Genomic DNA, 56243 nt, shown 5'->3' with positions numbered 1-56243 from the left:
GAGATCGACAGGTCAGCGTAACCATGTTCGAGTAATGCTCGATAGGTTGCCTGCATGATCTCCACTTGGGCGGTACTCCATCTCTCGTCGGATGAACTGGTGATCATTGTTAGTTCGAAGTATACTCGCTGCGTCTGTCCAGTTCGGTGACGTCCGTACCCAAGGGTGTAGCGATCTGTGGGGTGTCCCGAAGTGAGGCCCTCACCATGTACTGAATGAACGTTTAGTCGGTATAAATCATTCGCTCGACGGTTGGGAGGCTCGATGAGGAGCAGTTTGGTACTGTCTGGAATCGAACGAGATCGAAGCAGCAGGCCATTCCTTCCGCATATATCGGTGTTCCAGGGTAGATCACCAGACCACACTGTCCCCATCTATATCGAAGGAAAGATTGATACTTGCTGAACGTTCATTCAGTTTATGTCGTCATCAGACTCGGTCGTTGATAAAGGCCAACTACCGAAGGCGATACGCAGTCGAGAGGGACGATTGGAGCCATTCGAGTGGTATGCAACAATGCGTCGAGAATCACCCGTCCATTTCGATGAGCAGCGAGAGCGGTGGGATCTCTTTCGATATGACGATGTCAACCGTGTGCTCACCGATCACGACGTATTTACGTCTGATAGGTCCCGGATGGGCACAGACTCAGCAAACGACACGGAAGACGGTGGATCGATACTTCGGACGATGATAAGTGTCGATCCACCTGACCATAACCGACTACGGGGATTCGTCAATGACCGGTTCCAACCAGGGACGCTGCGGGAATACCAGCCTCGAATCGAGGAGTTGACGAAAGCACTGCTGGATCAGATCGACGGCACAACATTCGACTTCGTCGACGACTTTGCTGTTCCCCTTCCAGTGATCGTTATTGCCGAACTCCTGGGAATTCCTCCGGAACGCCGGGATCAGTTCAAAGACTGGTCTGACGCACTCGTTGCACGGCCTGAAGAGAGATCGGCCGCTGCAGTGAAACGGGTCCGAGAACAGCGTCAACAGGCTCAACAGGAGATGGGACGGTATTTTGCCACATTACTCGAGGAGCGGCAAAACGGCACTGGGAACGATCTCATTACGCTTGCGGCGACGACCGAAGAGCTAACCAGAGACGAACAAATCGGATTCTGCATGCTCCTTCTCCTCGCAGGGAACATTACGACGACAAACCTCCTTACGAACGCCCTCTGGTGCTTCGAAGAACAGGGGATCACCGACGCAATTCGAACAGGAGCTATCGATCGCAAACAGGCGATCGAAGAGGTACTCCGATATCGATCACCGATCCAATCGTTAGACCGTATCGCTGTCGAGGACGTCGAATTGAACGGACAGTACATTCAGGCTGGAGACATCATAACGGGATGGCTCGGTGCTGCAAACCGCGATCCAGAACGCTTCGATGCACCCGAAGCGTTCCGCCCAGAGCGACGTCCGAATCGTCATATTGCGTTTGGAACGGGTATTCACTACTGTTTAGGTGCGCCCCTTGCACGAATCGAAGCAGATATCGCGTTCGAACTGCTTCTCGACCGATTCGATACCGTCGAGGCGGAGTTGACTGATCTACAGCCGATACATAGTCTGTACGGTCTCGAATCGCTCACGTGTCACTACGAGGTACGATCATGAACGGATTAGACGGAAAGACAGCCGTTGTAACGGGAGCAGGATCAGGTATTGGACGCGCATCGGCACAGCGGTTTGCCGAGGAGGGAGCAAACATCGTCGTCGCAGATATCGTCGAAGAAACTGGCCACGAAACGGTCGATCTGATCGAAGCTGCTGGCGGTGACGCGGTCTTCGTCGACCTCGACGTTTCTGACACGGCGTCAGTCGAACGAATGGTCGACGTCGCGGTCGACACCTACGGCGGTCTCGACATCGCGCACAACAACGCCGGTATCCTCACGGGCTTTTCGGACGTGACTGACATTGAAGAGAGTGACTGGGACCAGCTCCTCGACGTCAACCTGAAGGGTGTCTGGGCGTGTATGAAAGCCGAGCTACCTATCATGGAAGAACAAGGAAGCGGCGTTATCGTGAATACGGCCTCGGAGTCCGCGCTGGCCGGGATGGGCGGACTTTCTAGTTATTCTGCGAGCAAACATGGCGTCGTTGGCCTGACCAAATCTGTTGCCCTTGAGTACGCCACGAGAGGTATCCGGATCAACGCGATCGCTCCCGGCCCAACGAAGACGAATATCCAAGCGAACACCGCAGGCGGCGACACAGATCCGCGATCACTGCCGTTCGATACGTCGGCGATGACTGACGTTCCGATGGATCGCATTGCCGACCCCGAGGAGATGGCTGGCGTCGTGGCGTTTCTCTGTTCGTCCGATGCCTCGTACATAACCGGACACACGATCCCGGTCGACGGCGGACAGGCGGCAGACTGACTGCCCCTGGCTTCACTGTCTCCGTCAAAATCTGTAAATCAAGATGCCCGAATACGTTCTCGAGGCGTTCATCAATGGGCTTGAGATGGTTTACTCCTGGAGCAGGTCTCGGTGGCGTCGAGAACCTCATTGAGGCTCGGTCGCTGATGATCCCCGACTAGGTCAGCCATGGGGCGGCCACTGCGGAGATCCCCGAGTCGCTGGTTCGGATATCTGTCGGTCCCGAAGATGTGGATGATCTCTGTGAGGACCTCCAATCGGCACTGCCGTAGGTGCGGTTCCGCTTTTCTTCTGCGTAGTAGCACCTATACTGGTGCGACCAGGTTAGTGGCACGGTCGGCCACCGTTCGGACTCAAAGTTGGTGCTGTGGGAAATCTCCCTCCGAACGACAACTCTGAGAAAGCGGTCGTGTTGCTCCATGAACTCGACAAGGGAACCAGCAAATGATCACTGGCGCAATCGCTTGGGGTTGCTCAACTACTTTGTCCAAGTATTCTTCCGGATGCCTACGGGGATGATCCGTGGATAACGATGCATGATGTGCTTACGTCGATGAAAAATCGAATTGGGGTTGGGGAGCTATGGGTCTACCCCTTGAATTCCAAAATATTATTATGGAATAATGTAGAAAATATATGGATGAATCGCTACTGATTTGGCCATTATTGGGGAAAGGTCATGCATTAATCGAGGAAATAAAACAGCGATTCTCACCTTCCTGATGATGACACAGATGTATATGAACAATCTACTGGGCCGACTTCAGTTCCGTTGTGTATGAAACCCACCTGCCTGCCTTCAGCTGAGTATCGTCGGTTCCAGACGGGGACGCTCACACCCATCCAAGGTCAGTCGCAGCACCAGCCGCAGCAAGAAATCCCACAGCTGCTGGCACCCATACGGTTGCTTCATCAATCTCTTTGGTAATCCGCTTGCTGAGGCGCTTCAGCCACGGATCTATCTGGTCATGTAAGAGGATTCGGACGGCGAGAAGCACTACTGCAGGAACTATCATAATGAGAGTATACGCTGCCAGCATGAGGACTCGCAACGACCAACCGATATCCGATGTCGTGAGGGTCCCGATTGCGCCCAGATAGGGTAGCATCATGGTAAGTTCCAATACACCGGCAAGCAGCGCAAGTCCCATGAGACTGGCGACGGACGACGATCGGTTGGCTACCCGCGTCCGCCAGCGTTCGGTTCTGTCGGCTGAGCCCTGCAGTTTCCGTTTGATCCAGAAGTAGGCGGCCACCGCGATCAATCCACTCCCAATGGCCAGTTGGAGATAGAGTGTCATTGATCTGTCGAGGTTGCCGGCAAGAGACGTGGCCAGTGAGCCTGCCCCTAGCATGAGTGCGACGCCGATCACGAAGTAAAAGCAGGTAATCGTCGCCAGATACGCGAGGAAGCGACCGATCGCGACGCGTCCAGGCTGTAGGAGCAACCAAATGGGAATGATCAGCGTACCGATACTCGTGCTATCGATCAGGGCCAGCACAGCGAGCGTTGCAAGTAACACACTATTCATAACCGACCATCTGGCTGTGGGGTCGAGTCAGTGACTGTGGTGCTGGCGAGAACAAGTGGCGGTGTGTTGATTGTACAATCACTGGTTGAGAATAGTCACATCATTATATCATTGTTTATATTCTCTGTATCGTATGGATAGCACCGGCTGAGTGTATCTGTGCGATTAAAAATCCATGACTCACTCTCTAAGGTCAGGTAGGTAAATTATTTATACAAAACTGGATTTGAAATCTACACCGGTAGTCTAAATTTCGTAGATGCTTATACATGATAAATATAGATAGCCGACCTCCGAGAACTAGATCGAATTTTCCAGACCGTCTCTGGAATTCTTGGTCAATTTCTCAGAATAAGTAGCACACCGATAGAGGTCTTCTCATGCTAAGAATTCGCAAATTCCACTACCACCTACGTGAGTAAAACCCATTTACAGAAAGCCACACCCCGAAGTAAGGGTCATCAGCGGTGCCCATAAGTTGTGAACGTGGGTTCCAATGCATGGATTTTGTATCCATTTAATGCTTGGGATTCTATATTCCAAGTGTCTCTCTGATGTCGGTAGAGACCCCCCCTCGTCCATTCTTATTATTGGCACTATCTGTGTTGGTCAGCGTCATTCTTGAAGCCACTCCCATACGTTTCAAGCACTTCAGAAACAATGATTTCGTAGGCGTGTATCATTCAATCTACCGCTGTTTCACCCGCTTGTAGTTAGTATCTGCCCTGAACGATTCGAGTGCATCTAGCGATCTCCAATAATAGACGACGAGCACCTCGTCACTCTCCAGCGAACCTTAGTGCCGAGCGTCCCGTGCTTAACCATCAGGACAGGCCAACCGATGGGTTCGTGGGCGACGGCAGCAGAGAGGCTGGAGGAAGTTTATTGTTTTTTCGCTAATCCGTGATTTATTCCGCTACAATTGCCTGAATCCCTCTTTTGAATCTGCTTGTTCCGCACCTCTCTTTGATATCGGGAAGATTTTTCCGAACCTTCATCAGTAAGTATAGATAGTATTTAATATAGACATCTATCTTATAATAATATATCAAGGATAGTTGCGGTATTCAATAGAGGGGAATATGTCTCAGACGATATGTTGCATGGTTTCTCTCCGCGAGTGTGGCGAGGACAATAACGCCGATTGATCCGTGAACTTCGATACCAGGAGATTCGCCAGCGTCTCTCGCTGCGAGATCATCATATGATAGTACAGCTGAGTATTCAGCTGCTACCGCAAAAGCGACTGTTTCCCCCGGATCCAAACACACTGGAGGAAGGCGGGTGTTTATCCGGTTTCACGACCACAGATGTATATGGAGATTCGACCGCTTGATTCAGCAGATATCGATTCAGTGCGACACATCGCCCGCGAGTCGTTAGCGGCGTCGTATGCTGTTCTTGGTGATGAGACGATCGAGACAGCTATTGAGGAGTGGTATGCAGCAGACGCGTTCGATGACTACCTCGACAGTGACGAAATGGTGTTTCTTGTCGCGGCCGACGAGGACGATGTCGTCGGCTTTTCCCAGAGCCACATTGTCGAAACGGACGACAAAGGACGGATCCTGTGGCTGCACGTCGCTCCCGAGCATCGTGGCCGACACATCGCCACGGAACTCTTCGATGCAACCCGAGACATGCTCACAGAGCGTGGCACCGATCGGATAACAGGATTGGTTTTGGCTGAGAACGAGGCGGGCAACCACTTCTATGGGACCCACGGCTTCGAGCAACTCTACGACCGGACGATAATGATCGCTGGCAACGCCCACGTTGAGAACGTTTATGGTGAGGAAGGGACTGCCCCCGGCGAATTAGCACCGCGGACAGCGACCGATGGCGAACAGTTATACGTTGACTTCGAGGAGAGTTCTCGGGGGTCAACCGGGCCGTTCCACCCGTCGTATCTGAAGCAAGACCGAACGCAGCTCTACGGCTGGTACTGCTCGAACTGTGATACAACGGACAACGCTATGGATTCGATGGGACATATCGAGTGTAATCAATGTGGGAACCTACGCAAGGCGACCCGTTGGGACGCAGCGTACCTGTAATCCATCACGAAGACAAATCTATCTATCACGTGGTGGGTCGTCATCGGGCGTCGTATCTCCTTGTGTCGGAGACGGAGTGGATAGATGTGACCGTCTTTGTGGCACGATGATCGGATCGATGAGGTCCGTCAGCGTGCTTGCGATATGTCCTATCGACAACCAAGACGAATCAAAAAGGCGAATCAGTGGAACGAGGACATTCAGTGGCAACTCTTATTCTCGGGCAGGCCGCACAGTTTCAGATGGACGATGTCTTTGTCGGGAGTCTTATGTCTTCACCGGTACACACCGTAGGCGTCGACACGTCACTACGGGAGGCTGGGGGACTGATGCTCAAACACGGTATCGGCTCGGTGATTGTCATCGACGACAACGATCATCTTGAAGGAATCCTCACTGCCACTGATTTCATCCGCGTCGTCGCAGAGGGCGACAGTGACCCAGACACGACTGTAGCCGCATTCATGAGTACGACAATTACGACGACCACTGCGAACGAGTCCATTCGGACCATAGCGGATATGATGCTTGAGAATGGCTTCCATCATATCCCGGTCGTTGACGAGACTGACGGCGTGATCGGTGTCATCACGACAACTGATCTGACGGCGTATCTCTCGCACAGGCAGGACCCGGGCCCGTCCTAGTTCATAGGTTCGGAGTTTGATGGATTTAACAAAGGAGTCGGTCCCCGTCACCTATTTTCACGGAATATGAAGCAGTCGATCCATTGGTGAGAGTGTTTCCAATGCAGTCATCGTTAGTGGTCAACACTAGGACTTAGAAACAATAGCCAATGAGTGAGTCCAGCAGTTCGGGATCAAGCGTACCATTATCGCCGCAGTTCTTTCAATCTACTGGAATGGTGCAAAAAGTGAGGGTTTCGACGAACTCCCTCGCCGGAATCGGTGGTTTCTCACCCAGATGCACAGAGATAGCGTTTCGGAACAGCAGGTTTGTCACCCGCCAGACGCTGTACATGGTGACGCCGATTACAAAGTACAGGAATTGGATCCGATAATCAGTTGAGGCGACCGTTGGTAGAAAGTGCTGTTTGATCGTCTTGTACTCGTTTTCGATCTGCCAGCGCTTGGTGTATTGCCTAGTGATTTCTTGGACCCGATCCAACGGCACGTCTCGATTGGTAGCGAAGACGGCATAGGCATTCTCTTGCTCCATTGATGGTACATGATGCTGCCTGTATGGACGCGATTATAGTAGCCGTGTGGCACATCCCGAAGCTGACGAGGAACATCACGACGAAGTAGATCGTCAGCGGTACTGCGATCAACAGAACGTCACCCGGCGCGGCGACGATGTTGCCGCCTTGGGTGGCGAACATCACGATCACGGTGAACAGCAGCGCGACCAGCGTCAACGGATCGATTTTCGGGATGAACTGCTCGTCATACCACTGTTTGCCCTTCGTTCGGGTACCAACGTACCGGGTAAGGAAGCCACCTGCGAAGGGAATCCCGAGGAAGTACTCGGGACGTGCTGGAAGACCGGGAATGAGCCCGCTGAAAAAGACGACCTCGAACAGTACATCGTCTCGGCAACGATCGAGGGTAAAAAGCCCGAATAACGGTCCTATGGTCGAGATTCAATCAATGACACGTAAGAATGCAGATAGTGAGAAAGCGACGCTAGCAGACGACAGCCATGTAGCGAAGCCACTCCAGCACGACGTTGCGATCGTGACTGGCTCCTCGCGTGGTATCGGCCGAGCGATCGCCGAAGCCTACGGGGTTCGGTATCGATTGTTCAAGCTCCTCCCCAGGGCTCATCGGTCATGCTTTCTCACCGATCACAATCAAACAATCCGCTACACCTGGATCGGTTCACATCCGATCGACGTGACCCCGGACAACTCCACCAATGGACGACATTCATACAGCGATTGAGGGGATAGGTGCTGACATTCCTGACCATCGTGAGGACGAGACAGGGTAATCCACCCACTCGCCACGAATGGGGTCGCCTCAGCTCACCTCTGTTGGTTGCTAGATGTCGCTACAAACTGTATCTGATCGTCGGTTCTGTTTTAGCGAGCGAGTAATGCGTCCTAAGACAAACTACTGATGCCCCGCAGCGATCTAATGTTTGTAAGGTCCGTGCTCACGACCCATGCCATCTGGCGATTGCTCCGGTGAGGATCACGAGCGCTCCTACTATGAACGTTCCTGGGAAGGGGAGAACGAACAGAACGACCCCGAAAACGATGACGATGGTTGAGATGCGCATGAGCTGTTTCTATGTTCTGCTAGGAGTTACGAATTCTGCACATTTTTCAATTATATGAACTAAGTGTTATAATAATATAGATGATAGGCACATATATACCACATTATCTAAAAAATAGAATAATTTTTATGACTAAATAATAACTGCTCTTAATTGATAAATGATTAATAATCTTATGGATGTATATAGGTCGTATCCGTCAGTATATAAGGCAATAAGAATGGTCGTGAATATCGTCAAGCTGGGTTGGCATGTGGACTTCGATACAGTTTACAGGAGGGATCGCAATAGTGGGATTAGCATGGAGTCCGTGCTGTGGTACGTGTTGACCGGCACGCGTGGGGGTTCAAACCGCGCACGGATTCTCCAGACGATCGATGAACAGCCACGTAACGCCAATCAGCTCGCTGAAACGCTTGAGCTCGATTATAAGACGATACGACACCACCTTGATGTACTCCAGGAGAACGGAATCGTTACACGGAGTGGGACTGAGTACGGTGCGATCTATCTCCCGACCGAGCAAGCTCGCGCGCACTGGGAGTTGATCGAACAGATCTGTGAACAGGTGACGTAACAATGGTTGAATTTGGGAAAGAACATAACCTTCCTGACGTCCTTAGGAGAGATAGATGACACTTTGGGTAGAGGGAGCGCGTGTGCTGATCGCGCTGAATCTCGTCTTACTAGGCCTGCTTGGTGTGGTCTGGGGCCGGAATTACTGGCAATTCCGATCGAAACATACCCTTGGCTTCGTCCTATTTGCTAGTTTTCTCTTTGTTGAAAACGCACTCGCGTTCTATTTCTACATGCTTGACCCGGTGCTTCACGTGTGGGTCACCCAAATTCCGACGATTGCCCAGCGCATGATGACGCTTCTTCGGTTATTCGAATTCATCGGACTCGCTTTTCTTACGTGGGTCACCTGGGATTGAGGTCTTGTTTGACATAGCAGTTACAGAAAGCACCACGTGACGTGGTAAGATTCGTCTCTGGTGTGTAGTCAGTCTCTATCAATTTGAATGTGGGACGAATTTGGGTGAGAATTCGGAAAAACTTCTCATACCAGGTAGGTGTGGGTGAAATTGGTAGTGTTGATGGAAATTAACTACCGAATCATGACCGCGAACACGAAAAACGAACCCAACGACGACACAGACGACCAGCCACCTCAACATCGTAGTCAAACAGCCACCCGACGAGCCATGCTCACCGGCGCGGCTGCCATTGGAAGCACGGCGCTCCTGGGGAATGCAAGCGGTGGATTGGCGCACTTGGCAGGGTCCGGCGGGTCGCAGCAAGCACAGAGTGGGACCAACAAATCAGCCGCACAGGACAAGAAAACCCCAGATATTACTGTCCTGAATTACGCGCTGACACTCGAACACCTCGAATACGCCTTCTACCGCGATGGTCTCAAGGAGTTTAGCGACGACGAGTTGAAGGAAGCGAAGGCGCTCGATGGCTTTGGCGAGACGGTACGTCGGGAAGTACCAGAGTATCTCGCAGAGATCCGCGACAATGAGAAGGCACACGTTGATGCGATCACGAAGACGGTAAAAGATCTCGGCGGCGAGCCAGTAAGCGAAGCCGAGTATACATTCGGCTATGAATCCCCGAGCAAATTCCTCGCAACCGGAAAAGCTCTCGAAAACACTGGCGTCGCTGCCTACGCAGGGGCGGCACCGGATATCGTGAGCAATGCGGTTCTGGAGGCAGCACTCTCAATTCACACCGTTGAAGCCCGTCATGCAAGCTTCCTCAACCTCGTCAACACCAGTTCGCCGTTCCCCAACGCGTTTGACAAGGCCAAATCGATGGATGAAGTACTTGAGATTGCTGGGCAGTTCATCGCCGCTTCGGGTGAGGATAACAGTACGAAAGACAAGAAGAACGGAGAAAGCAACAAGAAGAAACAGACACCCGAACGCAAAACCGACGACGGAACCAGCGACCTCGACGTGTTGAACTACGCGCTAACCCTCGAACATCTCGAATACGCCTTCTACCGTGATGGACTCAAGGAATTCAGTGACGACGAGCTCGAAAACGCGGTGTTCTGTCGCTTCGGGGACAAAGAGGTTATCAGTACCGTGCCGTCGCGACTAGGTGCGATTCGCGACCACGAGAAAGCCCACGTCGACACAATCACTGAAACCGTCAAGAAACTCGGTGGCAAGCCGGTCAGTGAAGCTAAATACGACTTCGGCTACGAAACACCTGCCGAATTCCTCGGTGTGGCCCAGGCTCTCGAAAACACCGGTGTGGCCGCGTATCTTGGGGCAGGACCGGCCGTCTCGAACGACAAAGTATTCAAAGCCGCTGCATCGATCCAGAGTGTTGAGGCCCGTCACGCGGGCTTCCTCAATGAACTCAACAGTGAGCTGCCGTTCCCGAAGGGCTTCGACGAGGCCAAATCAATGAAGGAGGTCACAGAAATCGCCGGTCAGTTCATCGTCGAACAGTAACACAGCCATTCTGTGGCTGGGTGTCAAGAAGTCATGTAAATATTTCTAGGCAGTATAACGCTTTATCCAACGGGTTGGCTTCACTTTCCACCCTCTTACTACGTTTCGGGTGGTAAACGGAGGCTACAAGGTGGTAGTCGCGTCATTCTCTTCTATTTATTACCGTAGTTGTTTATGCAGCTCACAGACAACTATGACAAAAGACACCACCACCGAGCGAGCGAACGAAGATGACCAGTGTACTGACTCCGATAGCTGTCCTGCTGATTCTCGGAACACGGATGGCACATCGGTAGATGCCATTCTAGAGCGTGTTGAGGGTGCGCTGAATCGACGGGCGTTTCTCCGTACGACAGCGAGCGCTGGCGTCGGACTAAGTATGCTCTCGGTTGCTGGAAGCGATCCCACAGCAGGAAGTCTCCACTCGACAAACGACGAACCTCGGACAGCGTTTTCGGCGAAGGAAGACAACGATTCCGTAACGGATATCGATGTGCTGAACTATGCACTGACGCTTGAGCAGTTGGAAGCAACGTTCTACACGTGTGGCCAGGAGAAGTTCAGTGAGTGTGAGATCGAGAACTCAGCGGCGGCCAAGCGTCTTGGGAAGGAACTGCAGTCGTCGACGTACGACTATTTCAACCGCATCAGGGACCACGAACAAACGCACGTCGAACAGCTCACTACGGTTATCAATGACCTCGGTGGTGAGCCGGTTTCCGGGCTAGAATTCGAATTTCCTCTCGATACTGTAGAGGACTACTTCGCACTCGCCCGAACATTCGAGAATCTCGGCGTGTCAGCGTACGACGGAGCGATCGCACTCATCGACAGCGGTGAGCTTCAGACAGCGGGCGCAACGATCGCGACGGTCGAAGCCCGCCATGCCTCCTATCTGAACCTCCTCACAGGGGAGGTACCGTTCCCTGATGCATTCGACGAGCCCAAATCGATGGAGGACGTGCGAGCGGCGGCCAGCGAGTTTATTGTCGAACAGTAAGGCGAACGAGATACGTTGGATTGCGTCTTTTTATTTCAATCCAGACCTATTGAGAGTTATCTTGCATATAGGATATAAATTGGCCGAACCCAGAGTACTGAAGCCGAGTGCCGATGTACGAATGGAGTACTGTCTTCAGTGCCAGGGCTCTACCAATGGTATGAGTGATGAGATCGACACCAGCATGAGGCAATTCAACTATCCACTTGTCTACGTGATGGGATTTTTCTATACTGTGGCGGGGCTATTACACTTTATCGTCCCGAAGACCTATGAACGGGTAATTCCCTCTCAGTTTCCGCGTCCGCTCTTCTTGGTCTACGTCTCTGGAATTGCAGAGATCGTCCTTGGAATCGGAGTGATGATCCAGCGGACGCGACGACTGTCTGCCTGGGGCCTTATTGCACTCCTTATTGCAGTCTTCCCAGTAAACATACATATGGCGACAAACGATATGGCAACCGATGTGGGACCTGACTGGGCAACCGACATCATTCGGAAAGCGACTTGGGCACGACTTCCACTGCAAGGGATCTTGATCCTCTGGGCGTGGTGGTACACACGCCTACCGCCAGAACGTTCCGACTGAAAAGCCTCTGTATGAGCGGTCTATTGCTACATTCATGAGTGCCATCAACAACGGTGGATATAGGAGATTGTGTTGAAGGGTCTGAATATGATATCCTCAGACATACGTAAGATAGGGAAGCAACCCTTAGAAATGGCCTTGCGTGGCGAATTGATGTGTTGGATAGGCTTGGACTGCCGTGAAAAACAGTTGTTTTTGGCAGTGCCCAGAAAACCCTCATTCTTTATATATAGCTGGCCGGTGTTGTTAGGGTACCCAGTTGACCCATGAAGATTGCCGCTTACGTCCGAGTTTCTACTGACGACCAGAACGAAGAACGACAAATGCGCGCCATTCGCGAGGCGTACGGAGAGTCGGACTCTGAACTCGATTGGTACTGCGATCTCGGTGAAAGTGGGGCGTCGACCTCTCGTGAGGAGTATCAACGCCTACGTGCGCACGTGACGGAGTATGACCTCGTGGTCGCCCACGAACTCGATCGTCTCGGACGGTCGTTCGCAGATCTCGCAGGCTTCGTCGAAGAGTTGCGAGAACACGATGTCGATATCGATCTTGTGAACCAACCGATTGGAACGGTCGATCAAGATGACTGGATGGCTGAGATGATGCTGAACATGATGATGGTGTTCGCTGACGCAGAGCGGAAAATGATCCGCTCACGCGTTCAAGAAGGTATTGACGGTGCAATTGCCAAAGGAAAGCGAGTTGGACGGCCCCCATTCGGCTACACTGTTGAAGACGGCTTTCTGCAGCAAGTGCCGAGCGAGTACGTCCGTGCCCAGAATTTCATCCGGGAGGTTCGAAAGGGCCGTGAGAAGCGATCTACGGCGAGATTTTTCGAAATACCACCGTCAAAAATGCGCAGTATCCTCCAGCGGGCAGAAGAAAACTACGACATCCCGTTCGATAACGATCAGTGGCGGATTGAGCGGGCTCAGGTTGAGGCTGGGAAGAAAAACCTTCGACCGCTTGCTGACCAGAATTCTAACTAGATCGGATCTTCCAGTTCATCACTGGTATAGATGGTCAGTTTTTCAGAGCTAGTAGCACACCGATAGAGGCCTTCTCGTGCGAAGAATTCGCAAGTTCCGACACCACCTACCTGAATAAAACCCATTTACAGAAAACCACACTCCGAAGTAAGGGATCATCAGAGCAGGGGAAATGATATAGCAATATTCTGTTTATACACTATTCGATCAGTTTCACTACCATATTCCGTACGACGATCGGGACGCAAGCCTAAATGACGGACGTGGGAATGACCTAGCTCATACTTTCACTCATCGTACTCGTCGTGCCGACGGAGCCAGTTTCCGTCTGTATCCTGATCAGCTGGCCGATGCTCGTGTCGACCAAGCGGTGTGAGGTCGAGATAGTTGAAGGTGCCGACGAGCAGTCCGTTACCGCGTTCGTACGACGAATACGTGTGGTAGATGTCGTCACCATCACGAAGAAAGACACTCGTCCCGTGTGCCTCGGTCGATCCATTGCTGGCGAGCTCGGTGAAATCTCGATAGTTGTGCTCGATAGAGCCGTGTGATGCGTCGAGGGTCACGTGAAAGTCGTAGTTGAAATCGGTGCCGTACGAAGAGTACCAGGGGACGGACCAGCCCATACGCGACCGATACTGTTCGAGTTTGTCGTAGGGGGCACGGGAGACCATCACCAACGACGTATCCAGGGCGTGCAGGTGCGAGAGGTGTCCGATGTTGTCCGCCAGGAGCGAACAGACTTTGCAGCCCGCATCCCACTCCGGGTCGAACATGAAGTGATAGACGATGAGCTGTCGACGCCCCTCGAACAGATCGAGCAGGCTCACTTCACCATCAGGACCCTCAAAGACGTAATTCTTGTCGATCTCGACCATCGGCAACTGCCGGCGCTCGGCGTTGAGTTCGTCGCGCTTTTGGGTGAGTTCTTTCTCCTTTTCGAGGAGTTCGGTGCGTGCTTCTCGCCATTCATCGCGTGAGACGACCCTCGGGAGGTCGGAATCTGGTTGTGTCATACGTGTGTCTCCTGACGTGGTGTCACTCCGTAGCCAGTTAGTCCATCTGTTCGTCATCGCGTCTATCGGCGCGTTGCGTGAGCGAGGGTCGCTCTAGGCCGAAATGCAGGCTAGGTCTTCGAGCTGCGCGGCTGTGATACCCATTGGTGGCGAAGAGACCCACAAGCATGCTACGCGATACGTGACTATAGAAATACTGACCATCGGAGCCAATTTCATTCGAATTCAACCGATTCAACCGTTTCTCAGACTATGATCGCCATGTTGCAGTTAGTTCGATTATAGAACAGCTCTGGCCATCACCCCCACCACCGATCGAGCGCACGCTTGGCCATTCGGTGGTGTCCCCGTCTCGAGTCAGCCCTTGCTTTCAATCAGCATCGTTTGATCATTGCATTGTGCTCGGCCTACTCATCGTTCTCCGATTTTTTGAGATACACCGCTCCACATGACCACCTCCTGATCGTTGCGGTTGGAGTCCGATATTCCGGGGGTAGCACCGGTCTCTGCTGGATCTATGTTCCGTGCTTGTCGGAGGGCGTGGTGGTAGGTGGATCCAGTGCGTATTATTGGCGTAAAACGAAGTGATTCAGTTTGCCCCCAATTCGCCAATTTTCACCACCTCAGCCCATCTACACCAGCAAACAACTATCCATAAACTTCATGTCGCTATATCAAATGGGTGTCCAGGTAGTTGAGAATTTCTGTGTATGACTGTATTATTCGCCTATTTAGTATGCGAATCAAGTGCTAATATCCACTATTTGGTATCGAATGAAGCAAGAATAGCTGAGAATCTTCGCCAATCGTACTATTTTGAATAATGGAGATAGCCCAGCCGCTCTCTCTGCCAGGAAATCACGGGACGTACGGGGCGCTAGCCTACGCCAGTGCGCTTTTTCATCGACGTGAGTACATCGTGCATCGTCACCCATGGATCATCGCCGTAGGTGTCCGTGAAGAACACCTGTACCAGATGGTCGATCAATCGCCAGAGCGAGTATAGCAAGCAGGCGAACGCGAAGTAGAAAAACCGCAGCACGAAGTCCTTTGAGGTCGTCTTCGCCATGAACCGCTTGACCTGCTTGTAGCCTATCTCGATCTCCCAACGATTACTATAGAAGCTAACTCGGCCTTCAACGGTCCCCGTCACCGGTTCTGACGACATGAACACGACATATCGTTCGTGGCCCTCCTCAATCGGGCCGGTGTACTCTTCCTTTGGTAAGTACAGTAGATGGGTCTGGTGCCACTCGTTCTTTCCAAGATGGAGCCCACGTTTGTTGACCGTCGTCTCTACTCCATGTTTCTCCATCCGGCATGCAACGGCTTTCTCACTCGTCTGTTTACGCTTCGGAACGAGGTACTCGTAACCACGCTCGACGATCCTTTCCAGAACATGTTGGCTGTCGAACTCTCGGTCCATCAGCACACGCTCGATCTGAATCAGCTCTTCGGCTGAATCAAGCAGGTCTGTGACAATCTCCACAAGTGTATCGCCTTTCCGGACTGGCCGAACGTCAAGCATGATCCGTAGCCCTCGGCCAACCGTCTGGATCGACGCCCACTGATACGCGTACTCGTTGGTATCCTCCTTTGTCCCGGGGATTTCGTCCTCGTAGCCCGTCGCCAGTAAACGGACTCGATTCCGTCGTATCGATCGCCACCGATGCGGCACCAAGAAAGTGCGACCGGCTTGTTGTTTCGGCCAAGAGCCGCTGCATCGCTTCGTGGTACATCTCCCGGATTGATTCGATCGAAAATTGGCGAAGGTGATGGCGATGAGTGTGGCCAAGTGGGGTCTGCTTGCGCGTTGATTCAGTGAGAAAACTCCGGGCTCCCTCGTTCGCACAGAGATTTTCCCCCAAACCAAGGTACGTCTGTAACTCCCAGAACGCATTCTCCGGTATTGATGCCTGTTCGGTACGATTAAGTGAAAACGCTGGAAAAATGCGGCGCTGGGCCTCCGCTGTGAGTTCGTCTGCTCGCTGCAGAATCTCTCGTTGCGTGGGAGCAGCATCTGACCCCTCCAACGGTTGGAGATCGGTCTTAAGCGAACAGGTTTTTCGCACCGGGACGGACACGCTATTCTCACCCGCAAGTAGACGAATGGAGGCGACACACTCCTCGATCGAGCGGAGCAACTCGTCGCTAAATCGCTCGTGGCGAGCCCGCCAAATTGTCGACTGGACTGGGACGTTGTCAAATCCCAGAGCGTCGACGAGACTTGGTTGGGCATTAAGATGACCCACCAACGCTGTTTCGTACTCCCACCCGTGGAGCTCCATCACCATCAGTGCACGAATCATCGGAACAGCTGGCTTCGTCTTCGCGTGCCACGATGGGTATGCGTCATGCGGACTGAAATCGAGGTGGTACAGCGGACACCAGCTGATGAATGCTTCTACGTCATCATGGGCGTCGTGCTTGAACCACGTACTGGCGAGTCGGTGCACATCATGTTCGAACGTTTAGAGATCCTCAGCCGTGCATTCAGTATCTGGATTACGGTAGTACGGCCAGTGATAGTCCGAGTATCAGCAATCATCCGAAAAACTGAGCGTTTGGATGTAACCGTTACTGACATAGCCACCATATCATCAAAGGGCGTATAGATAGTGGTCGATTACATCAAGCTACAATAGAAAGAAAATATGTGGCTCTACTTCGAATCGAACAGGACTAGAGTACCAATGGATACCGAACAGAATGGTTCGGTATGTCTGAAATTGGGGATGAAGAGTACTAGACATACTGTTTCCGTCGATGTATTTGGCCCCAATAGTAGCAATTCGAACGGAGAGTGAACGGAACAAGGACTACTTCCCATCTAACAGTAGGAGATCGAATTTCGGTTCTTTCCGTCGGACAATCATACTGAGATACCAAATCTCGACCGTTCACAACACGGCTAGAACGGGAGGAACGCCCACCGTTGGCTGTCTACCACGACCATTTCTTGTTGTACCACAGTAGTACCTTTATCCATCAATCCCTTGTCCACATCAAGGACTGCATCCGATCTCTCATTGACAATATAGTACCCACCGGCACTGTGCTCCTCAAATTGCCAGCGTTGGGATGGGAAATTATCTAAGCGTTCCAAATAGATATCATCATCACCCCTCCATTGACTGAGATCGAGCACTAAATCCGTGCCAGGAAGTTTAATATAGTAGTTTTCTCCACTATCCTGATCGATTATCCATCGCTGAGAGGACGGGCTGTATCGTTCGCCTAGAGTGAGATTCGCATCGGCGGTGGGCTCTGTGCCATTATAATCAAGAACGCGACCAGACCAGTGCAGAATTACATACTCCCCCACAGACTTTGCCGTAGCTCGATCCGAGAGACTCAGGGCTCCAATACCAGCACTTGCAATCCCAGCCATCGATCTGAGCGCCGTTCGTCGTGTTATCAACCGATCGCCACTAGCAACCATCTCTTTCTCCATACCCATACTACTACCGTAGTTAATATTAAATTATGTCGTTCTGTTAATAATAACGTGACCCACACAACCATGAATGTAACATCTTTTGAAATCGTAGGGGTCAAATTCATTCCAATATTTCGTCAAATGAGCCAATGATATAGCGACTCCCCTACCATCACAACTGTTCAATCACTGCATTGGGAGCGACGGTCCAACTTGAATACCAGGGCCATGATAAGAATATATCGAATCCATGCATTGGAACCGACCTTCTCAACTAGAGGGTGCCGCGCTCGTCAGGGTCGTACAAGCGATCCCAGTGACACGGATCCTCAACGAGACGGTCGACAAGGAGTTTCGGTCACGGACATACGACGCTGGGCCGATCGATCGGGCGTTGTTCTGCCGCGAACTCGCTGGCCTCTCGTGGAACGGACTCTACGAGGACCTCTCGACAGAAAACCGATCTATACGGCTCGGCTTCGATCCAGTGAAATTTGGCCCCTACAATACGGCTCCAACCCACCAAATGCTCACGGCCCCCTGTGACACAGCCCTCTCGGAAGAGGTGAAGCGGACGATCCTTTCGGTGAGCGAGCGACTCGTTGAGGCAGCCTATGAGAACGACGACGCACTGGATCTCCAGCCACCACGGCACGTGGTGAGTCGAAGGCAGGTCTCCGGGAGCGCGAGAGTGCTGAATTTACGGACGAACAGATACGAACCCACGTCCAGCACGCTCGAGAGACTGTCTTCGGCGCCTCCGATTCCGGTCGAGCTGACAATGCAGTCACGTTCGAGAACTGCATCAAGGTAACCAAACCAGGGGGAACGATCTCCGGGGTTGGTTACCACGGCGAGGGAAAACATATTCCTATTCCCCGCGCTGAGTGGGGCCTAGGGATGGCCGAGATAGATATCGTCACCACTCTCTGTGCTGGTCGGTCGGCTCCGGCTTCAGCGTCTCCTCCGACTACTCGAACGAGATAGAGTCGATCCGACCAGGATGTCAACACACGAATTCAAATTTGAGGCGGTCGATGAGGCCTTCCATCTCATGGAAACCAAAACGGATGGGGTCACCAAACCCCTAGTAGACTTCGAATGAGCGTTCCAGTAATAATTCAGAATGGTGAACTCTATTCCAATCTATTAACCCATGATATATCTACCGAATCCAAAGTGTTTTTATAGTCTCTCCTCCTGATTAATATTCCATGCGTGAATTGAGGAATTTAAAACACTATTGAGAGATTTTTAGAACCATTCCCAACCACCAATGACTGCGTCCAAGAACAATCCTCCTCGCGATGACCGTCCCCCAGAGGTGGTGATCGACGGTTTGCTCTCCGATGCTATCTCTGCCAAAAAACGCATTTCGGATTGCGACCAGTCACAGGTTGATACACTAGTTGAAGAGATTGGCTGGGCAATCTATCAGGATCATCATGCCAGAGATATTGCCCGGACGACATACGAAGAAACAGGGTTTGGAAACGTAGCGGATAAATATAAAAAGCTCCGATACGGGAGCCGGTGCATTCTTGCCGACCTTCTCGGTAAACCATCTGTTGGTGTGCGTGAGAGCGATCGTCCGGGAGTTATCGAAATTGCAAAACCTGTCGGTGTTATTGGAGCATTCGTTCCATCAACAAACCCTGGTCCAACAATCATGAACGTTGTAATGCTGGCTGTGAAAGGACGCAATGCGGTTATCATTTCGGTGTCACCACATTGTATACAATCGGCATATTGCACGATCGAATACATCCGAGATCAACTCGATAAAGTAGGTGCCCCCCGCGATCTGGTCACATTCGTTCCACGGCCTGCAAACCGAGATCGGGCGAACGAACTCATGCAGCGGGCCGACATGGTACAAGTTACTGGCTCTAGTAGCAACGTAGAGGCAGGCCAGCAGTCAGGCACCCCAAACTACTGCGTTGGACAAGGAAATCTCGTCGTTATTGTGGACGAGACGGCCAACCTCAAGCGGGCGGGCCGGCAGATCGCCACCGGAACGGCGTTTGATTACGGGACTCCCTGTGTCAGTGAGAGTGTCCTCGTTGCTCACACCGATATCTATTCACCGCTGCTGAATCTACTCAAGGCCGAGAATGGCTACCACTGTTCAGTGGATGAAACAACAGCAATCGAACAGACATTGTTTCCAGACGGCTCACTCGATCGGTCAGTGATAGCTAGACCACCAAGTGTTATTGCCGACCACGCAGCCATCGACATCCCAGATACAACAGAGTTTCTCATCGTAGAGCAGACAGAAATTGGAAAAAATTATCCGCTTTCGGGAGAGAAAATTGCCCCAATTATCACAGTATATCAGGCAAATACATTTCAAAAGGCACTGAAAATTACGAAGGAAATCCTAGATTATGAAGGGACTGGTCACTCGTGTACCGTCCATACGAGGAGTCATGAGAGGGCCTTTGCGATGGGGCATGAGATCAACGTCTGTCGTATCGGTGTTAATCAGCAAGGCTTCGCTGTCGGAATGAGTGCCGACAATGGACTTACCGATGCATACTCACTGGGTGCTGGTACGTGGGGTGGAAACCAGCTTGATCGAAACCTCTCATTCGAAGACTTTCTCTGTACAACTCAAGTTACGTACCCACTCGATGATTCCGATCTAGACTCCGAGAACTGAATCAATTCCAACGTCGCTTTCGATACGTAGATCTGCAGATATTGGTGTAGTTGTACAGTCGAAGGGTCGCAAACGATGACTTAGATTGTATCTAGACGAATGGCTCCGATAAAAGCAGACCATGATAAGACCGGATAGTGTCGTCATCAATGTCGGAGGGGGGAAGACCGTGAGCATACTAGGAAATCAGAGTTCGAGTGAGATCGGCCTCGTTCACTTGATCCCACAGGCGTCGCTGTCGTGTTTCAGTTCGCGATTCGTGTTGACCGTCAGTTTGTGGCATCATTGTGTGTCTGACGCTTTAGATACTCCTATCTAATCAGCAGTCGGACCTAAGCAACAACATCGTTAGTGTAGCTTCCCCGCCGATACTAACAGAAATCAAAGTGGACTATTTTTCTGTATTTGACGGGATTTATGCAAAATTTTCGGTTCGAATTGTATTCCAGATTTCGGCACCCATCTCAGTACTTCCATACACACGATCTTTTCTCCGATCTTCGGACACAAGTAGCTCGATTAGTTCGTGGTCTCGTAATTCGCTTAACGCCCGTGAGATGTGTGACATTGAGTGGTCTGTTTCTGATGCAATCTGTGATGGAGTTGATGGCCCGGACACAAGATTTCGGAGTACATCTTCTCGATACGTCGAGGCGAGCACGAAACTAACGGTATCCCATTCTGTCGTCATTCTATCTCACAGTATACTTGCTATCTTCTTTGGTAGTCGGTGCCTATCAATCGAATCCGTCTGAATCAGTCGACGACGAGCAGCAGTGCCATTCCAGCAGTTCATGCGTGGAGATGTCGACAACTCCCCCAAATCGGTCCACTGACGCACTCGTGTACTTGGATACTGGTTGAGCAAACCCCAGCGACTGCGCCAACAATCGGTTGCTGACTCCTGAATCGAGTTCATTGAGAACCGACGAAATCTGCACTCTGGGAGTCGCGATGAGAATGCTAAATTGGAGGCCTCCTTGAACCAAGCTATGAGCAGATCCGAGTTCGACCTCGACAGCACGCTCTGCACACAGCCGATGCCCTCAACGCAGCTTTCGATCGGGTTGGGATCGAACCGTTCCTCTCGGTGTCGGACCTCTAGGCAAAGAGCGATGCCTACGGTCACAGCGCGAGCCTGACGTACCACTACTACCGTGACTGCGAAGAACTCGCCGAGGAAGCAGATCGGGAGCCCCAGGTCGGCATTGCGGTCGCCTCAGCCATCCACGCCGAGCGCCATGAGTCGTCCGTGGAGTTCACACCAAGTGCTGAGGCAGCTTCAGCCAACTCGACGACCGATACAGGCTCGGACTCGTGACGAACGGAGGGCTGGATACGCAGGACGCAAAGATCGAGTCGCTTGGCATCAGCGACTACTTCGAAGTGACTGTCCTCGCGGGCGTCGAGATCCCGCCGAAGCCTGCCCCCGAACCGTTCGAGTACGCGTTCAATTAAATAACTCATTCGAATAATCTATATTAAAATTCTATATTTATAATTTAATTATATAAATTATATAAATTATATTTCTATAACAAGACTTATTTACACGTAGAATTTAACGTAATTATGAGAGGTGAATATTTCGAGGATATCTCAGTAGGTGATACACACGAATTTGGTAGTTATTCGGTTGAGAAAGAGGAGATGCTCTCGTTTGCCACACAGTACGATCCACAGTCGTTTCACATAGACCCGGCAGCTGCTGAAGAATCACTATTTGGTGGTCTCGTCGCGAGCGGCCTCCACACGGCAGCCATTAGTCAACGATTGGTTGTCGAGAATGTTTTCCATGACTCCCGAGCTATGGGTGCAATCGGTGGCGACAAACTACGTTGGAACCATCCTGTTCGTCCTGGAGATACGCTCTCTATGACAGCCGAAGTCGTGGAGAAAAAGCCGAATGACGCTACTCATGGGCTTATAAAGTTTGAAATGACCACCTTCAATCAGAACGATATTGAAGTGATGTCGTTGATATTATCAGTAATATATCAGATACGGTCGGATACTGATGAAAAAGAAAGCAAGTGATGGTAAAACAGCATTCCACTACGCCATACTAATATATGACTGAAAAAAATCAATCCGTAGAACGGTATCGAGCGCGGCCAGACACCGTTTGTACAGATCTGGGTGAGGGACCGCCAGTTGTATTCGCCCATGGCATGCTGATGGATCGGACGCTCTTTACGCCCCAGCAGTTGGCGCTCTCGGAGACGTATCGGACCATCACCTATGATCTTCGGGCTCGAACGGACCGGTATAAGGGTCCATACGATCTGTGTGCTCTCGCTGACGATCTCGCTGCACTCCTCGATGCACTCGATATCGAATCGATTGTGCTCGTAGGGACATCGATGGGGGGATTCATGGCGTTGCGCTTTGCAAACCGCTATCCAGAGCACGTCAAGGGGATCATTCTGATTAACAGCATGGCTGAACCTCACACCGAAAGCGAACAAGAGCAGTACAGCCACTACGCAGCACAGGTGCGTGATCAGGGAACATCTACTCCATCACTACTTGATATTGCTCGTCACAATATGTTCGGGACGACGACTCTCTCAGAGAATCCCGGTCTGGTTAACCACTGGGTTGACCGATGGCGCACATATCCCGGTGAGGCTGTCTACCATGAAATCCATTCGTGGCTCGATCGGCCCGACTTCACAGCGGCTCTATCTAATATCACAGTTCCGATCTTATCTATCCATGGAGAGGAAAATAGCGCGATCGTCCCTGAGCGCACATCGTCCATGCTCAACGCACTTCCCCATGCACACCAGGTTCTGGTCTCCGATGCCGGCCACAGTGCGCCAGTCGAACGCCCTGACCCAGTGACTCATGCCATTCGGGACTTCGTATCCGATATTTCCTCACGACACCCACCAACTCTGTTTAGCGACTGGTGAGATGATGGGTACGTAGTCGGATGAGGGGCGGATTAAGCAACGTATGCTCGCGGTGTTTTCCATAGACTCATTGCGGGGGTCACCAACATCCAGAGCGATGAAGCTCGCCACCTGGCGTTAGAAGCTTCGGGATACGGTAATTCATTCGATGAAATCGACGCGCTTCATTTACTGTCTGTAGTTGATGAGCTAATTGTTCCGAAGACAGTGTATGAAGAGCTCAAAGTGGGTACGGTACCGTCTGCACTTACTCATATTGAATACGATATCGTTGAGAGTGAGGAAGATGAAGAGATTCCCATTGATTTGGATCCGGGCGAAACAGCCGCTCTTGCGGTAGCAGCTGAACGCTCGGCCGTACTACTATCTGATGATCTCGCAGCGAGAGACGCTGGCGAATCTCTTGGTGTCGAAGTTCATGGGTCAATGGGTGTTATTGTCCTCTCATACGCTCACGGAGAAGTAAAGAAATCAGTAGCAACTGAACAGATGAAGGCCCTCCAAACAGAGACAAGTCTGTTCATCACCGAAGCAATTGTAGAACGAGGGATCACACTGCTTGATGAAGTTGAGCGATGATGAAAACCGGATTCACAAATCAATATAATCAATACCAAGATCGAGGGATGTCTGAAGAAATGCACCAAAAATATTTATATTGTCATTTGGTAGTCAAGTAAGATCGTCACCGAGTTGGGAATATTTGTTATGATACTAACAAGCGAATCTCAATTCCGGACTGGGCGAGCGTTAATCATTTTTGTCCCGAGGATTTCGTCTTCGTGACCCGTCCGGTCATCAGTAAACAGACTCGCCTCCATCGTATCGATCGTGTCAGATGCCGCACCAAGAAAATGCGAGCGACTCGTTGTTTCAGCCAAGAGCCGCTGCATCGCCTCATGGTACACCTCCCGAATCGATTCGATCAAAAATTGGCGAAGGTGATGGCGATGAATGTGTCCGAGGGGGCTGATTGTGCGTCGATTCAGTGAGAAAACTCCGAGCCCCTTCATTCGCACACAGATTCTCGCCTAACCCAAGGTCGTCTGTAACTCCCAGAACGCATCCTCCGGAATCGATGCCTGTTCCGAACGATTAAGCGAAAACGCTGGAAAAATGCGACGCTGGGCCTCCGCTGTGAGTTCGTCTGCTCGTTGCAGAAACTCTCGTTGGGAGGGCTCATCATCTGGCTCCTCCAACGGTGGGAGGTCAGTCTCAAGCGAGCGGGTTTTACTCACCGGAACGGACACGCCATTCTCAGCCGCAAGTATACAGAGGGAGGTGACACACACCTTGATCGTATCGGACCTGTTCAGATCAATCTCATTGGGTACGTTGCCCCTATCTTCGCTGCGATAAACGGATGGATACTGCTACACGAACGAATTACAGAGACAGTACTTCTTGGTTTCCTGGCTATCATCGTTGGATTCTCAGTGGTGAAATTTGGCGAACTAAGAGAGGAAATACGACCCACTGAATGACATCTGAATAGACGTCAAATCCAAACATTGGAACAGATGGTCTCAACGTGAAGTGGCAGTCATAGTTGTTTTCTTATTCATTATTTTGATTCCCTTGTTGAACGTACTGTGCTAAGATGATGATTTGCCCCCACTCGCGTTTACCCACTTGTTGGTACATTAAGCCTCACCAGTCCGTTGATATCGCAATAGCATGACACCAGTGAACACTTCTTCATTGTCCTGATTGATAGTTTGCGTACTCATACTGACAATCCCAATATCGTCGCTCTGGGGCTCTTTGTCCACTGGCTCAATCTTTATTGAGAGGATATCTTCAGGTCGTACAGGCTGTTTCCAGCGTAGGTTATCGATACCGATCGCACCCCGAAGTTCAGCACCATTGACAATATTGTGAACGGCCATCTTTTGGGTGATCCCATACGTATAGAGACCGCTCGCAACGAGGCCCCCAAATATCGAGTCCTTAGCTGCCTCCTCATTTACGTGAAACGGTTGAGGGTCATACTTCTCAGCGAATGAGAGCATCTCCTCCTTCTCAACCGTATAGCTACTAGCTTCATGCGTTTCACCAATTGAAACTTCTTCGAAAAGCCCATCGATCATAGATTAAATAATATCTCCATTCATATAAATATTGTACAAATAAAAATTTTTATATACTGTTAGGAAATAATTTTATAGAAGTCAGCCAATAATCATTTAGCACTAGTACCTATCGATCGGTGCTGGAGCAATCGTCACGCACATGCTTGGTGATGTTGTGACAGCAGGCGGATTGTAGCCACTGCTCCCGTTTTCGGATTGGAAGCTACGGTTTTCGCCACTTTCGTACGATAATTGGGTCGCGAATAACGGCGTCTCTGCTCTCGGAGCCATCTCGGTTGTCACCTCGATCGCGGCTGTTACCAGTTTTTTGTGACTACAGCCACCACTCGTCGTCGTCCTCACGAACGTCTTAGGGGACCTTGGAGGGACGACTGCTAAGGTACCAGCAAGCGTCCTGAACTCTCAGCAGTTTGGCAGTCAAGATGTAGGGGTGTCCTAGCACACCCCCAACTCGTTGATAGATGGGGAATAGCAGAGCCCGATTCCGCTTCGGCATCGATCCAGTACTCCACCAGGTATGTGTTGTCTTCGTTCGACATGGGTTTCTCACTGCGGTTGGAGGACGCCACCAAGCGCGTGCGTCACTGCAGGCCGCCAAGTCGCTCGCGCATTGCGGCCGACATCTGGTCAGCGTCATCCATCACGTGCTCCCACACCCGATAGAACGCGCCTTCGGCCTCGGCGAGCGTGTCTCCCTGCGGTTCGACGCTGAGTCCACCGAGCTCGACAGCCACGCAAGTCTCGTGTTCGGCGGAATCGTCTGACTCGTCACTCAACCACACAGACCCTATGTGCTAGTCTCTCAACCAAATTCCGAATCCCTACATGGAGAATACAGGCGTGAAATGATAGCTGATAACATCTCATTTATAATATGAATAATACAATGTGGCCACAATATTTCTCTCATAGATCTCTTGAATTTCGACAACTGCGTGCCTTTATCTGTTACTGGAATAATTTTCAGGAAACAGTTACTACACACCAAGCAATTGGTTAGTATACAATGGTACAATCTGGACGATCAAAACAGACACTCGCGAACGAAAGCCAATGAGCCAACAACATATCGATCCCTGGGAATGGCAGGACGAATTCGGATATTCCCAGGCAGTCGAGATCACAGATGCTGACAGGGTTTTGTATTGTGCTGGCCAGACGGCGATGGATGCAGATGGCAATCCGGTTCATCCCGACGACATACGTGCACAAACGATCACAGTGCTAGAGAACATCGAAGTCGTTCTCAACGAAGCTGGCTTTGATCTGGAGGACGTCGTACAGATCGACTGCTATACGACAGACGTCGATCGGCTCATTGAGAATTGGGACCTGCTCTCCGATCAGTTCGACAAACCGAGCTGCACGCTGCTCGGGATAGAGCGCCTAGCATTCCCAGAACTGTTAGTAGAGATTAAACCGACAGCGGTGAAATAACTTATGCAAATATTCATTGCCGGAGCAACGGGGGTACTGGGACGACGACTCATCACACAGTTCGCAGATACCGGCCACACAGCGGTGGGCCTGACCCGAGACGAACGCGGGGACACGATCGTCGAATCGTGTGGTGGTACTCCCCGACGAGGAGACCTCTTCGACGAAGAGTCAGTCGTTCGCGCCGCAAAGGGGGCCGACGTCGTCATCCATGCGGCGACAGCAATTCCAACGGAAGACCCGTCACCCGAGAGATGGGAACTCAACGACCGAGTCCGACGTGAAGGCACCCAGACACTCACCACGGCAGCAGCCACCGTCGGTGCAGACCAGTACCTCCAACAGAGTATCGTCTGGGTTTCTCGCCCACCCGATGGAACCCCGTTCGATGAAGAGTCGGCCCGCCATCCAGACCCATCAACACAATCTGCAGCAGACGCTGAAGATATCTCCAGGGAGGCTGGCGGACAGTACAACTTCGACGTCGGTGTCCTCCGGTGTGGTTATTTTTACGCACCAGATGCATATCACACCCTGGCACACGGACAGGACCTCATCCAGGACAATAAACCACTGATCAAGGGCTCAGAGGCCGCAGACATCTCTCGGGTTCATGTGAGTGATGCTGCCAGTGGATTCGTCGCTGCTGCAGAAGAACATCTCAGTGGAGTGTGGCACGTCACTGATGACGAACCAGTCACCATGGCTGCGTTCTCTACTGCCCTCGCTGAGCGACTTGACGCACCCGCTCCGGAGTGGATCTCGGAAACAAAAGCACGCCAGGCAATGAGAGATGCACAAGTGAATCTTCTCACAACGCCGATGGTGACATCCAATGAGAAGCTTCGAACTGCAACTGAATGGGAACCCAGCTATCCGACGTACAAGACAGGGCTTGACCATGTCGTGGAAACGTGGGAGTCGGACAGAATGCTCACTGAAGACAGGACACAGTGAGCCCAACCTGACGAAAAACGTCGTCAAATGTAGTCGAGAGACTGAAAGCCAGAGTAACCACTGTCTGAAAAACATGTTTATGTCGAGATAGAAGTAGCCTGAAGTCGAACGAAGCGGTGGATACCCCACACCCGATTACAGTTCAAGCCCCGGGGGCGTTCGAATTCTCGACTGACTATCCTGACACAGCGTTCCAGACACTCGTTACCTTTTCCATCGATGACTACTGTACTACTGTCGCTCGAGATAGTTAACTCGCAAACAATCGGTGAACGTCGTGTTCGAACGCTTCGAGGTCGTTACTCGTGAGCTCGATCTCTGGATCACGGTAGTACGGCCAGTAGAAGTCAGAAGAACCTTCAATCGTTTGAAACACAGCCTGTTTGGAGGCGACCGTTGACGGCATAGTCGCTTCTTCAGCAAAATTGGTATAGATTGTGGTTATTTATAGTATAATATGATGTGGTGAAAAATAACCATACGTCTGCAGATCAGGGGAAGCCCCGCGAAAAGAGTCAAATATTATAGAATGATATAGCAGAGGTTAGAAAACGTAGCATCAAAACAGATGGATAGAAAGGGAAATACACCTACGGTAGCGCCGATTGGAGATCTTCACAGAGATCATCGACATCTTCGATACCAACAGAAATCCTAACCAGTGAATCGGGGATCTCCGCGGTAGCCGCCCCGTGGCTGACCTGGTCGGGGATCATCAGCGACGGAGCTTCGATGAGACTTTCGACACCACCGAGGCTTGCTCCAGGGGAGAACATCTCAAGCCCCTCGATGAACGCCTCGAGTTCGTCAGCCGTCCCGTCAAACTCGAAAGCAAGCATGCCACTGTATCCCGACATCTGTTCGGTCGCAAGCTCGTGTTGTGGATGACTTTCGAGACCCGGATAGTAGACACTGTCAACCCGGTCGTGAGATTCGAGGAACCGAGCGACCGCCATCGCGTTCTCCTCGTGGTGTTCCATCCGTGCCGGTAATGTCTTGATTCCTCGTCCGACAAGATAACAGTCGAACGGTGAGAGCATATTTCCGAGCCCGATTTGCTGGGAAAACGCCAGGGCTTCGTAGATCCCATCGTCGTCGGTGATGACAGCACCACCGATCGAGTCAGAGTGTCCGTTGAGGTACTTGGTCGTGCTGTGGACAGCAATGTCAGCACCCAGTTCGAGCGGAGCCTGGAAATACGGGCTTGCGAACGTACTGTCGACACCGAACGGCACGCCGTGATTGTCGGCGATATCGGCAATCGCACGGATATCACACAGACGCATCAGTGGATTCGTCGGTGTTTCTGCCCAGATCAGGTCCGTCTCCGAATTGACCGCCGCTGCGACGTTTTCTGGATCGCGAGCATCGACGAACTCGACATCGACGCCGAGGTGTCCGGCAACGAACTTCGTGAGCAATTTCTCCGTTCCACTGTAGAGCGACTCTGAGGAGACAAGGTGACCCCCCGGCGGAACTAACGACAACATTGTCGTCGAGATGGCTGCCATCCCCGAAGCGAATGCCAACCCGTGCTCGCCGCCTTCGAGACGAGCTAATTGCTCCTCGAGAGCAACTCGCGTCGGGTTACTCTCACGAGAGTATTCGTGCTCAATTCCACCACTCCTCCATTCGAATGTACTCGAGAGATGGACTGGTGGAATAACGTCGCTCGTTTCTCTGTTCGTCGCGGCCGCCCCGACTGCAAGAGTCTCAAAGCCGGCATCCTGGAATGGATTGTCGTGGTTCGTCATTGGCGGATCACCGTGAAACACAGTTTCGTGATAGTACACATCGACGATACAATCGAAGAGCCCATAGCAAGAATTCCCAGCACCGATACTTAGATCTGCAGATCTTGGTGGAACTGTACAATCAAAACGGCGCAAGAGATGGCTTACATAGTATCTAGTAATGGCCAGATAGTTGTAGACGAGAATGCGACCGAACGTTCATTTCGGGTCACCCTATACCTAGAAGAGAATCGTCTTATCCTCGTGATGAGTATACTCACACCAATGTATCTCGTTACATTTCGCCTCGATCCGGGAGAGTACGACAGTGAATTCCACGAATTAAACGACGTGATACAGACGGCTGCCGAGGACACTGATGGGTATCTGGGCAAACGAACGTGGAACGCTCCGGAGAGTGACGAGGTGCTCGTCGTCTATTATTGGGAGTCGCTGGACGCACTCGAATCGTTTGGAGCAGATCCTGATCACAAACAGGCAAAACAACGGTGGTCCGAGTGGTACGACGCCTACGAAGTCACTGTTACGGAAGTGCTCGAAACGTATGGGAGTGGCTTCGGCGATGATGCTGATCCACGTAGGTAGTGTCAAAAAGTATATCATTGAACGGTGAGTGTGCATACCGACAGGCCGGGAAGTACGTGGAATAGAATATCTCGTATCTTATATAAATGCGAAATCCATGCACTGGAATCAACAGTCACAACTTGTGAGCATTCAATTGTTGATTACGTTCAAAAAATACTCGACTTTGAGCTGATGGCTGCAACACAGGCGGCCGAAATACGCGGCTCAGAGAAGCTATCACCCGTCTCAAAGACTGTCTACGAGACTATCCGAGGCAAGATCCCACCACCAACAGAGGACCGACAGCTCACAAGAGATTTTGATCGAATGGAGCCACTCACCAGCGGTGGAGAACTCATCCAAGCAGTAGAAGAAAATCAAGGTGCTGATCTGCTTTCGCTTACTCTTTCGGTAGACTGATCCTCAAGGAATCATATTCCACTGAATAGCGCGATTCAATCAACACCTGGAAATCGATCTTCAATGACTCGATATCGTACAGCAGGACTGTTCATCCTCCTGGCACTCCTCTGGGGGAGCTCGTTCGTTGCCACTCGAGCAGCCCTCCCGTATATTCCGCCAGTGTTACTCGCAGCTGTTCGCTTCGATATTGCTGGGGTAGTAATGCTCGGCTATGCCATCGTCTCAACTAACCAGTGGTGGCCATCGTCACGGGCAGAATGGATCGAAGTTTTTGTTGGGGGAGTACTATTTGTCGCCGCTCACCACGCATTGCTGTTCATTGGCCAACAATACGTTACCAGCGCGGTGGCAAGTATTATCGTCAGTCTCGATCCAGTGTTGGCAGCCGTTTTTTCGAGTTTTCTGTTATCTAGCGACAACCTCTCCTGGAATGAGGTCGTCGGGATCTGTTTCGGTGTCTTTGGAACGACGCTCATTGCTAATCCCACATCACGAACACTCGTCACTGCTGATATACGAGGAGTTGGGTTGGTGTTTCTTGCTGCTGGGGCGTTTGCTCTCGGAGCGGTCCTCACCAAGCGCTATCCCACATCGATTCCGGTTCAATCGATGCAGGCGTGGATGATGCTTATTGGTGCGGTCATACTTCACGTTACGAGCGCTGGGCTTCCCAAAGAATCGCTGAATACAGTCGTCTGGTCGCCCGTTGCACTCGCTGCACTGGGCTATTTATCGGTTGTGGCCGCCGGTGTGGGGTATCTCATCTATTTTACCCTCCTCGATCGTATCGGACCTGTTCAGATCAATCTCATTGGGTACGTTGCCCCTCTCTTCGCTGCGATAAACGGATGGATACTGCTACACGAACAAATTACAGTGTCTGTACTTCTTGGTTTCCTGGCTATCATCGTTGGATTCTCAGTGGTGAAATATGACGAGCTACGGGAGGAAATGCAGATCTCTTGAATGATATCTGAATAGAAGTCCAGTATATGCATTGGAAAAGACCTTCTCAACTTGCCCATGCACCACCAGTTGAGAATTTCTGTTGATCACTGTATTATTCTCGTATTTGATGCATGAATAATGTGCTAAAGCTCCCTAGTTGGTATAATATTAAGTAAAGATAGCCGAGAATATTCATTAATTGTACTATTTTGTAAAGTGGGGTAGCCCAGCCGCACTCTCTATCAGGAAATCACGGAACGAACGGGGCGCTAGCCTACGCCAGTGCGCTTTTTCAGCGAGGTAAGCACATCGTGCATCGTCACCTACGGGACATCGCCGTAGGTGTCCGTGAAAAACACCTGCACCAGATGGTCGATTAGCCGCCACAACGAGTACAGCAAGCAAGCAAACGCAAAGTAGAAAAACCGCAGCACGAAGTCCTTTGAGGTCGTTTTCGCCATGAACCGCTTAACATGCTTGTAGCCGATCTCGATCTTCCAACGGTTGCTATAGAAACTTACTCGGCCTTCAACGGTCCCTGTCACGGTCCTGACGACATGAACACCACGTATCGTTCGTGACTCTCCTCAATCTGGCCTGAAAATTCTCTCTTGGGTAAGTACAGTAGATGGGTCTCGTGCCATTCGTTCTTTCCAAGGTGAAGCATACGCTTGTTGACCGTCGTCTCAACTCCGTGGTTCTCCATCCGGCCGGCAACGGCCTTTTTGCTCGTCTGTTTACGCTTCGGGAGAAGGTACTCGTAACCACGCTCAACGATCCTCTCCAGGACGTGCTGGCTGTCGAACTCGCGATCCATCAACACACGCTCGATCTGAATCAAATCTTCGGCAGACTCGAGGAGATCCGTGACAATCTCCACTAGAGTATCGCCCTTCCGGACTGGCCGAGCATCAAGCATCACCCGTGGCCCTCGGGTAACGGGTGGGCGAAGTCAGGTTGCCGGTCCGAGCCATCTGTTCGTACGACATTACTTTAAGATAGTTCGTAGTAGACGTTCTCATGGACGGGATACACGATCTCGGCGGGATGGACGGCATGGGTCCCGTCGAGCGAGAGGAGGACGAACCGATCTTTCACGAGGTGTGGGAGGAGCGGGTGTTCGCGATGCAGTTCGCGGATAGCGAGTACAACGTCGACGAATTCCGGCATGCGATCGAACGCATGGATCCGGCCTACTACCTCGGGTCGAGCTACTACGAGCACTGGCTCGTCGCCATGGAGAAACTCTTCACGGAGAAAGGGACCATCGATGCCGACGAATTACGCGAGCGGATCGACGCGCTGGGCACGGCCCGAGAGTTCGACGACGACCTGCCCGAACGGTTCGACTCCAATGTCGTCGAAGCGATGCGTGCGTCCCACGAGAATCGCTCATCAAGGCGAGACGAGTCGGTCACGCCGGCCTTCGAAGCGGGAGACAACGTGGTCGTGAAGAACAGCCACCCTGGGGGACACACCCGATGTCCGAGGTACGTCCGCCGCGCCCAGGGAACCGTCGCACGCGTGGACGGAGGCTTCTCGCTGCCCAATGCGAGCCCCCACGGGGAGGGGAAGATCGTGGAACCAGTCTACCACGTCCGATTCGACGCTGCTGAACTCTGGGGCGCCGATGCCGAGGGAAACAATGCGGTGTATGTCGACCTCTGGGAAAGCTACCTGGTGCCCCCATGAACGATCCCGCCTTCGAGCCACGGGACCGGGTTGTGGTAGGAGAGGTTTCCCAGGGCTACAAACGTCGACCCGACTACGCCCAGAATGCGAGTGGCATCGTTGAGTGCGTCCACGGAGAATACTTCCCGCCGGACACGGCCGAGTCGGAGTTCCTGTACTCCGTCCGGTTCGACCCCAGCGAGCTCTGGGAGGACTCCGAATCGAACCAGGCAGTCTACATCGACCTCTGGGAGAGTGCGCTCAAGCCCGACGACATGCGAGACGTCGAGAACGAACGACTACAACCATGAGCCAAGACCAGACCCCGGACGAGAACGGGAACGAACATCCAGTACCGAGAGACGCCGATCCGCAGGCACGGGCACGTGCCCTCCAGTCGTATCTGATCGAGGAGGAACTGCTCACGACCGACCAGATCGACGAGGTCATGAGCCTCTACGAGGACGAGATCGGTCCACAGAACGGCGCAGAGGTCGTCGCCAGAGCGTGGGTCGACGCCGAGTACCGCGAATGGCTACTTGAGGACGGCTCGGCCGCGATCGCCGAGGCGTTCGGTTACACGGGACCAGAAGGGACGGATATCGTCGTCGTGGAGAACACCGACGATGTTCACAATGTCGTCGTTTGCACACTCTGCTCATGCTATCCGTGGCCCGTGCTCGGGCTACCACCGACGTGGTACAAGTCACCGCCGTATCGCTCGAAGATCGTTAAATCGCCCCGGCAAACGTTACGCGAGGCGTTCGGCGTCGACGTTGACGCCGACGTGGAGATACGGGTCCGTGACACGAGCGCCGAGGTTCGCTACATGGTGCTCCCCCGCCGACCCGTGGGGACGGACGGGATGAGCGAATCCGACCTCACGGCACTCGTCACGCGGGATTCGATGATCGGGGTCGAACGGCTGGGTACCAAGCATGTGGAGGAGCTATGACTGATCTCGACGAGATCATTGCTGACCTGCGGGAGCGCGAAGAGTTTCCCGAGCGTGGAGGTGACCTCTCGTTCGACGCGCCGTGGCAGGCGCGTGCGTTCGCGACCGTGGTGACACTCTACCGGCAGGGATTCTTCGAGTGGAATGAGTTCCAGGCGCGGCTGATCGAGGCAATCGAATCGGCAGATACCGCGGACGATGAGGACATCGAAGATGTCTACTACCGCCACTGGCTTGAGGCGGCGGAACAGCTGTTGTACGACAAAGGCGTGTTGCGTGGAGATGTACTCGACCGTCGGATAGGGGAATTCGAGTCGGGCGAACGCGACGCCTCGGAGTTCGTCGTCGGCGTCGACCACGCCCACACACATACCCACAATCACGACCACTAACCAAGTCCAATCCTTCATCAAGGAAAGAATCCACTAACTCATTGGCAGAAATATCAGCATTATAGTCGTGCGAACCGGGTGGGTGAACATGAAGGTCGGCTTTGAAATACATAGCACCGTCAATACTGCGTTCTATTTCTTCCATTGGAGAGGAATATTTAGCAGACGAATCAACGATAGTTGTAGATTCAGCCATTTCTATAAATGATTCAGAAAGTAGTATTACGAGAGAATTTTGGACAGAGTACAAGAACATCACTCATCATATCACATAGTTTCATATATGCTACAATGATAACTGATAGTGCAAATTCTGTATTATGCTCTATAATCTGTTTGTTGTCTCTCTCATCCTCCAGACGGTCACTTGTTCCAAGAAATACTTTGGGCATCCGCTTCACGTGCTCTACGAGTGCGCCTCAAGTTGCGAATGTTGATATCGATGCATGGATTTGGCATCGTCGTTTGGGCTCGGGTTGCGAGTAACACATCCAATCAGCTTAGTAATGAGATGTGTTAATTACCGTGCCTGTCTCACCGAGTGTGAGTTCGAGCATCTCGTTGTCGCATGATACCACGACTCGCCCACGAAGTGAGTCCTCAGATATGCGTTTGACGTATTGCTCATCGAAACAGAAGTCAAGCTCCCATCGCGGCACTGATCGAAGATCGAGCCCGTGGTTGTGGAACAGCGAAACAACAGCTGGATGATCAAGGACGATTTCACCGAGTGTTGCGTGGAGATGAAATTCGCACAGAGCGCACCTCAACTTGAGAACTTGCTCGCCGTGAATGGGAAGCCCTTGATTACGTCGATGGTCGCAAAGACCGACCCATCGAGCGAATCTCCGACACGGAAAGCTTCCCGATCTGGTAGCGGTGGGTCGATCCAGTCGGGAAGCGGGACCTTGCAGGCACGCGCAGCCATCACAATCACGTCAGCACACTCCTGTACGGCATCGCGGAGTTTCTCGCTGAAGCGTTCGTTCCATGCACGCCAGAACGTTGATTGGTTCGGAAGCGTCTTGAAGCCGGGATTCTGACGCAGCAAAGGTGTTCTCTGAGGTAGTCGTAGAGGGCGGTTTCATCCTAGCCGTTGATCTCCGCGAGCAGGCCGGCTCGAACGTGGACCGACATTGGGTACGGTCCCGCGTACGGAGCGGACACATCGTGTGGAGCGAACGTGAGATGATCGATCGGGAATGGCAGATCAGCATCTCGATGTCGTCGTATCTCTCCCACTGCTCGCACTGTGACTGCGCGATGGTCGTGACATCCGCAACGAATCCGTCGAGATGATCATCTGCTCCTCCCATTCTCACGTGAGACACTCCTATCCCTTGGGCCAGATCGTGTAGCTGAATGACCAGACAAAATCGATCGCAAGGATGACACTCCATAATTTTGCCATCTCCGTTAACACTCTCGTCCTGTCAAAATTACCTATGAGTGCAACAGCCCCGAGAAGCAGAGCGCAGCCGATTATCCAAGCAAGAAAGTGCCGTCCCCACTGATGGCGTTCATGTTGAGCGTGCGCTCGACCCGTCTTCGGTGGTTTTGTGGGTGGTGGACCATCAGCGAACCAGTAGGAGAATCGTTCATCGGCCCAGCGGATTAGGCGATGGCCAAAAGCGACAGAAAATCCGATATATATCGCGGCTAACCCATGGGCAGAGGTTGCAGTTCCCCCATTACTGAGGTCGATTACAGTAAACATCAGTAAAAGCAAATCAACAAGCGGGACGCCTGCCAGTAGCACTGTACTCAGCCGTTGCTGACCGAGGAAATATCGAGTGGAGAGCCCTGCAAGAAGCACGACCCAGAACCCAATCTCACAGCCGATGATAGCGACGTAAATCAGATCGTTCATACCTAACTAATGCGGACGGGAGTGTGTGGAGTTACTGCCATGCATGCTCGGCAAGTTTAAGAGTATATGTCCTGCAATATCGAGTGAGATATGAGATACGCTGCTTTACACACATCATTGAGAGTTAATTTATGAGATATGTGGCCCTGATCATCGACCCAAGTGACGCTCACCAGACATTCAACGAACTGAGACAAGTACAGGTAGCTGACGAAGTGATCGCAACATATGAAGAGATCTATGATCTCAATCCGCTCGATGATGGAACTGCTGTCGAGTTGGTCCGACTCACTGGCGATATCGAACGGTTTACGAGATGCACGTCAGAGCTGGGAGATGTGTCGGTCATACCCACGAGCGAAACAGGGTTTGTATACATACACTTGAATCCCGGAACCCTCGACACGGCGCTCATCGACATCATCGATACTCATAAGATTACTGTGGACTGGCCAGTCAGATATACCGATCGGGGGTTTCAACTTACGCTCCTCGGTGAAGACATATCTCTCCAACACGTCGTCGCGGATCTCTCCGAAATTGTAGACGTGACGATTGAAAAAACGGGGGACTACCATCCCGGAATGCGCGATCCCGCATGGCACCTGACAGACCGTCAAATTGAGGTCGTGCGCGCTGCAATCAATGAAGGATATTATGATCTCCCTCGGAAGGCTGGTCAGCGTGATCTCGCGGCCAAACTCGAACTCTCGCGAGGTACAGTCGCCGAGCATCTCCGAAAGGCCGAAGCAAGGGTGATGCAGGAAGTGGTGAAGTGAAAGCACTCGCATACTGTTTTAGAAGTCGGGCAGGTAGATTGCTCATGCACGGCTTGGCTCGAAATCTATACCGATAGTCTAAATTTCTCTGATAGTTATGCATGACAAATCTAACTAGCCGACCTCTGATGCATTGGAATCAATATTCGCAACTTGAGGGCGTGGAAGAAGTTGAGAATCGCCGTCTTATTTTGAAGCTTGTCTTATCCGTCTAACATCACGAAAGCTATCTATTCCACTATAAACAGCGGCTAAACCTATTAGTATCTGGAAGATTAAAACAACCCACGGAAAGAGTGTGTCTACTGGAATCCCTACGCTAGTAAGTGGTTGGAGAAAGCCAGGTGGTGACCCAACTTGACCGATTCCAAAAATTCTCTTGCTAGCAAGGCCTAATAGAACAACTCCAATGACAAATTCTACCAGTCCTGTGAGGAGTGGATTCCATGCATTGGAACTGACCTTCTCAACTTGAGGAGTATCCAGTAGTTGAAACTTTCTGAGAATCATTGTATTTTGTACCCATACAGAGTATGAACCAAGCACTAATATCGCCAATTTGGAATCGAGTAGCGGATGAATAGCTAAGAATATTCTCCAATTGTACTATTTTGAAAAATGGAGATAGCCCAGCCGCTCTCTCTGCTAGGAAATCACGGAACGAACGGGACACTATCCTACGCCAGTGCGCTTTTTCAGTGATGTAAGCACATCGTGCATCGTTACCCACGGATCGTCTCCGCAGGTGTCCGTGAAGAACACCTGTACCAGGTGGTCGACTAACCGCCAGAGCGAATACAGCAAGCAGGCGAACGCAAAGTAGAAAAATCGGAGGACGAAGTCTTTCGAAGTCGTTTTCGCCATGAACCGCTGAACCTGCTTGTAGCTACCTCGAACTTGACGGCCGAGCTCGGAGTTTCACGAGGGACGATCGGCGACCATCTCCGACGGATCGAAGCGAAGATCATCCGTTCTGTAGTCGTGTGAACGCGGGGCCATTAGTGATGGGAGACCTTACGTGAAATGACAATCGATCGATTGTCAGAGAGAGCTAGACCAGCAATCACACAGACACCGGAGACGGCAGTACGATTCAGAGGTCGACCGATTCGTATCCCACATCGGTTGGCGACCCCTTCGCGAGCATACTAGGCGTCCCACCGGGCGTCACGGCCCACGACCAGAGAGTGAGGATCGGATCGTCCTCGTTCCCGTCGGCACACGAGCAGACCCCGTTCTCGGGGTCCGTGAGGACGCGCTGAACGTCGGCCGTGTCGAATCCATCCCGTTGCGTGTCGAACCAGCCGTCGAGGTTTTCGAGCCGAGTTTCGCTGCTCTCGGTTCGCTCCTCTCTGCGTTCGTACTCGAGCATCGATTCGGACTGGAAGTGATTCGTGACGGCACCAAACCCGTTGGTCGGTCGCGTCGTCGCGACTGCCTCTGGGCTCGCTTCGATCGAGGCGATGTCACCAGCGGCATCTGCGACCAAGAAGTTCGTGTTCCGCGCGTGGGGGATGCGTTCGAGGAAAGACACCGCGTCATCGACCGTCCGACAGGTATCGAGGACCGCGCGAGCGGCGAGGCCGAACATGATGCCCGGTTCGGAGCCGTCATTCGGAACGAACGTGTGTCCGATCGCCACCCCCGCCTCGTTGATCCCGTCGTGCCGACCGACCCAGTGATCCGAACACCCGACACTGGCGAGGTGGTCGGGCGGGCGCGTCCGGTACAGTTCCGAGAAGTCCCCGAACGATTCAAAGAAGTCGTAGTTGCGGCCGAACCGGGGGTTTCCGTCGACGGTGTGTTCACCCGAGACGGCGATCACCGAACACCCGGCCTCGTAGCCCAGAGCGAGCGGCATCGCTTCGATCCGTTCGAGATCCCAGTCGCCGGCGTCCGCGAGACCGCGGAGTTCCTCACGGAGATACGGTGTATGTTCTTCCACCGCCGGCTCGCAGTCACGAACGAACTCGCGTTTCTCCGTCGAGAGGGGCTCCGGAGCAAACCCGACGTCGTCGAGGATCTGCCCGTATTGCCGTCCCAACTCGTAGTGATCACCGACCAATTCTATTTCATCCATATTTGATATATTCAGGTTACCTGTGCATAAACCCCCGAGAATTTGACCTGGTGGAGCTCGCCATCGACGGCGAGAACAGGTCCTACGCGCCGCGCGTGGACGCGAACCAGTACCTGTTCCGTAGCGAAGCAGTGCTACGGTCACGACCCACCAGCTGACACCCGATCTCACCCAGTGACCGCCCGCGGTCCTGAACGGCTACACTGGCGAGTACTCGTTGTTATCCTCCTTTGTCCCGATGATTCCGTCTTCGTGACCAGTCCGATCGCCAGTAAACGGACTCCCCTCCGTCGTATCGATTGCGACGGACACAGCACCAAGAAAGTGCGACCGGCTCGTTGTTTCAGCCAGGAGGCGCTGCATCATCTCATGGTGCATCTCCCAAATCGATTCAATCGAGAATTGGCGAAGGTGATGACGATGAATGAGTCCGAGGGGAGGCCTGCCTCCGCGTCGATTCAGTGAGAAAACTCCGGATTCCCTCGTTTGCACACAGGTTCTCGCCCAACCCAAGGTCGTCTGTAACTCCCAGAATGCATCCTCCGTTATTGACGCTCGTTCCGCACGGTCGAGGGAGAACGCTGGAAAAATGCGAGGTTAGGCCTCCGCCGTGAGCTCGTCTGCTCGCTGAAGAATCTCTCGTTGGATGGGATCATCTTTTGATTCCTCTAACGGGCGGAGGGTAGAGTGCAATGGACACTAGCTGATGAATGGTACTAAATATCAGTGATTTCAGGCTGGCGAACGAGATTTCCGAATTCGTCAACGTCACCGAGCGAAGCTCGGTTAGCAGTCAGATTTCAACGGAATCTGACAACGTCATCAGAATCGCTCTGCGATTCTGATTTGCCGACAAGAGCTTTGCACTTGTCAACGCTTCTACGGCAGGATGGGCGTCGTGCCTGAACCACGCTAGCGGGCTAGTGAACGTCGTTCTCTCGACGTGATCCCCGTGTTCAATTCCGATTAGGTGGGTATTGTAGTTTTGGCCAGCTACGTTCCACGTAATATCTTCATAGCGTACCACTTGGTTGTGCAACTATCAGTGTTAGAATCACGAGGTAATCGAATTACCTAGAATGGTAATTTCTACAGCGATAGTATCCCCTAGCTATGGATTTTAATAAGATACAACGTAAACAAATATTACAGTTGTTCGAAGAATCGCTCGAACGTTGTTTTTACATAGTTTACATCGTCGTCATCCATGGCCTGATGCGTACCGATTACCAGACTGTTTTCCATCACATGGTTCGCATTTGGATAGTCCTCAAAGGGTAGTCGAGCATCGATAGATTCGAACGCCGGATGTTTGAGAAGATTCCCTGACCAGAGCGGACGGGTTTGGATCCGATTTCGCTCCAAATGCTTCACGATCTCACCTCTACTGAATGGAGCCGCTTCCCGAATAGTGAGAGGAAACGCCAGCCAACAGGTCGTCACATCTGGCCGTTGTGAAGGAAGAACGAACCACTCTTCATACTCGCTAAAGAAATCGCACAGTTGGGAAAAGATATACCGCCGCTGATCAGCGAATTTGGGTAGCTTTTTGACCTGTTCGACACCGAACGCGGCGCTGGCCTCAGTTGCGATGAGATTATACCCCAATTCATCGAAAACGAACTTCGAATCATATTGGGTTCCATCTAAGACTGTTTCTAACCGGTCATTGATGTTGTTCTCTTCTTCTACCGCTGAGGCACGGCCCCAACCACGGAATTTCTTTGCCCGACGCATCCAGCGGTCATCATTGACCGAAACCATACCACCCGTACCGAAAGTGGTGATGACGTGGGCTCCGTAGAAACTCGTGGTGGTTATATCTGTGAACTCACCGGTCGGTTGGCCTTGGATTGTCGCACCTACCGTGTGAGCAGAGTCCTCAACTAGATAGATATCGTGATCATTGGCTATCTCCCGGAGCTGCGGATAATCCGGGATATTTCCGAGTAAGGACGGAACCATCAGTGCACCGGTATCCTCGGAAATTGCTTCACGAACTTGATCGATATCTAGCTGATAATCGCCGAGACCAATATCGACGAATACTGGAACAAGACCCTTCTGAACGAGGGGGGCAACCGTCGTAGAGAACGTCACGAGGGGCGTGATGACCTCCGACCCTGTCGGAAGATCTAGTAATTCTGTTGCTACCAGATTTGCCGACGATCCAGAATTCACCAAAACGCCGTGATCCTTCCCGAATTGGGTTGAAACTCGTTGTTGTAACTCGTCTGTGTACGGCCCACCGACAAGGAGTTTGGGGTGATCAAGGACATCACTAACAGCTTGCCGTTCCTGTTCGTCATACTTTGCCATTGCGTAGTGAACGCGATATTCTCCAAGATACATCCAATAGAAATTAACTCTATAACTATTAAAAACTTATCATAAATATATAAAAAATTAAATTAATAATTATATTTAATAAAATTAACATGAGGGAAAACAATCTGTTAGTATGATAATTTTCCTTGGTGTAATTTTATTCATAGTATTTTTATTTATTAAATTTCAATACAATTATAGATTATTAAATAGATGGTATAATTTTGTAATTATGTATTTATATTTAACTATCGAGTAAAGCATGGGGCCAGCACCACCTCGCTATATTCCTTCTATATTCTATCGGAATTTATTTATTCATCTATTTCATATTATTATAGAATGAAAGCCATTATACTAGCAGGTGGAACTGGGTCACGGTTACGTCCCATTACACATACGGGACCCAAGCAGCTGATTCCCGTTGCCAACAAACCAGTTCTTGAGTACGCAATTGAGGACCTCAAGAATGTCGAGATACGAGAAATTGGTATCGTCCTTGGAAATTCTGGCTGTGATGAAATTCAGAATCTTATTGGAAATGGTGAAGAATATGGGGTTGACATCACTTATATTCTCCAAGGAAATCCCCTCGGTCTTGCTCACGCGGTAGGATGTGCAAGGGATTTCGTTGATGGTGAGGACTTTGTAATGTACCTTGGAGACAATATTCTTAAAACAGGAATTTGTGACCTTGTAGAAAGCTTCAGAAACAATACCTATGGGGCAGGGATTGCCATACAAAAAGTAGAGAATCCACATCGTTTTGGGATCGTAGAGGTTGATAGCGATGGGAATATTATAGAGCTAATAGAAAAACCCAGTGATCCTGCCACAAACCTCGCTCTCATTGGGATTTACGTTTTTTCACCCGTTGTCTTCGACGCGATCGACAGACTCGAGCCGTCCTCTCGGGGAGAGCTTGAAATCACCGATGCGATTCAGTATATTCTAGACGATGGATATAAAATTGACACACATATTGTTACTGGCTGGTGGAAGGATACTGGAAAGCCCGAAGACATTCTCGAAGCTAATCGACTCATTCTTGATGATAAGAATCTAGAAATTAACGGCCACATCGAAGATGGTGCTGAAACCTATGGCCGAATCGAGCTTGCCGACTCAAGTATCATCGAAGGAGGAGCAGTGGTTCGCGGACCAGTCTCCATTGCCAAACACACAACGATTAAAGCTGGTGCGTATGTTGGTCCGTATACTTCAATTGGACCGAATTCCGTCCTGAGAAACACCCACATTGAAAATAGCGTCGTCATCGGTGATTCTACGATCACTGCCAGCGGTCGCATCGTCGACAGCCTCATTGGACGGCACACTAATATCAAGAGTTCAACCAACCATCTCCCCGAAGGCCGACGGCTCATTGTCGGCGAAAGATCCCACCTCAAATTATGAGAATAATCACGCACACATGCTCCAATTGTAAAACAGTCATCGCTGGAAATGTACTGGAAGCGAAACGAGTCATGGAGTGTCCCGGCGTGGAGTGCGAAACGGTCATTCGGTTCGACGACCTTCAAGTGGAAGATAAAGAATACTTCATCAAGAACAAACAAGACTATGAAATCAACTAATAAAAAATAGATAATAAACATGTATATACTAGTTGCGGGTGGAGCAGGGTTCATTGGATCGAACTTTGTCCATTATCTGCTCAAAAATACGGAACACTCTGTTATCACCCTTGATGCACTTACTTATGCTGGATCGAAAGAGAACCTGGCCAACGTCCTAGACCACGCATCTCATGAATTCATTCAAGGCGATATTCTCGATCAAGAGCTTGTGACGGACGTAATCACCCGGGCCGACGCAGTTGTTAATTTCGCTGCCCAGACACATGTCGATCGGTCTATTGAAAAATCAACACCCTTTGTCAATACTAACATTAAAGGAACACAAGTTCTTCTCAACGCCGCTGCCAATGTCGGCGTAGACCGGTTCCTCCAAATCTCGACAGACGAGGTGTACGGGCAAATTAAGCAAGGAAGATTCACCGAAGATGATTGTCTATCTCCTCGAAACCCGTACGCTGCAACGAAAGCTGGGGCAGATCTCCTTGCTCAGAGTTACTACACCACCCACGACATCCCTATCGTTATCACACGAACATGCAACAACTATGGACCCCGACAACACATTGAAAAGCTTATTCCTAAATTTATTACACGTGCAGCTGAGGGTAAGCATCTTCCTCTGTACGGCAATGGATTGAATATTAGAGAGTGGATTTATGTCAAAGATAATTGCCGAGCAATCTATGCTGTGCTCGAACATGGAACTGTTGGCGAGGTCTATAATATCGGGACAGACGACCGATTCACAAATCTCGAAGTAACCCGGCGAATTCTTGACGAGATGGAATCTTCGAAGAATTTGATTACATTCATCGAGGATCGGGCGGGCCACGATCAGAGATATGCGCTCGAAACGTCGAAGATAGAGTCATTAGGATGGAAACCGCAATGGACATTCGACGACGGCCTACAAGATACTATCGAATATTATATATAAGTTTATACGGCCCCATCAAGAGATGCTTCAAAACTACAAATATGGTGTTGGTCGGTGCTTATAGTTCGCTCGGACTCGGACGCCCTACACGATTAAAGTTACAGGGATTCTCACCGGCGGATGAAGACTGCAGATCTCCCATGTGATCATCGCTTTCAAAGGAACTTCTGCGACCTAGATGTTGTCATGAAAATATCCAAACGGAAGTAGTAGAATCATAGGATGTGATCCATCGAAGCGGTGCTCGCGAGAAACTATTGTTTGATGGAGCCGTCTCGGTTTCGATCCACTTTCGGACTTTCAATCAACTATAATATGATTACTCAACAAGATACCCTCCATCAATGGCGATCGATGTACCAGTCATGTAGGCGGACGCGTCGGAAGCAAGATAGACGGCTAGGGGCCCAATAGCTTCCGGAGTAGCTATTTCGCCAAACTGCATTTCATCTATCCAAATATCCTCTAGTTCAGGTCTATTTTCTAACACCTGATTTACTAAATCAGTTCTGATGTATCCTGGGTTAATATTATTTACTCGAACCCCATCTTCCGCCCACTCAGACGCAAGCTGACGTTTGAGGCCTTCCAATCCTGCCTTGGATGCGGTATACGAAATGATTCGTTGGGGATGAGCAGCTCGGAACGCTAAAATCGAAGAGATATTGACGATCGACCCTCCATTGCTTTCTAGCATTTTATTACCGATATACTTCGAGCAAAGAAAGGCGCCTTTTAAATTAGTGTCAATTACATCATTCCATTCCATCTCTACCATATCTTCAGCATTGGAGATGCGAGCAATTCCTGCGTTGTTTACGAGGATATCGACACTCTCAAATTCGCTAACTGCTTGCGTTGCAAGATCCTTGATATCGTCTTCGTTTGTTACGTCTGTCTGTATGTAGCGTGCCTGAACGCCTATTTCGTCTCTGATTTCTGTGGCCGCTTGTTCGCCCGAGGTCTTGTCTCGGTTTGCAATCACAATGTCCGAGCCCGCCTCACCAAGAGCGTGCGATATTGCTCGTCCAATCCCTCGATTTCCACCAGTTACAATTGCAGTTTTCTCATCCAATCGAAATCGATCTAATACACCCATAATTACAGATTATATCTAATAATAATAAATTCTTTGTGGTATTTATTTATAAAAATTTTAAGATGGTATTAATATTATGATTATCTGCTCACTGATCGGAGGATTAACCCGACTACTACAGAATCTATGGATTGATAATCGACACGTATCATGACGCACTGACGAAGATGACCAGCACCAGTGATAAGACTGTTATCACGTAATAAGTGATGGTTCACACTAGTAGTGTAACGGCAGGTGGAATCTATTTCTCAGGGCTCCCACCTCTCTCATTCACGTCTGGCAGCTGCCGACTAGGCTAGTGGAGCTCTGCCCTATGACTTGTCATCAGCACGATTCTCTGCATTGGAACAGTCGTTCGCAACTTGAGGTGATCGGGTATGATGAGAATTTCTGTGAATCACTGTATTTTCACCTTTTAATATATGGGTCAAGTACTAATATCGAATATCTGGAATCAGATTGGGTAAGAATAGCTTAGAATATTCGCTAATTATACTATTTAAAAAATGGAGATAGCCCAGCCGCTCTCTACGAGGAAATCACGGAACGAACCGGGCGCTAGCCTACACCAATGCGCTTTTTCATCGCCATCAGCACATCATGCATCGTTACCCACGGATCGGTAGTTTATCTCATTCTTTTTCCAGACATAATAAATAACCGCCGGTCAATCGGTAGGTCACAGACTAGCGTCTTGATGTCAATATAGTCCGTAGCGCGTTCACACCACGAACGCGCGATGCTCGTGACAACCGCGACGAAGTCGTCAAGGGGGATCGCCTGCGCTGTCAGGGTTGAGGGCGAGCAAACGGCGACAGTCTGACGACCCCCATTTGGTGAATCAGCTGGCTTGTGAACTTGACACACGTCGTAACAAAGCGACGGCGATCCCAACGAGCACGAGATCAAGCACACCGAGCACCACCACCGCTGGCACGATGGTGTTCCAGATGCCAGAAAATGCCGTCACGTTGAGCACAGTGAGCACATCCTGGCCGAACAGCAGCGCCCGCGCGGCACCGACACCGTACGTGACCGGATTGACCGTTGCCACCGCCTGCATCCACTCCGGCAAGACACTGATCGGCAAGAAGGCATTCGACATGAACACTAGGGGATACGGCAGCAGATTCACCAAGACGGTGGTCGATTCCGAGTCCTGTGTCACGAGCGCAGCGATGTTCGAAAAGGCCGTAAACGCCAGTGAAAACACGATGACGATGGCGATGATACCGAGCACGCCCAGCAATCTCGTCTGGATGTATGTCCCGACCGATCCACCGGAATCGAGCCACAACACCACGTACCCAAGCCCGAGCGTCATCACCGTCTGGACTATGATCAGTACCATATCCGAGAGCGCCTTCCCGAGGAAGATCGCTCCACGATGGGTCGGTGAGGCCAGCACTTTCTCGAACATGCCGTTTTCCATGTCATCGACCAGACCTATCCCAGAGTTGCCCGCTGCCTCCATGGCCATCAGGATGACGACGGCTGGCGTGAGGTAGGTGACATACGAAACATCCGTGCCCATCACTCCCCTGAGAGCGTCTCCAGTGATCTGCCCGAACAGCTGAGAGAACAACACGAGGAGAAGGATGGGTGTTATCAGCGCACCGAATATCACAAACGGATTCCGGCGGGTTTTCCGCAGCCAGCGCTTGAGAGTGATCCACACATCGACGGAGAAGCTGTTGCCAGTCGCCCTCTGCTCGACCGCCCTCTCAGTTTCAGTTGTGCTCATCGATTCACCTCCGGTTGGACGGGATCGTCCGGCTGTTGTTCGTTCGGTGTCTCGTCGCTCGCTGTCTCGCCGGTGATAGCGAGGAAGACATCATCAAGCGTCGGCGAGTGAACGTCGAACCCCGTCACAGTGAAGCCCGCTTCTCGCAGCGCAAACAGGAGGTCAGTACCATCCCGGCGCGCGTGCTCTGATGCGATAGCAATGCCCTCGTTGGTGAATTCAATCGTATCTCCCTCGAACAGTCCCGACTCACGGACGGCTTCTCGGGCGTGCGCTCGCTGCTCGTCAGTCGGATCTGCAAGCGTGATTTCGAGTATGTCGCCGCCGACCTGTGATTTGAGCGCGTCTGGCGAATCGGTAGCGACGAGTTTGCCATCCTGAATCACCGACAGGCGATCGCAGAGTTCGTCGGCCTCCTCCAAGTACTGGGTCGTGAGAAACACCGTCGTCCCCTGCTGATTGATCTCCTGAAAGTGCTCCCACAGGCGATTGCGCGCCCGAGGGTCCAGTCCTGTCGTGGGTTCGTCGAGGAAGACGAGCGCGGGCTCATGCACTAAGGCAGTCGCCACGTCGAGGCGCTTTTTCATTCCACCCGAGAATTCTTGGGCCTGCTTGTCGGCGACATCCGCGAGATCGACGAGGGCTAACAGGTCGTCGATCCGGCTAGCGCGCTCGCTCCGAGGAACGCCGTACGTCTCGCAGGCAAAGCGGATATTCTCGCGGGCGGTGAGCTCCTCGTCCACACTTGTCTCTTGGGCCATATAGCCGATAGACGTCCGGACAGCGCGGGGGTCGTCAACGACATCGAACCCGTTGACAGTCACCGACCCGGCAGTGGGCTGTAACAGCGTCACGAACGTCTTGATAGCGGTGGTCTTGCCCGCGCCGTTCGGCCCTAAAAATCCGAAGAACTCACCCTCGGAGATTTCGAGGTCGATGCCGCGCACCGCTTGGGTGCCGTCCGAGTACGTGAGTTCGACGTTCTTTGCTGTGATCGACGTCGCGGAAACATTCGATGTTTCAGTCGTTTGGGTAGACATGATCACAGTTCCTCCGTTTCGTTCAGAACCGGTCGTGCAGTGGCTCCTTTCGGAGAGTCGTTGCATCCGTTGTTGGCTTCTCGCGTCTCCATCACGCTGGGGAAGGATCCGTGTTCCCTCGGGGTTTACCCCGCTCATGAGCGGGAGATTTATATTTGATCACACTCTTACGCACCTGCATGAGACAGTCAGTAGCGCTTCATCCAGAGAGACAATTCAAAAGAGAACGAATAGTACGATTAAGTCTGTGAAACACGAAGATAATGAGATACATAACTATCGTTGTCGCCCCGACCGAGGAATACCTTCGGTCGAAGGGCCACCAGCAGATGCTGGAACGTGCCGACGGTCTGAGTGAGATATGGATCGATGATACGCTCGTCGCGACCCAGGAAGCGGTACAGTATGCCAATCTCCTCGATGATGGAACCGTTGTTGGGATCGCTCGGTTCAGAGGCGATGCTGATCGGTTCACAGCGATAGAAGACGAATACCCAGAGATCATCTCTTGCACCGTGACGGGTGGTGAGACGTGGCTGGCGTATACGCACTACGAGCCTGATGAGCTTGAAACGGCCCTGTACGAACTGATCGATACCGAAGCCATCAGTATCGACTGGCCGACAAAAGATACTGCTGACGGGATGGAACTCACGCTCTTCGGTGAGGATGCAGCCCTCCAGCAACTGATCGCTGGCATCCCTGACGAATTAGACGTGACTCTCGAACGGGCAGGCGAGTATCAGCCAGCCATGGATGACCCAGCAGAGCGACTCACCGACCGTCAACAAGAGATCATGCAGGCAGCGATCGCAGCGGGATACTACGACATCCCACGGCGGGTAACACAGCGTGACTTGGCGACAGATCTCGGATTGTCACAAAGAACGATCGGAGAGCATCTTCAGCGAGCAGAAGCGAAGATTATCCAGTCCGTGATTGTCTGAAGTTGGATAGATGAGATTTTCACTGCCCAGTCTCGTGAAGATTGTGACGTTCAAGGTATATTCCGAGACTGTTTGTGCATTAGAAATCCACCTAGGCGGCATCAGGGTTGTAGTAATAGAATAATGACACCAGTGAGTATCACAGGGATGATAGAATTTTTATTGGAATGCGAGATATGACGAGTATTGCGTATCCATGGATTGGAACTGACACTCTCAACTTGAGGGAGCGCCGCAACTTGAGCCTTGCATCAAAGGAAGGAACAAGATTCCAGGCCTCACGAAGGGATGAGTCCGCGAGCAACTCGCGGACAAGGACGATACCAAGGTAATCAAACGTCTCACCGCTGCTCGCGAGTATCTAGAAGGGCTCTCTCCGGTCGATATCGAGACAGTTCATGGGCTAGCATAGCATTTGACATCAATAAATACTTATATTTCATTTAGTTAGTATTTCTTATTATATAATATATAAATATAATAGTTAAATTTCTACTTATCTCTCAATTAATTTGATAATGATTGAATTGTACAATTCAAATATTCATGTCCGGTAATGATATGGGTAGTGGAGAGGAGAGCGGATCGGGATCGCCGACATCGGATCCGGTGAGTAGGCGTTGGCTTTTGAAGACCGCTGGGGCGACAGTCGTCGGGATGGCCGGTGTGGCTGCAGTGAGTAGTCCAGCGGCGGCAGGCGACGGTGAGTGTCCATACTCGTATCCAAGTTGTCCGTCGTGGTTTGGGGAAGTAGAGCCGGAGAATTGGAACTTCCACAACTGGCCGTGGAATGCTGACAACCTGACTATTTTCATTCACGGCTTCACAAATCAGAATGGCGGTCGTGACTACGCGTATGAAATCTACAGAAATCTCACAGGTAATGGATACGATGGTAACGTCGTTGCGTGCGATTGGAACGCTGGTGACTCGTGGGACGATTGGTACTCGGCGAAAGATCACGCGATTGAGGCCGGTCAGAATCTCGCCGAGATACTGGACGATTATGGCTTTACGGAGGACCATGGCGTCACGGTGAACCTCGTTGCTCACTCACTCGGCGGAAAGATGGCACTCGAGTGCGTTCGGGACCTCCAGGGTACATACGGTCACTCCATCAACTCGGTCAACCTGTTTGGTGCTGCCGTGTGGGACGAACAGCCCAGTGACCGATTTTACGGCGGAATTTTGTACGGCACTAACGAGACACACAACTACTACAGCGAGAACGATGATACCCTCGGAGACATCTATCAGGCCGCCGAGTTCGGACGACACGCGTGTGGATATACCGGCGGAACAGGCGGCGAGCCCTGGAACTGGTACGAGCACGATATGACGTCTCGAATTCAACATCACTGCGAGTATATGGACTATAACGCCGGCTGCGTCTGGTACATCGACGACGATCTCAGCTAAGCTAGACATGCTCGGCTACCAGAACCGAAGCCATTTCACCTTTCGACAAGCAGGACACCCCGCTCGTTGGGATGTGGAGGAATGCGACACCTGCCGTCTGTCCAACTACTGCGTTCTGTCGGTGTCAAGTGCGCGGTAGCCTTCGAGAAGAAGGCCTTTCCCATACATGATAAAAACCCACAAGGACGAAGAGCATCGCTGTTCGCCGTTCAACAGAAGACATAAACTGACCCCGTTGCACCACCGGTTATATGAATAGAATCCTACAATACAAACACACTCGATAAACGATTGCTCTTTGACAGCTATTAAAATATATTTTAGCTAATATTTATGTCCGGAAGACTCCCTTACTAGTAGCTATGGAGAAACAATTACCCGAGCAAGACTCAACTCGAAGCGATTTAAAAAAAACCGGAGTTACTAGGTCAGAGCGTCAACGCGCCGCAATTCGGTACATTACCATTGGCCAACATTCAGTTCCGTGAAAATGAGAAACTTGAGATCCTTTCGGAGATACCAACATGACTGTAACCCCCTTTGACGTGCACGTTCCACAGGAAACGCTTGACGATATGCAAGCGCGCCTCGCGAATACTCGATGGCCAGACGAGATTTCGGGGGCGGAGTGGGAGTATGGTACGAATCTAAGCTACATGAAGGAGTTGATAGAATACTGGCAGAATGATTTCGACTGGCGCGAACAGGAGAAATCAATCAATCAGTTTGACCACTATCGCGCCGAAGTTGATGGGTTCGGCATTCATTTTATTCATGAACACGGGAGTGGTGATAACCCTACTCCGCTTCTTCTTACCCACGGTTGGCCAAGCTCGTTCATCCAAATGCTGGACATCATTCCATTACTGACTAATCCTGAAACGGATATTAATGAGGAAGCCAGTTCGTTTGATGTTGTCGTCCCATCATTGCCAGGGTATGGCTTTTCGGATCGACCAACCGAGCGCGGCATGAGCGCCAGTCGTATAGCTGATTTATTTTCCACACTGATGGCTGATGAACTTGGCTATGATCGCTATGCACTACGTGGCAGCGATCTTGGTGCCAGCGTGAGTCAGCAACTTGGCTTGAGCAATCCAGAGTCGGTAATCGGAATCCACTTAGCTGGAACAAGCCCGTATTTGGGTGAAGAGCCCGAGAACTTGACGGAGACAGAGCAAGAACACGTAGAGGACAACCAGCGTTGGTTAGAACAAGAAGGTGCATATGCACTGGAACACGCAACGAAACCGCAAACTCTTGCCTACGGGTTGAATGATTCCCCGGCAGGACTTGCAGCGTGGATCGTCGAGAAGTTTCGGGCCTGGAGCGACTGCGGCGGTGACATAGAGACTGCGTTCACTAAGGACGAAATGCTCACCAACCTAACAATATACTGGACGACTGAAACAATCAATTCATCGATTCGATTATATTATGAGTCACTCCACGACCCGGGGAACCAGGGACGTGTTGAAGTACCTACAGGGATACTGATGGCTCAGAATGATATTCTCCCAAACCCTCGTGAGTGGAGTGAGCGGTTCTACCAAGTGGAACGGTGGACGGAGACATCTCAAGGCGGTCACTTTTTGGAATGGGAAGCCCCCGAATTGGTTGCCGACGACATCCACACCTTCTTCCGGTCGCTAAAGAGGTAGACAACCAAATCGTGAGATTCTCGCCCAAAATGGAGGGTGACATCATAGATGCCATTCAGATTTTCGGTCGGATAGAGGATGATCAGTCATAATTAGTAGCCATGGAGGGAGGCAATGTGTTCTAGTTTAGCGCCGTGTACTGGCTCCGTCCGCTGATTGGAGACCGCTAGAGCCATCTGAGAGAAACTGCTGGGAAAATGTATGTACAGACCATGGAATTCAGTGGTCGTTGACCAGATCTAAGGAGCGTTTCCTTCCGATGAGTTGTGCGATCGTGTTCTCTCTGTCAATCGATTTCCGCTTCATTCTCAGCGACGGAGCGGTGTTCTTCGCCGCGAGGGGTGATGACAAATTCCCCTTCCTGAAGCTCGACATCCAGTTCCTCTTGAAGCTCAACCGGAACAGCTTGTTGCTAAATCGCTCGTGACGAGCTCGCCAAATCGTCGACTAGGCAGTGGCTTTCTCGAACCCTAGAGCGTTATGAAGACTAAATTATAGACCGTAACTAGTTATATCATAATATAGGATCAAAGATAAAAGACAGCCATAGTCAAGGGAAGGTTATCGACAGAGACCTCATAGAATGCTTCAAGTCGGTCACAGAGGAGCATTTGGAATGAACTATCCTATAATAATTTTTCTCAATATCGAGTGCGAATAAGATATTATTACGGCAACGATACCAATGCCGATAAACAAGTAATTTTGACTACAAGATACAGCGCCGCAAACCTGGCTCTCAAATCCATCCAACCAATGTGTACGATATTGTAACTGGACGATGGTGACTCGTCACTCACTATAGCAATAAACCAGGTGTGCAATGCTACATATTATAACTCTTCTTTATATTAGCTACATGTTGTTGATGTATAGCTAATAGATTCTTGATCGATAAGCAAACTATTTGGCTCATACTCTGTTAAAATATCGATGGTAGACTTATTACAAGTTATCTTGTCAGAATATTCCTTTATTGTGGAGCCGTTAATTTTGGTATGGATATAATATTGTTCCCCAACTTCCATTTCAAAAATATCATCTATCGTTAATCTTTCCAAATATTCACCTTTAGCAGGAACCTTCTTTTCAACCTCATACAACTTCATCCCTGCTCCATTTTCAATCCTTATGTTTAATATATGGGAATCATCATCGTTGTTGCTAATACTTAAACTAACACTTGATTTTTCTCCATTATTCGATGGCATAGTTCCAGGCCAAGCCGAACACCCAGATAGCGCTGACAATGTAACAAAAATACTAATAATAAAGTTGCGCCTTGAAATCATATATTACTTTAACATTCCATTACTATTAATCACAGTGGGTACGTTGCTCCTGTTTTCGCTGCGTTAAATGGATCGATACTGCTACTCGATAAAGCACAATTCTCTACTTCTTGATTTTCCGGCGATTATAGTTGGATTCTCATTGTAAAATATGACGAGATAAAAGAGAAAATACAGACTCTCTAAACGAGATCTGATTAGAAGCCCAATCCATGCATTGGAACAGCCGTCCTCAACTTGGGGATTCTCCACACCAGTTGAGAATTTCTGTGAACTATTGTATTATTTATTTCTCCAGTGTTATTCACTTACTAATATCTCTAGTTTAGTATCAAGTGTGGAGGAATAACTGAGGATATTCCCTAATTATACTATTTTGAAAAATAGAGATGGCCCAGCCGCTCTTTCTATCAGGAAACCACGAAACGAACGGGGCGCTAGCCTACGCCAGTGCGCTTTTTCAGCGACGTGGGCACATCATGCATCGTCACCCACGGTCATCCCCGTAAGTATCCATCAAGAACACTGCATCAGGTGGTCGATTAACCGCCAGAGCGAGTACAGTAAGCAGCCAAACGCAAAGTATAATAATCGAAGCACAAAGCCCTTCGAAGTCGTTTTCGCTATGAACCGTTCAATACCCAGATATATTTTTCAGTCTGTTCCTACTGGCCGATAGCTGAGAGAGACAACACCGTACCGAATGGCTCTGCGGACCACGGGATGAACCATGAGCTGAAGTTCGTTGAAGGTGCCAATATATAGTTAACGTGTTGTGAGTGATATAGAAAATACGTCGGGTAAATTTTTGTCCAGGCGGTGAAATCATCCTGGAATGGCGCTCGAAATATCGAAGATTGAGAGCACAGAGTTTTCGTATCCGATTGAAGACGTCGGAACTGATGACGGATTCAACCTCGTGTACGAGCCCGGAACGACGACCGAGCGCAGTCTGTTCGGTCTCCGTATCCACACCTATGAGGGGCTCACCGGAGAATTCGTCGGCGGGAACTCACCGGGATTCGCTCAGATCAATGTGATTGCCGACTATCTTATTGGCAAGGATCCACTCAAGCGCGAACGCCACTGGAGTGAGATCAAACGCGGGCTCCGCAAGTACGACCGGATGGGAATCGGGCCGATCGACATCGCGCTGTGGGATCTCGCTGGCAAGCACTATGGGGCACCGATCCACGAACTACTTGGAACATATCGCACACGTTTGCCGGCGTATGCCTCAAGCTACCACGCCGACAGGAACGGCGGGCTGGACTCGCCTATGGCCTACGCTCAATTCGCCGAGAACTGTCTCAACCGAGGGTACGACGGGTTCAAGATCCACGGCTGGGGTGGCAGTCCCGAGGCGCGCGACATCAACCGGGAGATCGAGACGGTTCACGCGGTCGGCGATCGCGTCGGTGATGAGATGGACCTGATGCTCGATCCGGCGTGTGAATACGAGACCTTTGGCGACGCGCTGAAAGTCGGCCGTGCCTGCGACAAGCAGGAATTTTTCTGGTACGAAGACCCATTCCGTGACGGTGGGCTCTCCCAGCACGCCCACCGAAAACTCCGAGAGCAGATCGACACACCGATCCTCCAGACTGAACACGTCCGAGGACTGGAGGCCCACGCTGATTTCGTTGTGAACGATGCGACCGATTTCGTGCGTGCCGACCCCGAGTACGATGCCGGGATCACCGGGGCGATGAAGATCGCACGGATGGCCGAAGCGTTTGGACTCGACACCGAGATTCACTCGCCAGGACCCGCACAGCGCCACTGCATCGCTGCACTCCGGAACGCGAACTACTACGAGATGGCACTTCTCCACCCCGAGTGTGAGAACACACAGCCCCCTGTCTATCAGAACGACTACTCAGACCACATCGACAGCATCGATGCTGACGGCACGGTCCCCGTGCCGGACGGAGAGGGGCTTGGCGTCGAATATGATTGGGACTACATAGAGGAACACGAAACCGGCCGTCGAAGATATGAGTGACAATAATCTACTGGCAGCTGACACGGGAAAGATCGATGACGAAACCCTAAATTGCCCAGGATTATATCAAATTCATGTCAATATATTTCATTCAGTAAATAGAAATTGAATTTGCAAGACTCCGGAGTGGTCGTAGCACTCTTTGATGGTAGTTATCTACTTCTACTAGGAATCATCCATAAACGCTTATTTGGAAACGGAAGACAACCATACAGAACCTATGACACGGATTGATACACTTTTGGAAGCGTACGAATTGAAAGACGAACTCCGGTCGGGATGGGTTCTCCGTGGGATTGAAGAACCAGAATCCGTTGCTGCCCACACCTGGGGAACTGCTACGCTCTGCCTTCTCTTTGCCGACGACGCTGGCGTCAATGCAAATGAAGCTGTCCCGATGGCGCTCGTTCACGACTTCGCCGAAGCGCGGACAGGTGACATTCCGACACGGGCTGCAGAAGGCGTACAGGAAATTCACCCGGACACCAAAGAACAGCAGGAGAGAGAAGTTATGCAGGAACTTGCGAATGGACTTGAAAGCCAGTTATTCCAAGATCTGTGGGAGGAATACGAAGCTCGCGAGACTCCACTTTCTCAGTTCGTTAAGGATATGGATCTGATCGACAACTGCTTGCAGGCTCTTAAATACGAACGCCAAGGACGATACGATGAGACCGAAGACAACGAGAATTTCATCGAGTACGACAACCTAGATGAGTTCTTCGCAACTGCTGCACCCCGAATCCGGACGGACGTTGGAGAGGAGCTATTCACTACAATTAAAGAACGATACGAGAAGCAACGCAATACAGAGGTCAACTGATGATCGGATTTATCGATGGAAGCGGGATGTAGGAGACCCATCCATTGGAACAAACCCGTGAGGAATCCGTGACAACTTCCTCGGGCCCGTTGAATC

General features: G+C 51.1%; 61 protein-coding genes and 6 pseudogenes (1 of these 67 only partly in view). 39 read left to right on the top strand and 28 right to left on the bottom strand.

All coding sequences use genetic code 11. The features are described 5' to 3' along the window. A protein-coding gene (locus tag JXQ78_RS14715) for a TetR/AcrR family transcriptional regulator (protein ID WP_330633278.1) crosses the window boundary here: on the bottom strand, window positions 1-56 show its 5' portion. Its footprint begins 502 nt before the window's first position; the window shows 56 of its 558 coding nt (coding positions 1-56); the start codon lies at window positions 54-56; the stop codon falls past the left edge of the window. Window positions 57-420: 364 nt separating this feature from the next. Between JXQ78_RS14715 and JXQ78_RS14710 the strand changes: the two genes are divergently transcribed. The 3 genes and pseudogenes from JXQ78_RS14710 to JXQ78_RS19090 all read left to right on the top strand — a co-directional run. Then, a complete protein-coding gene (locus JXQ78_RS14710) occupies window positions 421-1635 on the top strand; it encodes a cytochrome P450 (protein ID WP_330633277.1) in 1215 nt (404 codons plus the stop codon). Further along, a complete protein-coding gene (locus tag JXQ78_RS14705) occupies window positions 1632-2405 on the top strand; it encodes an SDR family NAD(P)-dependent oxidoreductase (RefSeq protein ID WP_330633276.1) in 774 nt (257 codons plus the stop codon). The genes JXQ78_RS14710 and JXQ78_RS14705 overlap by 4 nt, the downstream gene beginning before the upstream one ends. A 58-nt stretch (window positions 2406-2463) precedes the next feature. Further along, window positions 2464-2677 (top strand): annotated as a pseudogene (locus JXQ78_RS19090) (PLP-dependent transferase); the annotation flags it as partial. Between the two features lie 561 nt (window positions 2678-3238). Here the strand turns inward: JXQ78_RS19090 and JXQ78_RS14695 are convergent. Then, window positions 3239-3937, bottom strand: a complete 699-nt coding sequence (locus JXQ78_RS14695) for a GAP family protein (RefSeq protein WP_330633275.1) — start codon at window positions 3935-3937, stop codon at window positions 3239-3241. 1316 nt (window positions 3938-5253) lie between these two features. Between JXQ78_RS14695 and JXQ78_RS14690 the strand changes: the two genes are divergently transcribed. Both JXQ78_RS14690 and JXQ78_RS14685 read left to right on the top strand, forming a co-directional pair. Beyond that, complete coding sequence (locus tag JXQ78_RS14690) at window positions 5254-5994, top strand: GNAT family N-acetyltransferase (RefSeq protein WP_330633274.1); 741 nt, start codon at window positions 5254-5256, stop codon at window positions 5992-5994. A 242-nt stretch (window positions 5995-6236) separates the two neighbouring features. Continuing rightward, window positions 6237-6641 carry a CBS domain-containing protein gene (locus JXQ78_RS14685; protein ID WP_330633548.1) on the top strand — a complete coding sequence of 135 codons (405 nt, stop codon included), beginning with the start codon at window positions 6237-6239 and terminating at the stop codon, window positions 6639-6641. Window positions 6642-6843: 202 nt separating this feature from the next. On the opposite strand, the gene JXQ78_RS14680 is transcribed toward JXQ78_RS14685, so the two are convergent. Together JXQ78_RS14680 and JXQ78_RS14675 are read right to left on the bottom strand one after the other, a co-directional pair. After that, on the bottom strand, window positions 6844-7173 hold the full coding sequence (locus JXQ78_RS14680) for a hypothetical protein (RefSeq protein ID WP_330633273.1): 330 nt from the start codon (window positions 7171-7173) through the stop codon (window positions 6844-6846). Between the two features lie 52 nt (window positions 7174-7225). Further along, window positions 7226-7480: pseudogene (locus tag JXQ78_RS14675) on the bottom strand (arsenic resistance protein); the annotation flags it as partial. A 124-nt stretch (window positions 7481-7604) separates the two neighbouring features. On the opposite strand from JXQ78_RS14675, the gene JXQ78_RS14670 reads away from it, so the two are divergent. After that, window positions 7605-7898, top strand: a complete 294-nt coding sequence (locus tag JXQ78_RS14670; protein ID WP_330633272.1) for a thioredoxin domain-containing protein — start codon at window positions 7605-7607, stop codon at window positions 7896-7898. 214 nt (window positions 7899-8112) lie between these two features. On the opposite strand, the gene JXQ78_RS14665 is transcribed toward JXQ78_RS14670, so the two are convergent. Beyond that, the gene (locus tag JXQ78_RS14665) at window positions 8113-8238 is read right to left on the bottom strand and encodes a hypothetical protein (RefSeq protein ID WP_330633271.1); all 126 of its coding nucleotides are present in this window, start codon (window positions 8236-8238) and stop codon (window positions 8113-8115) included. Between the two features lie 301 nt (window positions 8239-8539). On the opposite strand from JXQ78_RS14665, the gene JXQ78_RS14660 reads away from it, so the two are divergent. From JXQ78_RS14660 to JXQ78_RS14635, 6 genes are all read left to right on the top strand, one after another. Further along, a complete protein-coding gene (locus JXQ78_RS14660; protein WP_330633270.1) occupies window positions 8540-8815 on the top strand; it encodes an ArsR/SmtB family transcription factor in 276 nt (91 codons plus the stop codon). Between the two features lie 55 nt (window positions 8816-8870). Beyond that, entirely contained in the window at window positions 8871-9173 is a 303-nt protein-coding gene (locus JXQ78_RS14655; RefSeq protein WP_330633269.1) for a hypothetical protein, read from the top strand. Between the two features lie 162 nt (window positions 9174-9335). Further along, complete coding sequence (locus JXQ78_RS14650) at window positions 9336-10706, top strand: ferritin-like domain-containing protein (RefSeq protein WP_330633268.1); 1371 nt, start codon at window positions 9336-9338, stop codon at window positions 10704-10706. A gap of 193 nt (window positions 10707-10899) precedes the next feature. Continuing rightward, window positions 10900-11706: a ferritin-like domain-containing protein gene (locus tag JXQ78_RS14645; protein ID WP_330633267.1), complete on the top strand. Its 807-nt coding sequence runs from the start codon at window positions 10900-10902 to the stop codon at window positions 11704-11706. A 160-nt stretch (window positions 11707-11866) separates the two neighbouring features. Continuing rightward, window positions 11867-12295: a DoxX family protein gene (locus tag JXQ78_RS14640; RefSeq protein ID WP_330633266.1), complete on the top strand. Its 429-nt coding sequence runs from the start codon at window positions 11867-11869 to the stop codon at window positions 12293-12295. A 266-nt stretch (window positions 12296-12561) separates the two neighbouring features. After that, a complete protein-coding gene (locus JXQ78_RS14635) occupies window positions 12562-13287 on the top strand; it encodes a recombinase family protein (RefSeq protein WP_330633265.1) in 726 nt (241 codons plus the stop codon). A 287-nt stretch (window positions 13288-13574) separates the two neighbouring features. Here JXQ78_RS14635 and JXQ78_RS14630 read toward each other — a convergent pair whose 3' ends face one another. From JXQ78_RS14630 to JXQ78_RS14615, 4 genes are all read right to left on the bottom strand, one after another. Beyond that, a complete protein-coding gene (locus JXQ78_RS14630; protein ID WP_330633264.1) occupies window positions 13575-14303 on the bottom strand; it encodes a DUF899 domain-containing protein in 729 nt (242 codons plus the stop codon). An 877-nt stretch (window positions 14304-15180) separates the two neighbouring features. After that, window positions 15181-15831, bottom strand: coding sequence for a transposase (locus JXQ78_RS14625; RefSeq protein WP_330633263.1), 651 nt, complete (start codon window positions 15829-15831; stop codon window positions 15181-15183). After that, complete coding sequence (locus JXQ78_RS14620) at window positions 15824-16759, bottom strand: transposase (RefSeq protein WP_330633262.1); 936 nt, start codon at window positions 16757-16759, stop codon at window positions 15824-15826. The genes JXQ78_RS14625 and JXQ78_RS14620 overlap by 8 nt, the downstream gene beginning before the upstream one ends. A 455-nt stretch (window positions 16760-17214) precedes the next feature. Continuing rightward, on the bottom strand, window positions 17215-17757 hold the full coding sequence (locus tag JXQ78_RS14615) for an RICIN domain-containing protein (RefSeq protein WP_330633261.1): 543 nt from the start codon (window positions 17755-17757) through the stop codon (window positions 17215-17217). Window positions 17758-18058: 301 nt separating this feature from the next. Between JXQ78_RS14615 and JXQ78_RS14610 the strand changes: the two genes are divergently transcribed. The 3 genes and pseudogenes from JXQ78_RS14610 (at window position 18059) to JXQ78_RS14605 (ending at window position 20407) form a co-directional block, all read left to right on the top strand. After that, window positions 18059-18556, top strand: coding sequence for a hypothetical protein (locus JXQ78_RS14610; RefSeq protein WP_330633260.1), 498 nt, complete (start codon window positions 18059-18061; stop codon window positions 18554-18556). Next, a pseudogene (locus JXQ78_RS19085) lies at window positions 18532-18847 on the top strand (NAD(P)-dependent alcohol dehydrogenase); the annotation flags it as partial. The gene JXQ78_RS14610 and the pseudogene JXQ78_RS19085, both read left to right, overlap by 25 nt. Window positions 18848-19018: 171 nt before the next feature. Further along, the gene (locus tag JXQ78_RS14605) at window positions 19019-20407 is read left to right on the top strand and encodes an aldehyde dehydrogenase family protein (protein ID WP_330633259.1); all 1389 of its coding nucleotides are present in this window, start codon (window positions 19019-19021) and stop codon (window positions 20405-20407) included. 415 nt (window positions 20408-20822) lie between these two features. On the opposite strand, the gene JXQ78_RS19205 is transcribed toward JXQ78_RS14605, so the two are convergent. Continuing rightward, a complete protein-coding gene (locus JXQ78_RS19205; RefSeq protein WP_456237578.1) occupies window positions 20823-21098 on the bottom strand; it encodes an ArsR family transcriptional regulator in 276 nt (91 codons plus the stop codon). Between the two features lie 626 nt (window positions 21099-21724). On the opposite strand from JXQ78_RS19205, the gene JXQ78_RS14600 reads away from it, so the two are divergent. The 4 genes from JXQ78_RS14600 (at window position 21725) to JXQ78_RS14585 (ending at window position 23904) form a co-directional block, all read left to right on the top strand. After that, window positions 21725-21865, top strand: coding sequence for a hypothetical protein (locus JXQ78_RS14600; protein WP_407934071.1), 141 nt, complete (start codon window positions 21725-21727; stop codon window positions 21863-21865). Window positions 21866-21979: 114 nt separating this feature from the next. Continuing rightward, entirely contained in the window at window positions 21980-22444 is a 465-nt protein-coding gene (locus JXQ78_RS14595) for a MaoC family dehydratase (RefSeq protein WP_330633258.1), read from the top strand. 35 nt (window positions 22445-22479) lie between these two features. Continuing rightward, window positions 22480-23325 carry an alpha/beta fold hydrolase gene (locus tag JXQ78_RS14590; protein ID WP_330633257.1) on the top strand — a complete coding sequence of 282 codons (846 nt, stop codon included), beginning with the start codon at window positions 22480-22482 and terminating at the stop codon, window positions 23323-23325. 111 nt (window positions 23326-23436) lie between these two features. After that, window positions 23437-23904 (top strand): nucleic acid-binding protein, encoded by a 468-nt coding sequence (locus tag JXQ78_RS14585; protein WP_407934079.1) that lies wholly within the window; start codon window positions 23437-23439, stop codon window positions 23902-23904. Window positions 23905-24053: 149 nt separating this feature from the next. Here JXQ78_RS14585 and JXQ78_RS14580 read toward each other — a convergent pair whose 3' ends face one another. Together JXQ78_RS14580 and JXQ78_RS14575 are read right to left on the bottom strand one after the other, a co-directional pair. Further along, entirely contained in the window at window positions 24054-24338 is a 285-nt protein-coding gene (locus JXQ78_RS14580) for a hypothetical protein (RefSeq protein WP_330633255.1), read from the bottom strand. Window positions 24339-24356: 18 nt separating this feature from the next. Continuing rightward, window positions 24357-24563 (bottom strand): hypothetical protein, encoded by a 207-nt coding sequence (locus tag JXQ78_RS14575; RefSeq protein ID WP_330633254.1) that lies wholly within the window; start codon window positions 24561-24563, stop codon window positions 24357-24359. On the opposite strand from JXQ78_RS14575, the gene JXQ78_RS19080 reads away from it, so the two are divergent. Then, on the top strand, window positions 24480-24809 hold the full coding sequence (locus JXQ78_RS19080; protein ID WP_407934070.1) for an EamA family transporter: 330 nt from the start codon (window positions 24480-24482) through the stop codon (window positions 24807-24809). The two genes, JXQ78_RS14575 and JXQ78_RS19080, sit on opposite strands and share 84 nt — an antisense overlap. Window positions 24810-24968: 159 nt before the next feature. Here the strand turns inward: JXQ78_RS19080 and JXQ78_RS14570 are convergent, their stop codons facing one another. Beyond that, the gene (locus JXQ78_RS14570) at window positions 24969-25415 is read right to left on the bottom strand and encodes a MaoC/PaaZ C-terminal domain-containing protein (protein ID WP_330633253.1); all 447 of its coding nucleotides are present in this window, start codon (window positions 25413-25415) and stop codon (window positions 24969-24971) included. A gap of 584 nt (window positions 25416-25999) precedes the next feature. Next, a complete protein-coding gene (locus tag JXQ78_RS14565; RefSeq protein WP_330633252.1) occupies window positions 26000-26152 on the bottom strand; it encodes a hypothetical protein in 153 nt (50 codons plus the stop codon). 319 nt (window positions 26153-26471) lie between these two features. Between JXQ78_RS14565 and JXQ78_RS14560 the strand changes: the two genes are divergently transcribed. Further along, a complete protein-coding gene (locus JXQ78_RS14560) occupies window positions 26472-26855 on the top strand; it encodes a RidA family protein (RefSeq protein WP_330633251.1) in 384 nt (127 codons plus the stop codon). A gap of 3 nt (window positions 26856-26858) precedes the next feature. Next, complete coding sequence (locus JXQ78_RS14555) at window positions 26859-27812, top strand: NAD-dependent epimerase/dehydratase family protein (RefSeq protein ID WP_330633250.1); 954 nt, start codon at window positions 26859-26861, stop codon at window positions 27810-27812. A gap of 250 nt (window positions 27813-28062) precedes the next feature. On the opposite strand, the gene JXQ78_RS14550 is transcribed toward JXQ78_RS14555, so the two are convergent. Together JXQ78_RS14550 and JXQ78_RS14545 are read right to left on the bottom strand one after the other, a co-directional pair. Then, window positions 28063-28218 carry a hypothetical protein gene (locus JXQ78_RS14550; protein WP_330633249.1) on the bottom strand — a complete coding sequence of 52 codons (156 nt, stop codon included), beginning with the start codon at window positions 28216-28218 and terminating at the stop codon, window positions 28063-28065. Between the two features lie 184 nt (window positions 28219-28402). Next, on the bottom strand, window positions 28403-29566 hold the full coding sequence (locus JXQ78_RS14545; RefSeq protein WP_330633248.1) for a trans-sulfuration enzyme family protein: 1164 nt from the start codon (window positions 29564-29566) through the stop codon (window positions 28403-28405). A 264-nt stretch (window positions 29567-29830) separates the two neighbouring features. Here JXQ78_RS14545 and JXQ78_RS14540 point away from each other — a divergent pair, with 264 nt between their 5' ends. The 3 genes from JXQ78_RS14540 (at window position 29831) to JXQ78_RS14530 (ending at window position 31522) form a co-directional block, all read left to right on the top strand. Then, window positions 29831-30151, top strand: a complete 321-nt coding sequence (locus JXQ78_RS14540; RefSeq protein WP_407934078.1) for an antibiotic biosynthesis monooxygenase family protein — start codon at window positions 29831-29833, stop codon at window positions 30149-30151. A 174-nt stretch (window positions 30152-30325) separates the two neighbouring features. Then, on the top strand, window positions 30326-30553 hold the full coding sequence (locus JXQ78_RS14535; protein ID WP_330633246.1) for a hypothetical protein: 228 nt from the start codon (window positions 30326-30328) through the stop codon (window positions 30551-30553). Between the two features lie 63 nt (window positions 30554-30616). After that, window positions 30617-31522 (top strand): DMT family transporter, encoded by a 906-nt coding sequence (locus tag JXQ78_RS14530; protein ID WP_330633245.1) that lies wholly within the window; start codon window positions 30617-30619, stop codon window positions 31520-31522. A 305-nt stretch (window positions 31523-31827) separates the two neighbouring features. Here the strand turns inward: JXQ78_RS14530 and JXQ78_RS14525 are convergent, their stop codons facing one another. Both JXQ78_RS14525 and JXQ78_RS14520 read right to left on the bottom strand, forming a co-directional pair. After that, the gene (locus JXQ78_RS14525; protein WP_330633244.1) at window positions 31828-31965 is read right to left on the bottom strand and encodes a hypothetical protein; all 138 of its coding nucleotides are present in this window, start codon (window positions 31963-31965) and stop codon (window positions 31828-31830) included. 80 nt (window positions 31966-32045) lie between these two features. Beyond that, complete coding sequence (locus JXQ78_RS14520; RefSeq protein WP_330633243.1) at window positions 32046-32423, bottom strand: hypothetical protein; 378 nt, start codon at window positions 32421-32423, stop codon at window positions 32046-32048. A 101-nt stretch (window positions 32424-32524) separates the two neighbouring features. On the opposite strand from JXQ78_RS14520, the gene nthB reads away from it, so the two are divergent. The 4 genes from nthB to JXQ78_RS14500 are packed head-to-tail and all read left to right on the top strand — an operon-like array spanning window position 32525 to window position 34522. Beyond that, on the top strand, window positions 32525-33196 hold the full coding sequence (gene nthB, locus JXQ78_RS14515; RefSeq protein WP_330633242.1) for a nitrile hydratase subunit beta: 672 nt from the start codon (window positions 32525-32527) through the stop codon (window positions 33194-33196). Next, window positions 33193-33486 carry an SH3-like domain-containing protein gene (locus JXQ78_RS14510; protein ID WP_330633241.1) on the top strand — a complete coding sequence of 98 codons (294 nt, stop codon included), beginning with the start codon at window positions 33193-33195 and terminating at the stop codon, window positions 33484-33486. Before nthB ends, JXQ78_RS14510 begins: the two co-directional genes overlap by 4 nt. Beyond that, window positions 33483-34130: a nitrile hydratase subunit alpha gene (gene nthA / locus JXQ78_RS14505; protein WP_330633240.1), complete on the top strand. Its 648-nt coding sequence runs from the start codon at window positions 33483-33485 to the stop codon at window positions 34128-34130. Before JXQ78_RS14510 ends, nthA begins: the two co-directional genes overlap by 4 nt. Then, complete coding sequence (locus tag JXQ78_RS14500) at window positions 34127-34522, top strand: nitrile hydratase accessory protein (protein ID WP_330633239.1); 396 nt, start codon at window positions 34127-34129, stop codon at window positions 34520-34522. Before nthA ends, JXQ78_RS14500 begins: the two co-directional genes overlap by 4 nt. Window positions 34523-35022: 500 nt before the next feature. Here JXQ78_RS14500 and JXQ78_RS19200 read toward each other — a convergent pair whose 3' ends face one another. Both JXQ78_RS19200 and JXQ78_RS14495 read right to left on the bottom strand, forming a co-directional pair. Further along, window positions 35023-35292 carry a DUF7351 domain-containing protein gene (locus tag JXQ78_RS19200; protein WP_456237577.1) on the bottom strand — a complete coding sequence of 90 codons (270 nt, stop codon included), beginning with the start codon at window positions 35290-35292 and terminating at the stop codon, window positions 35023-35025. A 113-nt stretch (window positions 35293-35405) separates the two neighbouring features. Continuing rightward, a pseudogene (locus tag JXQ78_RS14495) lies at window positions 35406-35838 on the bottom strand (transposase); the annotation flags it as partial. Window positions 35839-36532: 694 nt separating this feature from the next. On the opposite strand from JXQ78_RS14495, the gene JXQ78_RS14490 reads away from it, so the two are divergent. Further along, the gene (locus JXQ78_RS14490) at window positions 36533-37171 is read left to right on the top strand and encodes a helix-turn-helix domain-containing protein (RefSeq protein ID WP_330633238.1); all 639 of its coding nucleotides are present in this window, start codon (window positions 36533-36535) and stop codon (window positions 37169-37171) included. Between the two features lie 672 nt (window positions 37172-37843). Here the strand turns inward: JXQ78_RS14490 and JXQ78_RS14485 are convergent. The 4 genes and pseudogenes from JXQ78_RS14485 to JXQ78_RS14470 all read right to left on the bottom strand — a co-directional run. Beyond that, window positions 37844-38071 (bottom strand): annotated as a pseudogene (locus JXQ78_RS14485) (transposase); the annotation flags it as partial. Between the two features lie 193 nt (window positions 38072-38264). Continuing rightward, window positions 38265-39251 carry a C45 family peptidase gene (locus JXQ78_RS14480; protein WP_330633237.1) on the bottom strand — a complete coding sequence of 329 codons (987 nt, stop codon included), beginning with the start codon at window positions 39249-39251 and terminating at the stop codon, window positions 38265-38267. Between the two features lie 198 nt (window positions 39252-39449). Continuing rightward, window positions 39450-39614 (bottom strand): hypothetical protein, encoded by a 165-nt coding sequence (locus tag JXQ78_RS14475; RefSeq protein ID WP_330633236.1) that lies wholly within the window; start codon window positions 39612-39614, stop codon window positions 39450-39452. 783 nt (window positions 39615-40397) lie between these two features. Further along, entirely contained in the window at window positions 40398-41570 is a 1173-nt protein-coding gene (locus JXQ78_RS14470) for an aminotransferase class I/II-fold pyridoxal phosphate-dependent enzyme (protein ID WP_330633235.1), read from the bottom strand. A 351-nt stretch (window positions 41571-41921) separates the two neighbouring features. Here JXQ78_RS14470 and JXQ78_RS14465 point away from each other — a divergent pair, with 351 nt between their 5' ends. After that, the gene (locus JXQ78_RS14465) at window positions 41922-42995 is read left to right on the top strand and encodes a glucose-1-phosphate thymidylyltransferase (RefSeq protein ID WP_330633234.1); all 1074 of its coding nucleotides are present in this window, start codon (window positions 41922-41924) and stop codon (window positions 42993-42995) included. 198 nt (window positions 42996-43193) lie between these two features. Beyond that, window positions 43194-44114, top strand: a complete 921-nt coding sequence (rfbB, locus tag JXQ78_RS14460) for a dTDP-glucose 4,6-dehydratase (RefSeq protein ID WP_330633233.1) — start codon at window positions 43194-43196, stop codon at window positions 44112-44114. 319 nt (window positions 44115-44433) lie between these two features. On the opposite strand, the gene JXQ78_RS14455 is transcribed toward rfbB, so the two are convergent. The 3 genes from JXQ78_RS14455 to JXQ78_RS14445 all read right to left on the bottom strand — a co-directional run bounded on the left by JXQ78_RS14455 (window position 44434) and on the right by JXQ78_RS14445 (window position 48000). Next, window positions 44434-45213, bottom strand: a complete 780-nt coding sequence (locus tag JXQ78_RS14455) for an SDR family NAD(P)-dependent oxidoreductase (RefSeq protein ID WP_330633232.1) — start codon at window positions 45211-45213, stop codon at window positions 44434-44436. Window positions 45214-46057: 844 nt separating this feature from the next. After that, a complete protein-coding gene (locus JXQ78_RS14450; RefSeq protein WP_330633231.1) occupies window positions 46058-46960 on the bottom strand; it encodes an ABC transporter permease in 903 nt (300 codons plus the stop codon). Further along, window positions 46957-48000, bottom strand: a complete 1044-nt coding sequence (locus JXQ78_RS14445) for an ABC transporter ATP-binding protein (protein ID WP_330633230.1) — start codon at window positions 47998-48000, stop codon at window positions 46957-46959. The genes JXQ78_RS14450 and JXQ78_RS14445 overlap by 4 nt, the downstream gene beginning before the upstream one ends. 263 nt (window positions 48001-48263) lie before the next feature. Between JXQ78_RS14445 and JXQ78_RS14440 the strand changes: the two genes are divergently transcribed. The 5 genes and pseudogenes from JXQ78_RS14440 (at window position 48264) to JXQ78_RS14420 (ending at window position 52454) form a co-directional block, all read left to right on the top strand. Beyond that, complete coding sequence (locus JXQ78_RS14440; RefSeq protein ID WP_330633229.1) at window positions 48264-48947, top strand: helix-turn-helix domain-containing protein; 684 nt, start codon at window positions 48264-48266, stop codon at window positions 48945-48947. Window positions 48948-49197: 250 nt separating this feature from the next. Beyond that, window positions 49198-49350 (top strand): annotated as a pseudogene (locus JXQ78_RS14435) (IS630-like element ISHwa16 family transposase); the annotation flags it as partial. A gap of 158 nt (window positions 49351-49508) precedes the next feature. Further along, the gene (locus JXQ78_RS14430; RefSeq protein ID WP_330633228.1) at window positions 49509-50366 is read left to right on the top strand and encodes a DUF726 domain-containing protein; all 858 of its coding nucleotides are present in this window, start codon (window positions 49509-49511) and stop codon (window positions 50364-50366) included. A 524-nt stretch (window positions 50367-50890) separates the two neighbouring features. Beyond that, a complete protein-coding gene (locus tag JXQ78_RS14425; protein WP_330633227.1) occupies window positions 50891-52027 on the top strand; it encodes an epoxide hydrolase family protein in 1137 nt (378 codons plus the stop codon). 259 nt (window positions 52028-52286) lie between these two features. After that, entirely contained in the window at window positions 52287-52454 is a 168-nt protein-coding gene (locus tag JXQ78_RS14420; protein WP_330633226.1) for a hypothetical protein, read from the top strand. Window positions 52455-52878: 424 nt separating this feature from the next. Here JXQ78_RS14420 and JXQ78_RS14415 read toward each other — a convergent pair whose 3' ends face one another. After that, the gene (locus tag JXQ78_RS14415; protein WP_330633225.1) at window positions 52879-53238 is read right to left on the bottom strand and encodes a hypothetical protein; all 360 of its coding nucleotides are present in this window, start codon (window positions 53236-53238) and stop codon (window positions 52879-52881) included. A 916-nt stretch (window positions 53239-54154) separates the two neighbouring features. Between JXQ78_RS14415 and JXQ78_RS14410 the strand changes: the two genes are divergently transcribed. Together JXQ78_RS14410 and JXQ78_RS14405 are read left to right on the top strand one after the other, a co-directional pair. After that, complete coding sequence (locus JXQ78_RS14410) at window positions 54155-55324, top strand: enolase C-terminal domain-like protein (protein WP_330633224.1); 1170 nt, start codon at window positions 54155-54157, stop codon at window positions 55322-55324. 220 nt (window positions 55325-55544) lie between these two features. After that, window positions 55545-56147 (top strand): HD domain-containing protein, encoded by a 603-nt coding sequence (locus tag JXQ78_RS14405; RefSeq protein ID WP_330633223.1) that lies wholly within the window; start codon window positions 55545-55547, stop codon window positions 56145-56147. Window positions 56148-56243: the final 96 nt, after the last annotated feature.

The sequence above is a fragment of the Halocatena halophila genome (assembly GCA_027563145.1).
GTDB lineage: Archaea > Halobacteriota > Halobacteria > Halobacteriales > Haloarculaceae > Halocatena > Halocatena halophila.
This window is presented reverse-complemented; position numbering and strand designations above follow the sequence as displayed.

Bases quoted from the DNA above. Each gene is read 5' to 3' on its own strand.
- JXQ78_RS14710 (WP_330633277.1), top strand. From the start codon at position 421: ATGTCGTCATCAGACTCGGTCGTTGATAAAGGCCAACTACCGAAGGCG.
- JXQ78_RS14705 (WP_330633276.1), top strand. From the start codon at position 1,632: ATGAACGGATTAGACGGAAAGACAGCCGTTGTAACGGGAGCAGGATCA.
- JXQ78_RS14695 (WP_330633275.1), bottom strand. From the start codon at position 3,937: ATGAATAGTGTGTTACTTGCAACGCTCGCTGTGCTGGCCCTGATCGAT.
- JXQ78_RS14690 (WP_330633274.1), top strand. From the start codon at position 5,254: ATGGAGATTCGACCGCTTGATTCAGCAGATATCGATTCAGTGCGACAC.
- JXQ78_RS14685 (WP_330633548.1), top strand. From the start codon at position 6,237: ATGGACGATGTCTTTGTCGGGAGTCTTATGTCTTCACCGGTACACACC.
- JXQ78_RS14680 (WP_330633273.1), bottom strand. From the start codon at position 7,173: ATGGAGCAAGAGAATGCCTATGCCGTCTTCGCTACCAATCGAGACGTG.
- JXQ78_RS14670 (WP_330633272.1), top strand. From the start codon at position 7,605: ATGACACGTAAGAATGCAGATAGTGAGAAAGCGACGCTAGCAGACGAC.
- JXQ78_RS14665 (WP_330633271.1), bottom strand. From the start codon at position 8,238: ATGCGCATCTCAACCATCGTCATCGTTTTCGGGGTCGTTCTGTTCGTT.
- JXQ78_RS14660 (WP_330633270.1), top strand. From the start codon at position 8,540: ATGGAGTCCGTGCTGTGGTACGTGTTGACCGGCACGCGTGGGGGTTCA.
- JXQ78_RS14655 (WP_330633269.1), top strand. From the start codon at position 8,871: ATGACACTTTGGGTAGAGGGAGCGCGTGTGCTGATCGCGCTGAATCTC.
- JXQ78_RS14650 (WP_330633268.1), top strand. From the start codon at position 9,336: ATGGAAATTAACTACCGAATCATGACCGCGAACACGAAAAACGAACCC.
- JXQ78_RS14645 (WP_330633267.1), top strand. From the start codon at position 10,900: ATGACAAAAGACACCACCACCGAGCGAGCGAACGAAGATGACCAGTGT.
- JXQ78_RS14640 (WP_330633266.1), top strand. From the start codon at position 11,867: ATGAGTGATGAGATCGACACCAGCATGAGGCAATTCAACTATCCACTT.
- JXQ78_RS14635 (WP_330633265.1), top strand. From the start codon at position 12,562: ATGAAGATTGCCGCTTACGTCCGAGTTTCTACTGACGACCAGAACGAA.
- JXQ78_RS14630 (WP_330633264.1), bottom strand. From the start codon at position 14,303: ATGACACAACCAGATTCCGACCTCCCGAGGGTCGTCTCACGCGATGAA.
- JXQ78_RS14625 (WP_330633263.1), bottom strand. From the start codon at position 15,831: ATGCTTGACGTTCGGCCAGTCCGGAAAGGCGATACACTTGTGGAGATT.
- JXQ78_RS14615 (WP_330633261.1), bottom strand. From the start codon at position 17,757: ATGGAGAAAGAGATGGTTGCTAGTGGCGATCGGTTGATAACACGACGA.
- JXQ78_RS14605 (WP_330633259.1), top strand. From the start codon at position 19,019: ATGACTGCGTCCAAGAACAATCCTCCTCGCGATGACCGTCCCCCAGAG.
- JXQ78_RS19205 (WP_456237578.1), bottom strand. From the start codon at position 21,098: ATGACGACAGAATGGGATACCGTTAGTTTCGTGCTCGCCTCGACGTAT.
- JXQ78_RS14595 (WP_330633258.1), top strand. From the start codon at position 21,980: ATGAGAGGTGAATATTTCGAGGATATCTCAGTAGGTGATACACACGAA.
- JXQ78_RS14590 (WP_330633257.1), top strand. From the start codon at position 22,480: ATGACTGAAAAAAATCAATCCGTAGAACGGTATCGAGCGCGGCCAGAC.
- JXQ78_RS14580 (WP_330633255.1), bottom strand. From the start codon at position 24,338: ATGAAGGGGCTCGGAGTTTTCTCACTGAATCGACGCACAATCAGCCCC.
- JXQ78_RS14570 (WP_330633253.1), bottom strand. From the start codon at position 25,415: ATGATCGATGGGCTTTTCGAAGAAGTTTCAATTGGTGAAACGCATGAA.
- JXQ78_RS14560 (WP_330633251.1), top strand. From the start codon at position 26,472: ATGAGCCAACAACATATCGATCCCTGGGAATGGCAGGACGAATTCGGA.
- JXQ78_RS14555 (WP_330633250.1), top strand. From the start codon at position 26,859: ATGCAAATATTCATTGCCGGAGCAACGGGGGTACTGGGACGACGACTC.
- JXQ78_RS14550 (WP_330633249.1), bottom strand. From the start codon at position 28,218: ATGCCGTCAACGGTCGCCTCCAAACAGGCTGTGTTTCAAACGATTGAA.
- JXQ78_RS14545 (WP_330633248.1), bottom strand. From the start codon at position 29,566: ATGACGAACCACGACAATCCATTCCAGGATGCCGGCTTTGAGACTCTT.
- JXQ78_RS14540 (WP_407934078.1), top strand. From the start codon at position 29,831: ATGTATCTCGTTACATTTCGCCTCGATCCGGGAGAGTACGACAGTGAA.
- JXQ78_RS14535 (WP_330633246.1), top strand. From the start codon at position 30,326: ATGGCTGCAACACAGGCGGCCGAAATACGCGGCTCAGAGAAGCTATCA.
- JXQ78_RS14530 (WP_330633245.1), top strand. From the start codon at position 30,617: ATGACTCGATATCGTACAGCAGGACTGTTCATCCTCCTGGCACTCCTC.
- JXQ78_RS14525 (WP_330633244.1), bottom strand. From the start codon at position 31,965: ATGGCGAAAACGACCTCAAAGGACTTCGTGCTGCGGTTTTTCTACTTT.
- JXQ78_RS14520 (WP_330633243.1), bottom strand. From the start codon at position 32,423: ATGCTTGATGCTCGGCCAGTCCGGAAGGGCGATACTCTAGTGGAGATT.
- nthB (WP_330633242.1), top strand. From the start codon at position 32,525: ATGGACGGGATACACGATCTCGGCGGGATGGACGGCATGGGTCCCGTC.
- JXQ78_RS14510 (WP_330633241.1), top strand. From the start codon at position 33,193: ATGAACGATCCCGCCTTCGAGCCACGGGACCGGGTTGTGGTAGGAGAG.
- nthA (WP_330633240.1), top strand. From the start codon at position 33,483: ATGAGCCAAGACCAGACCCCGGACGAGAACGGGAACGAACATCCAGTA.
- JXQ78_RS14500 (WP_330633239.1), top strand. From the start codon at position 34,127: ATGACTGATCTCGACGAGATCATTGCTGACCTGCGGGAGCGCGAAGAG.
- JXQ78_RS14480 (WP_330633237.1), bottom strand. From the start codon at position 39,251: ATGGATGAAATAGAATTGGTCGGTGATCACTACGAGTTGGGACGGCAA.
- JXQ78_RS14475 (WP_330633236.1), bottom strand. From the start codon at position 39,614: ATGCAGCGCCTCCTGGCTGAAACAACGAGCCGGTCGCACTTTCTTGGT.
- JXQ78_RS14470 (WP_330633235.1), bottom strand. From the start codon at position 41,570: ATGGCAAAGTATGACGAACAGGAACGGCAAGCTGTTAGTGATGTCCTT.
- JXQ78_RS14465 (WP_330633234.1), top strand. From the start codon at position 41,922: ATGAAAGCCATTATACTAGCAGGTGGAACTGGGTCACGGTTACGTCCC.
- rfbB (WP_330633233.1), top strand. From the start codon at position 43,194: ATGTATATACTAGTTGCGGGTGGAGCAGGGTTCATTGGATCGAACTTT.
- JXQ78_RS14455 (WP_330633232.1), bottom strand. From the start codon at position 45,213: ATGGGTGTATTAGATCGATTTCGATTGGATGAGAAAACTGCAATTGTA.
- JXQ78_RS14450 (WP_330633231.1), bottom strand. From the start codon at position 46,960: ATGAGCACAACTGAAACTGAGAGGGCGGTCGAGCAGAGGGCGACTGGC.
- JXQ78_RS14445 (WP_330633230.1), bottom strand. From the start codon at position 48,000: ATGTCTACCCAAACGACTGAAACATCGAATGTTTCCGCGACGTCGATC.
- JXQ78_RS14440 (WP_330633229.1), top strand. From the start codon at position 48,264: ATGAGATACATAACTATCGTTGTCGCCCCGACCGAGGAATACCTTCGG.
- JXQ78_RS14430 (WP_330633228.1), top strand. From the start codon at position 49,509: ATGGGTAGTGGAGAGGAGAGCGGATCGGGATCGCCGACATCGGATCCG.
- JXQ78_RS14425 (WP_330633227.1), top strand. From the start codon at position 50,891: ATGACTGTAACCCCCTTTGACGTGCACGTTCCACAGGAAACGCTTGAC.
- JXQ78_RS14420 (WP_330633226.1), top strand. From the start codon at position 52,287: ATGAGTTGTGCGATCGTGTTCTCTCTGTCAATCGATTTCCGCTTCATT.
- JXQ78_RS14415 (WP_330633225.1), bottom strand. From the start codon at position 53,238: ATGCCATCGAATAATGGAGAAAAATCAAGTGTTAGTTTAAGTATTAGC.
- JXQ78_RS14410 (WP_330633224.1), top strand. From the start codon at position 54,155: ATGGCGCTCGAAATATCGAAGATTGAGAGCACAGAGTTTTCGTATCCG.
- JXQ78_RS14405 (WP_330633223.1), top strand. From the start codon at position 55,545: ATGACACGGATTGATACACTTTTGGAAGCGTACGAATTGAAAGACGAA.